We start from the raw sequence: 40,662 nt of genomic DNA on the forward strand, positions 1-40,662 counted from the left end.
ACATTTCTTATGATCAATTATTACTATGCACAGGTGCAAAAAATCGGAAATTACCGATTGAAGGTTCCGGGAATAAGGGTGTCTTTTCCATCCGTGAAATGCAAGAAGCAGAAGACTTTAAAAACTATATTGAAAGTAAAAATCATATCCTCACGATAGGAGGAGGAGTACAAGGGCTCGAAACAGCTTGGTCAATCTTACAATCTAATAAACAAGTAACGATCGTTGAAGCAAATTCACGTTTAATGGCTAAGCAATTAGATGAGAAAACGTCGGAGTTATTAAAAGATAAAATCGAAGCAACTGGGGTAAAAGTTCATCTAAATGCATCCATTGGACGAATAGTAGCAGAAGATGAAGGAATTGAAGTTATAATAAACGGAAGTGAGTTTATTAGATGTGATAGTGTCATATACTCGGTTGGGGTGCACCCAAATCTTGACCTGGTAGAAAATACGCCAATTGAAACAAATAGAGGCATTATTGTAAATGAAGAAATGAAAACAAATGTTGAGGGAATATTTGCAGCTGGTGATGTGACAGAACTAAATGATGAAGTGGAAGGACTCTGGAATAGAGCGATGGAACAAGGGAGAGTTGCGGGAGTAAACATGGCTGGTACAAAGGCAACCTATCAAAAAACGTTACCTGTAACGATTTTCAATGCTTTTGGCTTAACATTATTCTCGATAGGTCAAGTAGATGAACGACTTTGTGATCAATCAATTATTGAAAATGATGGTGTCGAAAAATATACGAGAGTATTTGTTAAAGACAAAAAGGTTGTCGGTGTACTATCTCTAGACGGAGTAGCAGCATCATTACCATACAAGTTTGCAATAGAAAATCAACTCTCATTAGATAGAATAGATCTCGACACTATTAGTATAAGTGAATTAGTGAATGAAATAAAAAAACAGCAAGCAGTTCATGCTTAAAAAAGAGGAGGAGACAATATGAAAAAATACATTTGTTTACCGTGTGGTTATATTTATGATCCGAAAAAGGGAGATCCTGATGAAGATGTTCAGCCAGGAACACCTTTTGAGGATTTGCCAGAAGATTGGGTGTGTCCGGTTTGTGGAGAAGATACAGATAAGTTTAAAGAGGTAGAGGAATAAGAAGTAGAGGATTAAAAATTGAGTGCCTGACAACGTATGTTGTTAGGCACTCTTTTATATGGAAAGTATAATATCTTAAGTTTGTAGATGCCTAGCTTGAAAATATCTTAATAAGAGAGGTTCTTTTTCCGCCACGCCATAACGATAAGGCGAGAACGAAACCCTAATGTCTTTGCGGCGGCCCCTTTTCTTACTCGATTTATTCAAGATACGGACTTTTAAATCAACAAGAAATTCTTCTTAGAATAGCTAGATGAGATTACTCGTCGCATAAAAAACTGCTTCTAATTTTTACTTGTAAATATAGAAGCGCTTTTATGTGTGGAGGAATAAAGAACACGGGTTATGGTAGGAAGTGATACAAGGGTAACGAGTAGATAAATAAGAAAAACGCAAGGGCCTTGGCTATGAGTGATAGGAGCTAGACACTACTAACTTAGTTACTTATAAATTCTGGTGTAAAAAAACCTAACAAGTAACTAGTTATACTCGTTAGGTTTCTTTTTTTTATGCTTTTAATAAACGCTTAAATAAAATGTTGTTTTCTAAATGTATATGCTCGTGAGTCATTGTTTCTAATTCTTCAAGTTTCAAATACGTTAATCGATACGTATTGCAAGCCCCACCAGGTAATTGATAATCATTTGTTACTTCTCGTAATTTTTTCAGTAGATCTCCTGCAGCCTCATGTTCAGCCTCTAATTTTTCAATTTCCTCTTTTGCTTTTGTAAGTTCATTTTGAGATGCTGTTTCCTCATAAGCAATAATGTGAGGGAAAACGTCACGTTCTTCATCAATTAAATGTTGGGACATTTCTGTTTTTAATGCAGAAAATGTTTGATAAACTTCCCGTAAATGTGGATGGTCATTACCGTGAACACGATAAACTTTTGTTACAAATGCATTTAATTCTGTTAGAACTTCTTCTGTATAAACGTGATACTTATTGACAATATGGTCGACTAATTGTGTTAACGGAGCGGCTGCCCAATTTACATCATCACTTTGGTTACTTGTCTCATACAGTTCATTAAGTGTATTTAAAATTTCTGTTTCATTTAGGTTTTGCTCTTGAAGTACTTCTCCTATCGGGCGATCACCACCACAACAAAAATCGATTTTATATTGTTTGAAAACTTTGCTTGCAGCAGGTAGTTTAGTAACGATTTCACCAGTTTTTGTAGATCGATTAAAGATTGTTGTCATTTATTATCCAACTCCTTTTTTTATTATATTTTAAGTATAGTACTATAAATAATATTCAAATAGGACTTAAATCACAATGACAAAAATTTTTTCATGCTATAATTTGGTTACTAATTATAATGATAGGTGATTATTATGAAGAGACAAATATGTAACCATGATATAAATGATCCATGTCCAAAAAAGGTGCCGATTTTTGGGTCGTTATCTGATGATGAAATTATGAAAGTTACAAAAATGACAAAACATCGATCTTTCCAGAAAGGACAAATATTGATCGATGAAGGCGATAAATCAGATACGTTATTTATTATCAATAAAGGGCTAGTAAAAGTATCTAAATTTACTCTTCTTGGGAAAGAGCAAATTCTTTATATTATGACTAGCGGTGATTTTTTTGGTGAACTTCACTTATTTAATCATGATGAAGGTAATAATTTCAGTGCATATGCCATTGAGGATACCGAAATATGTATGTTAATGAAAAAAGATATTGATAAAATTATGGAAGCAAACCCTCAAATAGCTCTAAAGTTATTAAAAGCAGTGACAAAACGACTGGCACATACAGAAAATTTAGCGCAAAATTTAGCAACAAAAGATCCTGAGATTAGAATTGCTCAAATGATTTTAGAGTTTGCGGAAAAATTTGGAGTTAAAAAGCAAGAGGGTCTTTTTATTCAGTTACCAATTACTCGTGAAGAAATTTCAAGTTATGTGGGTGTAACAAGAGAAACAATCAGTCGTAAATTTGCAAAATTTGAGAGATTGGGATTGATATCCCTAATTGGAAATAAACAATTGCTAGTGAAAAATGAAAAAGGCTTACTGGAATTACTAAGTGGCTGAGAAGTGGAATAATTAATAAACGGAAGTAGAAACTAAAAGCAGTATTTTATCCTAACAATCAGTGGGGGATGAAGGCCCCCACTGATTGAAGTTTAGCTTTATGTGTATGTAGAAACAATAACGAAAGAAATCATAGAGTACCTATGATTTCTTTCGTTATTTAAAAGTTGTAAAAAAAGACAAAAATAAAAGGTGATACGATGACAAAGGGAAAAGACGAATTAAGAATGGGCTGGAACTTTGACAACAGTTATGCTAGTCTACCAGAAATATTTTTTTCCAAACTAAACCCAACACCAGTAACTTCACCAGAGTTAATTATTCTCAATGAACGATTGGCAACATCCTTGGGGTTGGACGTCGAAGCTTTACAAAGTAATGATGGGTTAGGTGTGTTTGCAGGAAATAAAATTCCTAAAGATGCATTGCCTCTTGCACAGGCTTATGCAGGGCATCAATTCGGATATTTTAACATGTTAGGAGACGGGCGCGCTATACTTCTTGGCGAACAAATTAATCCACAAGGTGAGCGTTTTGATATTCAGCTTAAGGGGGCAGGTCGAACCCCTTACTCAAGAGGTGGTGATGGTAGAGCCGCACTTGGACCGATGCTACGTGAATACATTATTAGTGAAGCTATGTACGCACTGAATATTCCTACTACTCGTAGTTTAGCGGTTGTTACAACCGGTGAGATAGTATTACGCGAAACCGAACTTCCTGGTGCAATACTGACTCGTGTCGCTACTAGTCATCTACGTGTAGGTACGTTTCAATATATTTCAAGCTGGGGAACTAAACAAGAGCTTCAAGCTCTAGCTGATTATACAATACAAAGACACTACCCAGACGTAGGAGCTGCCTCGAATCGCTATCTTTTCCTGTTAGAAGAAGTTAGTAAGCGTCAAGCAGAACTTATCGCCAAATGGCAGTTGGTTGGTTTTATCCATGGGGTGATGAATACTGACAATATGGCCCTAAGTGGAGAAACAATTGATTACGGTCCGTGTGCGTTTATGGATACCTATGATCCAGCGACAGTATTCAGTTCTATAGACCGTCAAGGACGGTATGCCTATGGCAATCAGCCTCATATTGCTGGATGGAATCTTGCAAGATTTGCCGAAACTTTATTACCATTACTTGATGAAAATGAGGAAGAAGCTGTCAAGCTTGCACAAGGTGTCCTTTCTGATTTTGCAAAGTTGTATCGTTCTAAGTGGCTTTCGGGAATGCGAGCAAAACTGGGGATATTTAATGAAGAGATAAAGGATGAAGCTCTAATTGAAGGTTTACTTAGTATAATGCAAAAGCATCGTGTGGATTATACTAATACGTTCCTTGCTATTACTTTTGAAAAACATGATCAAAGCGAATTTTTTAGGACCAAGGATTTTTCTGATTGGTATAAATTATGGCAATCAAGACTTGGTAGACAGACTGAATTTAAAGCTGATTCGTATCAGTTGATGAAAAATTCTAACCCTGCGGTAATCCCACGTAATCATAGGGTAGAAGAAGCACTAGACGCAGCAGTGAAACATAACGATTACAGTGTGATGGAGAGTCTTCTTGAAGCCCTTTCAAATCCTTTTGCACACTCGGAAAAACAGGTTGAATACTGTAAACTCCCACCGAATTCAGCTCGTCCGTATCGAACCTTTTGTGGTACTTAGTTTTTTGAATATGTTAACTTTAAATCTAAGCTTTGTATCGGTCTATTTATCCCACACTTAAGGGGCAAGTAAGACCCCCACCTCAAAACTTAAGAAAATCGAGAAGTTTAGGTGGGGGATAAACTGCCCCTAAAGGTCCGATAAGTTGAACTAACAATCAGTGGGGGATGAAGGAAAACCCCCACTGATTGAAGTTCAGCTTTATTGGAATTGGGAAATATACTGCTAGCTCTTATTGAGGTAGCAGTATGAAATAAATTGTTTTGAGTTAGATTTTATAAATAACGATTTAATTATCTAAGTATTTTGAATTTAATGCTAATTTTTAGAAATTTTATTATTTTAAGAAGAGATTTTACTAGAGGTGTTGAGGTCATGGTTAAGTTGTTAAAAAAAGTGCTGTTATTAAGTATAATTATTTTAATTTTCCTACCATCTAAATTATCTGCCTTTGCATATCCGGATTTATCCCCTTACGATATTATTATTGACGTTGGTCATGGTGGTATTGATGGTGGAACATCTGCAAAAGGTATATTAGAAAAAGATCTAAATTTAGATTTTGGGATAAAATTGTATAATGAATTAAAGGATAAATCTTATCACGTGGGAATCACAAGAATTCACGACTATTCGTTAAGTGATGACAGTAGATTACCTGGATTAAGTAGGCATTTGAAGGATTTAAAACAGAGGAAATTAATTGCAGATGCACTTAATCCTAAGATTTTTATTAGTCTACATGTAAATTGGTCAAAAAATAAATACCTTAGAGGGCCCGTAATTATTTATCAAGTGAGTGGAGAAAGTTATCATTTGGCAAACATCATTCAAGATCATCTAAATAATTATTATGGAATTAAAAAGTATCCACGAAAGGGGAACCCATATTTTCTTATGAAAAATATGGATATGCCATCAATTATTGCAGAATTAGGATATCTTAGTAACAATGAAGATTTTCAAATGTTGACAAGTGATGCTTCACAGAATGAAATTGTCGCTGCAATGGTTCGAGCAATAGAGGAATACTTTTTACTGTATCCTTATGATAATGAAACTAGGACAGTGGGGCCAAAACATTATTGAAGTTACATGAGTTAGTAATTAAATAAGGGCTAGACACTTATTGTATAAGTGTGCGTCGTGGAAATAGAAATAATAAAACAAACTAGAAACCTGAGTGCCAAATTCCAAAAACACTCAGGTTTTTTATATAACAATTTACCCTATTTTTAAGGGAAGTAAGACCCCGACTACAAAACTTAAGATAATCGAAAATTCGAGTGGGGAGAATGGAGGAAAAACGCCATTGATTGAAATTCAACTTTATAAATTTCAGATTGGAAAGTCTTGCTCTATGACTAAAACTTAGAAAAGACTTTTTTATCCCACACTTAAGGGGCAAGTAAGACCCCCACCTCAAAACTTAAGAAAATCGAGAAGTTTAGGTGGGGGATAAACTGCCCCTAAAGGTCCGATATAGAATAACTTTCATCAGTGATAGCTGATGATTAGTTATTCTTATGCCTGTGGTATAAGTTGAACTAACAATCAGTGGGGGATGAAGGAAAACCCCCACTGATTGAAGTTCAGCTTTATCATTCATCCTAATGCAACATCAAGAATCATCATTACTGCAAAACCAACCATTAAACTCATTGAGGCTAAATCTGAATTTCCATTTTCATGTGATCCAGGTATTACTTCTTCAGCCACGACAAAAATCATAGCACCTGCAGCAAAGCTCAATGCATAAGGCAATAGTGGTTCAATAAATACTACAGCTAAGGCACCAATCACAGCTGAAATTGGCTCGACAGCTCCTGAAAACTGTCCGTAAAAAAAACTTTTCCGACGTGACATTCCATCACGCCGAAGAGGCATTGATACTGCTACCCCCTCAGGGAAGTTTTGGATTCCAATCCCGATTGCTAATGCAATTGCCCCCATAATTGAGGCTGACGGATACCCTGCGGCAACCGCTCCAAAGGCAACCCCTATAGCTAAACCTTCCGGAATGTTATGCAAAGTGATCGCCATAAAAAGTAATGTACTTCGTTTTCGTTTCTTCGGATTAATTCCCTCAGCACTTCCAATCGGTAGGTTAGGGTGAAGATGTGGCAGAACTTTATCCACCATTAATAAAAATACCCCCCCTAATAAAAAACCCACAGCTGCTGGAACCCAAGAGGGTAGAGCATTTCCTTCCCCCATTTCGATTGCAGGGGCAAGAAGTGACCAATAACTCGCCGCAATCATTACTCCGCCAGCAAATCCTAACATACAGTCTAAAAATTTTTGATTTACCCCTTTACTTGTAAATACTAATGCGGCACCAAGTGCAGTCATTCCCCAAGTGAATAACGTCCCAATAAGTGCTTGAACAACGGGATCAAGGCTTATAAACATCTCTAACATTTTATCCCTCCTCAAAACTTTTTTGAGTTTTCAAATAATGTTGCAAAGCGATAAAAATGTTGTGTCACTCTAGATATATTTATAAATTCGATAAAAGTGCTAATACCAAGAAAATTTAAACCGAAAAACTATAATAATATTCGCACGTAATTTTAAACATTAGCTAATTAAGTGAAGGTAGCTTTTCACTTAATTAGCTAATGTTTATGTTGTAAATACATAAGTAGATTATTTGTGAATATCATTTTATAAGAAGATATTTAATGAGCTACAAATGATTTATCTAAGAAATTCTTATTGTTGTTTTTAAAAACAAGGATGTGTTCTAAGATGAGAATTATCGAAATGATAGATTATTTAGATGGAGTAGAGGAGCATATTAAATACAAATTTGGTGTTTCAAAGCTTCATATGATAGATGCTTTTAATGGTATTCATGCTACAATCCAGTGGTTGGATAATTCAATTTATAAAAAAGTAGTCGAAGATATTGTATTTAATATAACAGATGAACCAATCAATTTCCCTGGTGAATTGGGAGTTTATGATGATGATCGTTTTCAAGCAGTCATCTACTTAAACATTATGGCAATTGCTGAAGACTATAAAAATATGGAATATGTTCTTGAAATGAATGAAAGTGATGTTACTTGTTTTGAATATGCCGCATTTGTTTGCCTCCATGAAGTCGGTCATCTTTTCCATGGTCTAGTTGGAGGAAACGGAACAGAAAAACGTGATCGCTTATTTGATTATTTCGACAAGGGAGAATACTATTACAAACGCTTTGTGTCAGAAATGAAACACGGAAACACCTATAAAGAAAAGAAAAAGTATCGGAATATACCACATGAAAAAGCTGCAGACAATTTTGCTAAGCAATGCTTAGTTTTAATGATGAAGGAATTATGATATGTTAACTAATTTTTTTGGAAATATTAATAAGAACAATAAAAATTAGACAATTTCACAACGCTTTATAAAAATTGTTTTCTTTCGATTACAGTAATTAGTGGAACTTTTTTCATTATTTTTAAAATAATACTTGAATTTTAGGTGAGATGTTGTTATTGTTAATAACAATAAAGTTGTTAAATAAAAATTAAATAGCGATAAACTTCTTATCCAGAGTGGTAGAGGGACAGGCCCTATGAAACCCGGCAACCATCAAGTCAAATTTTGACTTGAACGGTGCTAATTCCTGCAAAGGTGTTAACCTTTGAAAGATGAGAGGAGTGTTTGTAATCATACTAACCTCTCTTTAATTCAAAGAGAGGTTTTTTGATCGGATAGAAGGCTTATCGCTCAAAGGAGCGAAAATAATGGAAAGAGCAGTGTTTGGTGCAAGCGATTTTTTTAGTCATAAAGCATTTATTACAGTTTTTCGTGGTATTGAATATGTTCAAATAGGACATTTAAAAGAGGCAAACGTAGATATAGTAGATATTTGGTTTGATCCCTGGAAAGTATCTTATAAGGAATTATTAGAATTGTTTTTTGACTTACATGACCCTACAACTAGGGTAGGTCAGCAATTACAAAATCAATCATTCATCTTTTTTTCTAATATTAATCAATTAGCAGAAGCTAAACAAAAGAAAAATGAACTAAAACATATAGTTAAAGATGAAGTTATTACAGAAATTACTCCAGTATGGGAACAAATTAATACTTGGAGGAGATTAAACTAATATTTTACTGAAACCAAACATTAGGACCGTGATATGTAAACAAGCGCATGTTTATCTTCCAAACATGCGCTATTCTAAAAAGAAGTTTGCATGTCTGTTCTTCTAGTAAAGAATTGTAATGTAAATAGTGAATATGCAGAAAATAACTAGAATGAGGGAAGATACCCAATCGTGATAGGCGATTGACGCATATCCATTATTGTATTAATAAATGATAAAGAAATATCTAAGATTATTCATAACTAAATACAGATTGAACTTTGCGCTATTTTTAACTTTATTACCACGAATTTAATAAAAGTAGTAGGATACTAAAGATACGCAAGAATTGAGGAAGAGAAAAGTGATAAGGTGGATATTCAATGATTTGTAATCCTTATGTTAAAATAATAGAAACTTTAAATGGTGGGGAATAAATCGAATAGGGGTGATTTGTTCCCCACTGTTTAATACTAGCATTTTATAAGTCTCAAAGTGATAAATCAAAACAGTGCAGGAGTGGAATTTAGGAATGAATAAAAAAGACATCGCACATATTCGTAGACAATTCAAAGCTGATAATGAATTACTGAAAATCAGTGATATGTTTACTGTTTATGTAATGAAAGAATCCAGTGAAATCTACCATCATCAAAGTCAGCCCTTTGAAATGCTAGATCAGGATCAACAAGAGTTATTCTTTAATAATTTTAAGAAAATACTAGGTGGCCAATTAGACGAGAAATTATTTGAATTAAAGTTTCAACGGAATGCAGTAGACAGTAGCCAACTTATATTGCACCAAGGCTTATTGAGCGACGATGTGGAAAACTGGAAAGAGCAAATGCTTCAGATCGTGGACAAAATACTTAAAAGTCGGCAATATGATATGGATATCGTCATCACCTTTATTCGAGGAGAATATTTTAAGCCTGCGAAACGGAGAAATGATGAGACAGAGGAAAGTGATCGAGATTCTGTTTATACCCATCCGTTTATTTTATGTACTATTAATAGTACACAAGAACCAAAGAAAGAATTACTTTTTGACTATATGATCAAAGAATTTAAGTATAATTTTGTCGTTGATCCGATCATCAACCTCAATGCACCGATCGGTGGTTTTCTTTTTCCGTGTTTTACCGATAATAGGACTGATGTGAACCGCATTTTGTATTCGGCAGGGAAAGTAAATGAGCCTGATCATCATTTCATTGAAGAAGTCTTAAATGGCGAGGAGACGCTGACGGCAAAGGATGACAAAGTTGTTTTTGAAGAAATCGTGAAAGACGTGACAAGAGATCAGCTTAATACGGCCACCCTTTCTAATGTATATGAAGAAATTAACCGTGTTATTGAAGAGAATGAGGAAGAAGAAGCGCCTAAATTAGACTACAAAGATGTAGAACGTATATTAAAACATAGCGGCATAACAGATATTCAGACGGAACAGGTCGAAGCCGCTTTTCAGAAAGTAATCGATGACAACAAATATGAAATAAAGGCTAGTAACATCGTGCCAAAATATACTTCCAAATCAATAAAAATCGAAACGAAGGTTGCGAACGTTTCGATTAGTCCACAGGATTTAAGGTACGTCCGACAGATCAACTTTGAGGGTAAGCGGTATCTGATGATCGAAGTAGAAGAAGATACCGTGATTGATGGGTTCACGATGATTCCGGAAGCTTTTGGTGAAAAAAGAGATTAACATTAAGTAAATTCAATTTAGAGTGTCTATCCTTCTCAAGTCTGTAAATATTTACTAAACTAGGGGAGCAGGCACTTTATTAGTTTTTAAACATCTATACTTTTAACTGCTTGTTAGTAACTTCATATACCACTCCATACACACTTTCTTAATACCCCCTATAGCATTGTTGCATCTGAATAGATAAGTAAAGAAGTAATATATAAGGGTTACTATCATATTGAGGAGATTGGCTAATGGTTAACGACGTCTTTTTCAATCGTAAAAAAAATTCCTGTACAAATGTGTGTACTGTACAGGAATTTTCTTAGCAAGTGGGATTAAGTTAGCTTTTATTCAAGATAACTTGCACCTACAATGACTAATAAGATAAACAAAACTACAATTAAGATGAAATAACTAGTATGACGAGTAGGAACTGGAGCTACATAGCCATAACCATAAGCAGGAGCTGCATGAGTTGGCATAGGCGGAATATTCGGAGGAATATTTGGAGGAATATTTGGAGGAATATTCGCTCCGAAAGTCGGAGGTACGTTTAAGTTAGAATACATATTTCACACCTCCCTTCGTTGTGTAAGTATGTTTATACCTACATATTACTCCAAGAGGTGAGATTTGAGCCCGTCTATACAAAAAATGGGTGAGTGTAATGGATTATACGAGGACTATTAAAAAAATTAATAGGCAAATTCCCATGGTAAAACTAATTTCATCATTAATTTTATTTATCTTTCTTATTAATTCCATTAGAGAGATAATATAGATACTGTACATATGATATGGAACAATTGTTATGATGTACAATAGGATGTTGCATTTTGTAGGCTCTATGATTTGTTTGTTGACCTACCAAGTTGCCTAAATGGCTAAAAGAAGGCCTTGTCACTAAATTTGTCAAATAAGCTGATTGCTGACTGCCTGGTTTTCTATATTCATTAAGAATTTGAATGATTTGTTCCATAGTCCTTATGGAAAATCCATGTCCAAAAAATTTACCGTCGTTGAGAAGTACAGCATTAAGGCCTCTAAACCACGGTGTATTTGGATGAAAGTCAGGATTATTAATATAAACAACATCACCGGGTAAAAAATGATTGGAATAAAATGTGATTATCCCAAGGTCAGGATCAGTATGCCAACTATAAAGATAAAGATTTTGAAACAGAGAATTAAATAAATAGCTACCAATACTATACAAAGTGGCACGGTAATAGAGGATCACGGCAGCAGTTGCGCATTCAAATGCATAGAGTGAACTGTTCCTAAAAATGTCTAAAATTGCATCAGCAGGTTGCACATTAGGTCTTAACAAAAAACCGCCTTCCATTGTTAATTGCCAGTACATGGGATTGCAGCTGGCATATTCAAAAGTTGTAAACTGAGCTTCACTCTGATTCATTTCATTTGCACTTTTAATCATGTTTTTTCGTACTTTGATTTCAAACAAAAAGTCATCCTCGGAATAAAAAGAAAATAAGACGGGCGCATTAAACATATGTTGAATGATTGCTCTTTCAATACTATCGAGTTTCCACTTTTCGTTAGGTTGAAACGGGGCCCCTGATATTTGTATCATAAAATCCTCCATTCCTAACTTATTTTTCATCTGTATTAATACTTATCGTATTCACATTCCGCTTTAAAAATGTTTTTCAAATATTTATAATGACTTTGAGTATTCAATTTCAGAGACGAACTGACATACTTTATTCAATACATAATACTTTTAGGATTACACTCTAAATTGGGATAGGTTATTATTAATCCATGCAAACATTCTTTGAGTAGCTAATAAATGAATTGGCAACGGAAAATGATGATCTAAGCTATGATAGCGATGAAACGATACATCTTTTTTATGTTGCAGTAATCTTTCAAATAATTCTTCTCCGTGATGAAAGGGGACTTGATGATCATTTGTCCCATGTATAATGAGTGTAGGACAATGGATTTGCTTAGTCATCATGATTGGAGAACGACTATGATAAGGCTCCAGTTCTTTTTGTGGAGATGTTCCAATGACTCGTTTTAACATTCGCCTTAACTCAACTCTCTCTTTATAAATGCTAGCTAAACTTGCTACACCACTCCAAAGAATTAACTTGTTCGTATCTGGAATTGCAATTGCTGTTTGTGTTGCATTTATTGCTCCTCGAGAAAACCCCATAATCGAAATTTGCTTTTTGTCAATAAATGGGAGAGTGCGAAGGAGATGAAAGGCTTCAATCGTATCGAAACGATCTGAGCCACCAAATTCATCACGTCCTTGTGAACCTTCGTTCCCACGGTAAGTTGGTGCAAAAACAATATAACCATGCGAGGCAAATTGTTCTAGCCATTCCATTTTCACTTTTCCATGGTTCCCAATGCCACCTCGGCAATACAAAAGGGCAGGTATTTTTATTGATTCTATTTGATCTATTTGGTTTTGGAAGGAAAAAGAGAGCAGTTTGGGCATAGGTAGTTTAGCTGAAGGATACCTTCTATTTAAATATTTATAAATAATTTCAGTTGAACAATTTACCCAATTTGGTATTGCTAAATAACCGTTTATTATGTAATTATCTACTAAATAACTAAGTTGAAAAATCATCGTTATCGCCCTTAATATGTATGTAATTAGTCAATCTATTCCAAATTCTATTTTGGTTTAATGACGGAAAAAAACAAAGATGTAGCTGTTTGAACTGTTCTTCTCTAGTTATGATAGTATAACAAAAAAGCAGAGTTACCTAATAGGCGTATTTACGATTTTTGAAATACATTGCGACAATCCTACTACTTTAGAAGAGCGTTCACTAAGAAAACTGTTAGAACCGTTTAAGTCATAGTAGGATTAGTATTAGCCGCGCATCGTATAACCATGTTTTTCCCACGCTCACCTAGGTTGGACTGTGACGATGTTAGCACTTTTAATCAAAAATAATTAAAAAACAAAAGTATTTAGAACATACTACAGTTGGAATAAATTATGAACATAACGAAGAAAGAAGAGAGTTAGTTTAACTTAGAACTTTCTACAAATGTTCTATAGTATGACAAGAACTGTCATTGGTAACAGGAACTTTGCACATTACAACGATACTTGATTAAGTAGTTCTCTAATAAGGCAATTGCTTTTACGGTAATCGTCTTAAGTATTTGACGCATACTGTGCAGCAAGTTTTCCTTGCCAACTGGCCTCTTGGTTTATAAGTCATGCCCTTTCGGTTTTGATAGTCTTTCAATCCTCCACTCAAAAATGATAATAGCCTAATTTTTTTCGTGAAAAGGTGTATATACACTTAATGTGAAAGGATGGATGGAAGTGTCTAAAAATCAACAAACATCCCACAGTTTTGCGTTACTACGAATCCTCTTCGTAATCCAGCACTCTTGACAACGAAACGGTTGAATATTAGTGGATACATGAATTATTCCTTGGGTCGGAGCTGACGATGTAGGGGGTGTATCCCAAAGAATATGCAGCAATATTCGCAAAAGTAAAGCATATAAAGCTGAACTAGCAAAATTATAACCGATTTTGTTAGTCATTCTTTTCATATAGGGGTTTTATTTAGTTCCATCTTCTAATTGTATAGTTTATTTGTACCAAAAGTTGTACGGTAACAAGCCAAATAAAAAAGTCGTTTCTTTAGCGTATAATATCCGCGTTTTGTCGGTAGGACCCCTATTTGAACATGAACAAGATGGAAATAATTAACAGAATTTTCGGACTTACATATAAGTGATTAACCCTTAACATGGTAAAATCAATTTTATGGTGTATCGGTAATAAAGCTCTAGTATTATGACTAAAGTTATGCGAAAAGTAAATATCCGAGAACTTATTTATTATGTTAAGGGGGATTGGAATGAAAGAGAAGGTCATTAGCATTAAAAGAGTACTAATAATAAACACGCTAGCTATTATCGTTGCTTCAGCAATTGCAATAATAGTTCATGCTATTGTGCCTGGCGATGTAAATGTAGAGGATTTTGATAGTATATTTGTAAAACTTTTTGGATTTCCTGTAGTAGCAGTTTCCTATTTTCTTTTACTGTTTTTACACTGTGTGATTGTTATGCGGTATTTTGGAAAACGGTCAAGTATGACAAAATTGCAAATTGGATTTCGTTTTGGGACAGTCTTTGCAGCCCTTTATTTGTTTGGAATGCAGGAAGTAGTTGTTGAGGCTTCGCCTTTTAATGAATGGGGATTAGCATTCGTGAATTACCAATTTTTTATGGGTATAAGTGATGCAATACCTGCATTATTATTATGTGTTGTGACTGCTTACTTTACATTAAGTAACAAGAACACAACTAGCTCTTGGTATTTATTAAACTTAATAGAAAAAATTAAAGTTGTTGCCCTAATTACAATTACTTTTTTAATAGCTAGGACAGTTGGATATGAAACAGGTGTGATTGGTAGTAACATTGATGCATTTCCTATTCCCACTTATTTATGGACAATTGTATTTGGAGTCGTGCTAGGATGTTGTTATACGGTTTTGTATCCTATTTTTGCTAGTGGCCAGAATAAATTTTTACTTTCTTATAAACTTGTTGTACTAACTATAGGAGTAAACTGGATAATATTTAACAGCTTTATAGGGTTAATTTTCAGTGGTGTTATGCACCAAATGCTTGTGCGAAGTGGTATAGATATTGCGGTATTCTTTTTTACCTCAATAATAATTCAGAAATACTTTCTAAAATCTGATATATGTGCTTCATGAGTGATGTAACATCTAAAAATCTAATTAATTACATTAGCATTGCATTAAATTAAAAAATGGACGGCGAGTGTATAAATTTTCACTAACTGATTGCAATACTGGAAAAGCGATCATCAACGATGGTGATCGCTTTCTTTATAAAATTAAGAAGCAGGATAGGGAAGATGTTATTTGTTCATCGTCGCTTTTCCTACCCCGTTATTGAGTAAAATAACATTACATTAATAATTAAATTGTGTGTGTTATTCAATTGCATATTTATTATCATAGATTACATCATTTTATCTTAGAGCAAGAAAAAGCTGTGATTATAGCACTCGATTTTACGAAGTTTTTTGATACCCTTGATCATAAGAATTTGAAAGAAAATATAAAAGGCGTATTAGGTTCAGTTACATAGATTAGGAAGTAATCGATAAATACTTAATTGAAAAATATGGAGAACAACAATTAGAAAAATTGAGAAAACAGCACTCATTAATAAGAAGTGTAAAAGCTTCTAAAGTATCCTCTTGTGTTTTAACAGGTTTAAACCTTTCGTGAATGGGTTCTTCAACCCAACCTTCCATATAACAGTGGCGAAGAAATGCTCTCATCGTTCTAATTCGTATATTAGCAGTAACAGGAGATAAACCTTTGTCATGAAGTAAATACTAATAAATCCCCGAAAGAGCTCTAAATTAAGTTCCTCTAAAGGTAAGTCTCCGCCAGTGTACTCTAATAAATAATCAATAAGTTTGTGGTAATCGTTTAACGTAATTTCCGTTAACCCCTCAGTTTCTTTAAAAACCATAAACTTGTTGAACATGCTACAAAGAGTTAATGAGTTGGACTCTGTTTTAAGTTGTCTTGGTGTTGTTTTACTCCTTGAGTATTTTCTAACCCTTTTTTGATTATTTTTTTCCATAAAAAAACCTCCTTATTTGCATAAAGGAGGATACAGGTTGAATATTTATGTAGACTAAGCCCAGTGGTCACTCCAAAAAGGTCTTCAAGGGTTTTGGCTAAACCTCGCATGAAACCTCTTGATACATAAAAAACCAACTAGCCAAAAAAACTTAAGTTGGCGGGACTGTGTGGGAATCGAACCCACCGAAGATGGCACGCACCTCCCTAAGGTTTTGAAGTTGTCTATGGGTGGTTATTTACAGTATCCTATAGGACTGCAAAGTGCGCTGTAATAAGGTTTTGATGTTTTATAGTGTTCTACAATATCTTTAAATTTTTTAAATCGGGCACCTAACTCGGCACCTTTTTAAATATATTTTCGTTCGATTTAGAAATGCTTATTAAATGTAAAAGATAAAGTTTAAAATAACCTGAAAATAGTACAACTCTACTATGGAATTTGGTTCTGCGTTGTATCCTGCAAAGGCTTTCCGCCATACTTATATTACTAATGCACTCCAGGAATATAGCTTTGAGAGAGTCTCTAAGGCGATTGGTCATAAAGAGTGGCGATCAACTTACTATTACTATGACAAATCAAATAAACGATTATTAGAAAATACTTTACATTATAATCCACTAAGTAAAAAGGGAGCGATGGTTTATGACAATTAAATATCAAACCAATGTTGATTATCATTCATTATGTAAAGAATTGGGTGTTACGATAGATGAACTCATTCAATTAGTAAAAAATAAGGATAAATTTACCGCAAGAAAATGTGAAAAGGTTTCATTTGTACAACTAATTGACGAATATAGTCAAAATTTAAGAAAACTTCAATCATTAAATCGTAGAAGTGATAAGACGTTAGTAACCTACGTTAATATACTTGAAAGAGTAAAGTCTTTTGTAATTCAAAACTATAGAGAATTAAGTATAACTGATATAAATGAAGATCTAATATTTAAAATCTTAGAGAAAAGTACTCCAAGGAAAGGTGATAAATTACCAATAAATACTATTAATAAATTATATGGCAATAATAAGAAGTCTTTTGGGTTTCGCGTATGAGAATGGATATATAGATAAGGATTTACGATATAGATTTTTGTCCCAACCTAATTCCATATTGCCAAGGTATTTAAATGACATTCAGATCGAAAAAGTAATTAATGGTGCAGTACAAAAAACATATGGTTATAGAAAGAGAGCAATAATTCTATTTTTATTGGGTACTGGTTGTAGAGTTAGTGAACTAACCAATCTAAAAGTAAAAGACTTTATGGTAGATGAAAACCTTATTTTTATCCGGAAAGGTAAACGGAATAAAGAACGATATATTCCAATGTTTAAAGAAGTTAAAATAGCAATATTACATTATTTAAAAATTAGTGGTGTAAAACAGTGGAATAAAGATATTCCAGGGTATCTCTTTTCACAAGACGAAGGGCTAATTAGAGAGAAAAAGGTACTTAACCATTGTTTTTTTAGACTTGTAAATATTGACGATAAGCGGAACTATCGATATTTTTTTCTGTCAGTTTTTTGATCAAAAATTTATGGTCTCGTTTTGGTGTCGCCAAGCAATAACCTTTAATAATCAAGTCCTTTGTAATAACGCTTGCTTTTTCCTCTAACGCTAATTCTCCAATTTTCCCTTTAATTTTATCGCGAGCAACATCTCTGAAAAGACTAGGAACAGGCTCGACTAATTCCTCTAAAAAGGCTTTCTCTTCAACCTCCCAAAGCTGTTTCGTTTGCTCAATAAAGTGCTCTTGCCAATCCAAAATCGATTTACCGTCTTCTTTTGGCATCTTTTTGAGAAATTTGCGGAACATGAAATAACCACCGATCGCCATTAACACAAAAATAAATACGGACCATAATACCATAAACCACATAAAAAAACTGATTGGGCATCTCAATATCACCTCGAAGTAAAATCCATAACAAAAATATTGTAGCATAAAATTGTCAATCATTGTAGAAATTGTCCTTTGTTTGCAACTTGGAGACTAAATTTGTTAAATATGATGAGTTTGGAAGTCTTCATAATGGGTAAAGGTTTCTAGTCACTAGTTTCAATATACATATTTACTAATATTTAACAATGTTGTAAAATTATCTATATAAGTTAACTCTGTTAATTTAATGAATGTTGTTCATTAATTGCTTTGGAGGTCAATGTATGGGGATTAAAGATCGAAGAAAACGTGAGGGAGTGATAATAAGGAAAAAAATTATCGAAGCAGCAACTGAGTTGTTTGCTCAAGCAGGCTATGAAAATGTTTCAATGCGAAAGATAGCTGCGAAAATAGAGTACTCCCCACCGACATTATATATTTATTTTAAAAATAAAAGAGAGATATTATTTGAATTGTTGAAACAAGGATATGCTTTATTTTATGAGGCAATAAAAAGCACCTATGATCAGAATAAAGACAAAGACTTTCGAAACAAAATGCTTGAAACTTTACGAAGCTATGTGAAGTTCGGCGACGAAAATAAAGAATATTACAAACTAATGTTTATTCATAATATTGACGAGACGGAACAAGTTATTGGACGAGATAATGATCGTTATCGAGGCTTTGAGGTGCTAGTCATGTTAGTAAAAGAAGGAATCGCTGATGGGGTTATTAATAGGTCTGATCCGATACTCTTGAGTCAATCAATTTGGGCCGGATTACATGGAATTACAGCTTTATTGAACACGTTTGATAAATTTCCTTGGGTAGAAAAAGAACGAATCATTGATTTCCATTTGAACATGATCATAAATGGTGTTTCTAATAAAAAATAGAGGAGATCAGGAGTATGGGAGAGAAGAAACGTTACCGCAGAGCAATGTTGTATTTTATTTTCTGTCTATTTTTCATTTTTACAGGAAAGGTTTTTGCAGAAGAAAAGCAATACGAAAGCTTTATTGATGGTTACTTTAAGCGAATGATGGCAGAGCACAATGTTCCAGGTGCTGCAATGGTGATGGTAAAAGATGGGGAAATACTTTTGTCAAAAAGTTATGGATACGCCAATATAACTAATCAAACCCCTGTCGATACAGAAGAAACTGTATTTCGAGTTGCTTCGATTGCAAAACTATTAACTTCTATGGGGGTATTGAAATTAGCAGACGAAGGAACAATTTCATTAAATGATCCTGCAAACCAGTACTTAACGACCATACAACTTAGTGATACATATCAACAAGAAATTACGATAGAACATCTATTAACTCATACTGAGGGGTTAGAACAAAGTTCCATTGGTGGTAAAACACTTGATTCAAACGCAATAAAGAAACAAGCAATATTTTTACAAGAAAATATTCCTAACCAAATCTCAGAACCAGGGAAAATGATTACATACGGAAATCATACTATGGCAATTTTAGGTACGTTAATTGAGGATGTAACAGGAATGTCTTATGAGGAGTATATGGAAAAAGCCATCCTAGCGCCCTTAGGTATGGATCATAGTTCGTTTTCGCAGCCTCTTTCACCAGAACTATTGAAAAAAAGAGTAACAGAATATCGCTTTAGAAATGGAGAATTTATCGAATTAGAAGGTTCTTATTCTCATATGGTTTCAGCAGGGGGAATGCACACGACAGCTGAAGATCTTGGACGGCTTCTTACATTACTGTTAAGCGAGGACAGCAAATTATTAAGTTATGAAACTATTCAAAGTATGTTAACGAGACAGTTTAGCTCACATGCTAGTTTACCAGGAATAAGTTATGCTTTACTAGAAGAAAAAGCAAATGGGATCAGTTATTTTTATCGAGATGGTGATTCTGAAGGGGCAAAGGCTAGAGTAATCGTTGTACCAGAAGAAAATCTCGGCTTTGTCATTTTAGTCAACAGTGACAGCGATGAACTTCGCGATGAATTTTTTGATGAATTCGCAAACAATTTTTTTCCTGATAATCATAATTCAATAAATCGACTTCCTATCGAAAAACCTGAGCAATTAAGTGGAACGTATTATTATGTTCAATATCCTAGAAATGATTTTACAAAGATGATGGTACTGTTTACGGGGATAAAGGTAGAGGTTTTAAATGGAACAACGATAAATGTTAGTCCTCTTGGGGAGGAGCCCTTTGGTAAATTTGATAAACCAAAAACATTTGTACAAGTAGAACCTTTCTTGTTTTTGAGTGAGGAGGGAGAACACTACTTAGCTTTTGGCGAGAATGAGCAAAGTGAAATTGAATTTCTTTTTTCAGGTGCGGGCTACCATGGTTCATATGTAAAGGTAAAGTGGTATGAAAACCCAGGCATTCATAAACTATTATATATCGTATTTATTGTGCTTTTTTTCATTGGCGTCATCTATTGGATCGTCAAATTAGTGAAACACAAAACATTGAAACGGACGGATCATTTAATTGGGATTATTTCTACTTTAAATTTATTATTCTTATCGTTATTTTTCCCAGCCGTATTTTTAGTTGGAATGACACCGGGGTTGCCAGCTTTTACAAAAGGCGTTAATTATTTTATGATTGTCGTTTTTACATTACCGATAGCTAGTGGCATCTTTTCGATAGTATTAATAAGAACACAAGTTAAAAATCATTCAGGGAAATATACAATTACAAGTTTTTTCTTCATTTTTCTAGTGTTCTATTATGCATATTTATATTACTGGCGCGTTCTTGGGTATTGGTATTAATGAAGCTCCCGCCACTTACGCGAGCGTTTGAAGTGGGAGTCCTCTGGCTTAATATAGATAGATTTTCATTTTTACTCAATTGTTTTTTTAAAAAGATAAGAAACCCCCATGACCGTGCTTCTTTTGTTTAGGAATATGTTCTATGTAGAGAATTTGAATTTGGTTGATTTAGAGTAATACTTTGAGGTTAGGGGTCTTTAAGACAGGGGAGCTTGAAATACAATAAATATAGGGAAATGAAAAATCGGTGAATAATTTTGGGTTTAAAAAGCAGTATAATATATAGCTACTGAGATTAGCACTCCAATGAACTTAATTGCGTTTTTGAGGTGTGAAGTAGCATTGTGGCTGATCACTCTAAAAAGCGCTTTTTTTGAACAGTTTGTTCATAATTCCAAGTGCATAAAAAGGAGGGGGAAAATGACTAACCGTAATGATAGTCGAAATCAACCTCATACTGGAGGAAGTAAAGCAGCAGATACCGAATTTGGTACAGAATTTACACAAAGTAAAAAAGCTAGAAAAAAAGCTGCTAGAGCACGAAAAAAATAATTAGTAGTGTGTGTTCAAAACAACCATGTCTTAGCCAGACACCACGAGGGATGAAAGCCATTAGTTTTCGTATAAAGGTCCGGTAATCAGAGCCTCGAGCTGCTATGATTACCGGACCTTTTGAAGATCCTCTACAAGGTAGAAAATCTGGAATTTTTATGATTAACGGTAAGATTGTAGAAAGATACCTGACCCTTATATAGTTACGTTTCATAACGGTAGGGGTCAAGTATCTGAACAACTAACTATATATTTTCCTGTTTTAAAGTTTCAATTATATTTTCTTTCCTTACTTTTGTAGCAGAGTACAGCATCGCCGAGCTGACGATGATAAAAACGGCCGCGATCACATAAACAATGTTCATCCAAGGGATATCAAAGCTGTAGTTAAAGTTATTCATCATAGCACGATGGTTGAAGTACATAATCCCTTTGCTAATTGGTAGCCCGTAGAGCAAGGACTTTATACCATAAAAAATACTTTTATAGTTGACCCATACTACGCAACAAATAACTTCTTTTGTAAATCTACTTAAAGTAAAGAAGCATCTTTTTATTTAGGTGATTGGTTTAAAAAAGGGGCCAAATTGATAATGAGTTCCATTTCAATGGGATTATATGCTAATTGAAATTATACTAATCAAGAAATCTCTTACGGAATATTTTTTACATTATTATGTATATTTCTACTTGGTTTAGTTGTTTTTGGAATTATAAGAAATAGAAAGATTGATAATGAAAAATATAAGTAAAACTCTATCTTGGAAATCGTCATTTAAGAAACGAAGGCAATAGTTGAAGACGTAAATAGATAAAACGGTTAGGAGGATTATCTTGAAACTACCAGTTTGTTGGAAGTGTAATCGTTCATTTAAATATCATGAACTTTTAACATTTTCGGCAGTAAAATGCCCTAAATGTAAAGAAAGGAATTATGTAACTTCAAAAAAAAGACTACAAAATGCTCTTTATACAGGGCCAGTTTCATTTTTAGGTTCAATGACTATAATTCATTCTAATATAAATCCTGCTATAATATTGATTTTTTTAATTCTACCTATTCTGGCGTTTATTCCAACTAACTATAAATTTACAAATAAAGTTCATGGTTAATAATTGAAGCACGTTCTTTCACTTACGAGTGCAATAGTGGAACTAGCTGTTGCTGCCGTTGTGATGCTTACGAAGCATTTACTTAAAGAAGGAATCAGTTTGGAGTGAATAAATTAATGGAATTTTTCGTAGAGTTACCCATAAATAAACATTCATATAAATCAATTGAAATAAGAGATATAAAAAATGTTGGAATCGGCTATATAAGACGAGAGTTTAAGAATCCCCTTGAAAAAATAAAAAATTATATATCATTTTTAGAAACTATAAATCTTGTAGGTGAAGTCGATGGACGTTATATAGAAATAAGAGAACAGTCATTTAAATCTAATTTATTTAAGCTGAAATGGGATGTCTACTTATCTGATAAAAACACTGATGGAAATCAAATTAGATTTCTTTTAGAAGACAAAACAAAAATATCAACAAACCCTTGTTTTCTATTAAATAAAAATAATAAAGGTTACATAATTAAAAAAGATATTCTTAGTCGCACTTGTATGATTTATTGTAACGATAACGATATTACTTGTGCAGAAATTAGAATAGAAAAGTTACTACCACCTTCATTAAAGATTAGTGTTCATAATAATGATTTAACAATTGTCGAGATATTAGGAGTTTTTTATATATTAAACTTGGTTTATTAACTAAGGGTCATAACATAGCGATATTTTGAATTGGAGGGGATTATTAATGAACAAAAAGAGTAGAAAAAATTTGCAAGCATTGGTTTGGGCATTAATAGCAGTTTCCTTGTTTATATTTGGGTGGTTTACCAAATAAACGTTATAGTAACTACTGAGTTTGTGAGAAGATATACTTAAACAAACGGAGTGCTTTTGTGGAATAGCAGTAACATAAAAGGTTGGAGGAATTGTATAATGTTCGTATTTTTAATTTTAGGCATTATTACTGCCGTAGTTTTTTTTAATACTTGCGTCAAAATTGTTATAAAAATAAACAATAATGAGGATGTAGGTGCCGATAGGGTATTCGCCTCAACAATGTTAATTATAAGCCTCTTTTCTATTATTTTGATAACAGCACAATAGTTAGAGGTTGTTGTTTAAACTATCGAGAGCGATAGCAAAACAGGGTTATCAAAAATTGTAGGGGGATAACTATGAAATCATTAGCAAGTAATTTTGTTTATGCTTCTTTAATCTTCTTTGCCCTTGCATTATCTTCGCTGATTTATTTTCTTATTGGTAACCAAGGAATTCAAAATTCTAAATTACTCCTTTGGCTTATCATTAGTATTCTCATACTTCAAAGCATCCTATGTACATTTATGATCATAAAAGCAATCATAAAGCATAAAAGTTCCTGTTAAGCTAACGGGTGCTTTAGTAAAAAAGGGGGAAGACGATTTGATGTCTAAATTCTTAAAAACAATGTTATTCTGGGTGCTAATATTTCCGATTTTGGCTACCGCTATTTCAATATTGATTAGTTATTTCAGAGGTGCCCCTATTGAAGCAAGTTCTTATTTATCTAATTTGTTAGGATTTGCAGTAGGTGGTATTGTCATTGGCTTTGTTATGTATAACGTACAAAAATTAAAAGAGGAAAAATAAAGCACTGGTTATTTCATTAACGAGTGCGATAGTTTAGTAAGTTGTCGCTGCTGCTAGGGTGCTATTGAAGCAGAAGAGTTGAATAAGTATTTATTGATTATTGCTGGAGTATTGGAGGTTTTTTTTCTTGAAAACTTATACTATCTTATTTATTGTTATTGTTTTTATGCATTTAAGTACACTTGTAAATGCAATTATATTTGAAGGTGAGTGGTATCAAATAGTTTTACACTTTTCCAATATCCTGTTTATAATTGCCTGTGTTTATTTTGGAATAGAACGTCGTGCCAATAAAAGAGCCACACGAAATAAATAGGTGATTTTTATTAACGGAAGCATTAGTTCAGGAGCTGTTGTGTAGGAGTTGAGTTATAGTGTTGCAACATAATAATAAAAAATTATGGATTACACTATCGGTTATTTGTATTCTAATTGGAATTGCTACATGGATACCTAATTTTATTTTTGAGTATGGTTATGGTTATTGGGTATTAACATTCTTCATCAATCCATTAGGTATTTTATGTGGATACCTGGGAAGTAGTAGAATAGCAATGATTTCAAATATTATAATGACTTTAAGTTTCTTTATTCTAATGTTTTTTGGTTCCTTAATTGAGGCATTTTTTTGATAACAGTATATAGAATTTATTAAGCTAACGAATGCTTTAGTTGAGCAATTGAGGGAGGTTGAGTTATGAGTAAACCCTTTTGGATTCCATTAATAGCTTCATTTGGTACGATGATATTACTGTTTACAATAGGAAATATAGGCGATATAAAATTTTTAGTATTTAAAGTTTCTCCATCTTATACTGAAATTTCCTTCTTGCCAATCGTTGTTGGTATAATAATAGGATTTATTGCTGAACGAATTCTAAAATATAAATCAAAAAAAATTGAAACATAAATCTTGTTGTGCTAACGGATAGTCTTACTTTATTTAATGGAGATGGAAAACAATATGAGATGTCTATGTAAACAAAAAGAAACAAAAGAATTAAAAGTTGAGGGAGATGTGGGGGCAGACCCAATTTGGTGCAATCGTTGTAATTGTAACCTTGACATAGAAGAAGTACCGATTTCACTCGATTTAAAGTCGGAGCTAATGAAATGGATAGGGAAATATGGTGATTGGATAGATTGGGATATAGATGAAATCGTTCCTAATGGAATAAAACTTGAAGATGAGCATAACAAGCAAGGATTGAATCTAACAAAACAAGTGCAACAAGAACTTGAGGGGCAATATATGGTTTCATTTTCACCATCAACATTTGCAAGAAGATATACGAATGAAAAGTAGCACTCAATTGCACTAAAGGGTGCTTTAGCTGAATAGGAATTAAAACAAATATTAGTTGAGGGGATGTGTTTATATGGGGGGCTTAGTTATTATTCTTCCTTTTATTTCAGTTATGATAGGCTTATATTTTATTACATTAGGTCTTTGGGAATTAAGAGAAGGTGTAAATAGAAATCAGTATGTAAAATACATGTTTACTGGCTTATTTTTGACTCTAATATTAACACCGTTACTTGGTCTTATTGGGAACTTTTTAAATTTCCAACTCGGATAATCACTAAGAATGTGAAAGATAACACTTAAAGTAACGGATGCGATAGCTGAAAAAGGTTATTGCCTTTCTCTTGTTTTAAAGGGTATGGGAGGGGAATTTTATGTATGTCATAGAGCCTACTTTTTGGCTGAATTTAATCATTTTGTTAGCTATAATACTGTTATTGTTGGTTACGTTTAATTCAATACCGCACTTATCGCACACATTGTTAAAGATATTACACACTCTCACCTTAGGGGCGGCATGATGTAGGGCTTTAAGCCAACATCTGAGAAATAGTTAAAGCTATTTTTCACCCTTTCTGTGAACTAGTCATGTAAATGATTTTTTTCTAAAGTATAGACTACTTTCTAAATTTAAGGAGGTAGTCTTTTTTTATGTTGTTAAAATTTGCTTTTCAAGATTTTTTGGATGACAGACGTTTCAAGAACACAACCAAGACGAACATAAGAAATTATCAGACGTTGCTGGGGGAATTTATTAACTATTGCATTGATAATGAAGAAGTGAATGTTGAAGACATTAATTACAGTCACATTAAGCAATATCTATGGGTATGCCAAGAAAAAGGAAACCAAGCTGGAACAATTAACACGAAATTTATGAGAATTAGAGCATTTCTAAATTACATGGTTGAATGTGAAGTAATTAAAAAAAATCCAGCACACAAGGTTAAAAGACAAAAAGAAGATGTGAGGATTGATGTTTTCACTGACGAGCAAATAAGACAGATGCTGAGCTTCTACAGACGTATCAAACAACGAGAAAAGAGTTATTTTGCTTATCGTGACTATATGATGATTGTTTTAATACTTGGTACAGGAATAAGGAGGGGGGAAATTATTAATCTGACTTGGTGTGATATTGACTTTGTTAACCATAATATATCAGTTTTTGGGAAAACAAGAAGAAAAGAGACTATACCGAGGATGTTGAAATGATGAGATTTACATTAAATTAAAAGGAGAGTGTGAAAAATATTAATAAAAAGTTCACTTGTACCAGTCTCCTTTATAAAAAAATGAAAACACTTACAAGAAAATTATTGACATGTAATTTAATTTTAAATACAATAAATTTAATAAGTTAATCGATTAACTAAACGATACAACAAACGAAATTTGGTGAAGATATGAAAAGAAATAAAAAAGTACGTATTAAAGATGTTGCTGAAAAAGCCGAAGTTTCTACTGCAACAGTGTCACATGTGATTAATGGAAATAAATATGTATCAGAAACAATAAAAAGTAAAGTAAATAAAGTGCTAAAGGAACTGAATTACCATCCCAATTCTGCAGCAAGAAGTTTAAGAAGTACTAAGACAAATACAATAGGATTTATAATCCCTATAAATAGTGAGGATACCGCTAAATCTTTTTTTATGTCTATTGCAGAAGGGATAGAGGAAAAATTAAAAAGCAGGGGATATAATTTAATATTAAGTAATTCAAAAGAGGATCCGGAACAAGAATTAAACCTTATAAAAATGTTTAATACTAAAGTTGATGGATTAATATTGGCACCGACAAATGAAAACTTTAAAAGCATAAATGAAACAATTGATCATAACTTTCAAATTGTTATGATTGATAGATTGCCTGTTGGTTATAAGGGAGATTATGTTTTAGTAGATAATTTCCAAGGAACTTATGAAGGTATCAATGAATTAATTAAATCTGGTTATAAAAAAATTGGCTTTTTAAGTTCAGGATTAGGAATAACTACTTCTAATGATAAATTTGAAGTAAATAAAGAACTATCAAATAATAGAATATATGTTAACCCCAATAATGAAAGATTTCAAGCATACAAAGTTGCTCTATCAGATAATAAAATAAGTTATAATCCCGATTATGTATTATTTGGCGAATCCTCTTTTCAATCAGGTTACGACCTGGCTAAACAACTAATTTCAAAAGAGGTCGATGCTATTTTTATAGCAAACAATATAATGACTATGGGTTCCATTAAGTTTATTCAAGAACAAAAGTTAAAAATTCCAGATGATATCGGAATTATTGGATACGACAACTATGATTGGACAGAAATTATTTCCCCACCTCTGTCAGCTATTAAACAGCCTGCATTCGAAATAGGTGTGCAAGCTGCAGAATTAATTCTAAATAAAATACAAAAACCTACCTTAGACTGTCAGCATATTAAATTAAAGACTGAAAATCTAAAAAGATCATCCTATTAATTTTTTTAGACCTAAGTTAATCGATTAACTGCTGTCTGTGTAGTGGTTTTGTACAAATGTCATACTAAGCAAAGGAGGTGAATTTTGTAATCGCAAGCAGTAGATAAATTAAATTTATGGAGGGTTTATTATGAATGTATGGAGTCCAAATAGCCCATTAGGTAGGTTACCTTTTATGAAAGATGCACTAATGGAGGTATTAATATGAAAAAAATACTATTAATAATTTGTAGTTCAGTGCTTGTTGCGTTGGTATCTGCTTGTGGTTCAAATAATGAAGTCGGCAATGAAGGTAATAACACAAATCAAAGTAGTAGCGGTCAGACATTAACCGTTCTTGTTGAAGGTGGTAGTCCAGCCCAAGCAGTTGCAGAACTGACAAAAGAAGAGTTCGAAGAAAATACTGGCTATGAGGTTATCATCGAGTCTGTACCATATTCAGGTGTATACGACAGGATGAGAACAGAATTAACGTCTGGTGCGGGTGCATTTGATGTTGCAACAATTGATACGATTTGGTTACCGGCGCTTTACCGAGGCTTAGAGCCAATTCAAGAAATAATAACTGATGAAATGCGGGACGATTTATTCCCTGGTTTAATCGACGGGGCTTCAATGGATGGGAATGTTTATGGGCTCCCTACTTGGACAAACTCTAAAATTCTACTCTACAGGGAAGATTTATTTAATGACACAAATAATCAAGATGAATTCCTAAATCAATTCGGGTATGAGCTTTCACCTCCGGAAACTTGGGATCAATATAAGGATGTAGCCAATTTTTTCGGTAATAATGAGAATTACCCTGAACTATACGGTACCAGTGTTTTTGGAGCGACATCAGGTGACTCAGTGGCTAGTTGGTTAGATCACGTCGCTCAAGCTGGAGCGGAAGCCTTAGTGATTGATGAAGCTGGTGAAGTTATTGTTAACGACGACAACCATGTAGCAGCTTTAGAATTTCTTAATGATTTAGTGAATGAGGAAGGTGTAGTTCCAGAAGGAGTTCTGGAAACAGCTTCGGCAGAAACATCAGAATTATTTTATAATGGTAATTTAGCAATGATGCTGGCTTGGGGGCATTTCTATGTTCCTTCAAAGGACCCTGATACTTCTAAAGTAGCAGGAGATGTAAGTGCAGCGCCGATGATTGCAGGAGATGGAGGAATAGGTGTTGTTCCTGGTCCATGGTATCAAGTGATTCCAGCTTCTTCAGAGAAAAAGGACATTGCAAAAGAATACTTGCTATTTTTATATGAAAATAATCATTTGTATGCTGATGCTCTAGGGGTTGCTGCTAGGCAGTCAGTCTTTGAAGAGTATGGTCAAAAAGAAGAGTTTGCACATTTAAATGAATTAGCTACCACATTAAATGGAGAGCAAACACAAAATAGACCATCAACAGACAAATGGGAACAAATTGAAAGTGAAGCTCTACTTCCGGCGGTTCAAAAAGTTCTTAGCGGTTCACAAACACCGCAAGAAGCCTTAAACGATGCGAAGAAAATAATTGAGGGAATAGTGAACTAAGGATAACTTAATTTAAACGGATAGGGACATCATTCCTATCCGTTTAATAAAATATTATCGAAGTGAGTGATACTATGACAAAAGAATCGAGAATTTCCATTTACTTTTTCGCTCCTGCAGGAATCTTTATGTTAATATTTTTATTTTTTCCTGTAGCTTTGCTTGTTAGAGATAGTTTTTTTGAAATCGATATGATTGCTCAAGGAAGAGGTACATTTGTCGGTTTGAGCCATTATATTGATGCTATAAGGTCTGAAAGGTTTATAGGTGCAACAACTAACACGATCATTTATGTAGTAGTAGCAGTAGGTTTCGAGTTGATACTTGGATTATTTTTTGCTTTGTTATTGAACACTGCTTTTAAAGGACATGGGATTGTAAGAACAATAATGCTGGCTCCGTTAATGATAGCCCCTTTAGTGACAGGTTTAATTTGGAGATTCATGTTAAATAACCAATTTGGCATAGTAAACAAATTACTATACGATTTTAACATTACTTCTAGTAGACATGCCATTCAGTGGTTATCCGATGAAAGGTTTGCTTTACTATCAACAATAATTGCAGACATATGGTTAACAACACCATTTATGATGTTAGTGTTATTAGCTGGACTTCAAGGCATCTCTCCAACATTATATGAATCGTCTAAGATAGATGGAGCGAATAAAATTCAAACATTTTTATATATAACATTACCATCGTTGTTCCCAGTAATGATAGTAGCTGTGTTAATCCGGACAGTAGATGCTGCTAGAACTTTTGATATTGTATGGGTGTTAACTCAAGGCGGACCATCGAATTCATCTGAGGTATTAAGCACATATATGTACAAAACACTCACTAGATATGGCCAAGTTGGAGAATCAAGTGCAATGGCAGTAATATTCATCATTCTCTTGTTAGTGATAAGCTCATACTTCTTAATAGCAATGTTCAAAGCTAATAAGAAATAGAAAGGAAGATATAAATTGATTCGACCTAATGTAGAAGTATCTAATGAGAATACGCTAGGAAGACTATTTAAGAAGAATAACAAAACAATTATTGGTATATTTACCACTGTTCTAGCACTTTTATTTATTAGTCCATATATCTATATAGTATTAACGTCTATTAAGCCTTCATCGGATGCAATCAGTCCATCACCGACTTTTTTTCCGAGAGAATTATCATTAGAAAACTATGTCACCATGTTTAATCAGATGCCGATTGTAAAATATTTTTTCAATAGTTTTATAACCGCTTCAGTTAGTACAATATTAGCTGTTTTTCTTGGAGCACTAGCTGCATATGGACTGTCTAGATTTTCTTCTAAAACAGGTAATATATTTCTATTACTTACATTATGTGTACGAATGATCCCAATGATCAGTATAGCAATACCAATGTATATCATTATTAATGGAATGGGACTAATTGATACTAGATTAGCTTTAATCATTACTTATACGGCCATCAATGTTCCGTTTGCAATATGGCTCATGATTGGATTTTTTAATAATATCCCAAAAGAGTTTGATGAAGCAGCTAGAATAGATGGATGCAATATTTTTACTGCATTTATTAAAGTGATACTTCCTGTATCTCTCCCTGGATTAGCTACAGCGGCAATATTTTGTTTCATGTTAGCCTGGAATGATTTCTTATTTGCATTACTATTGACTAGTACCAAAGCAAAAACTGCGACTGTAGGAATTTCAGAATTTTTGACAGCATATAACTTGGATTTGGGACCAATGACAGCTGCCGCTGTAAGTTTCAGCTTACCGGTAATGGTATTTTCAATCTTAGTTCAGAGGTACATTGTGAGTGGTATGACGCTAGGTGCTGTTAAAGAATAATAAGTGTATTGTAGAACCTCAATTCTAATCCACTTTAGAGATGAAAAAAATGTTTAGATTGAAAATGCAAGATTTATAAAAAAAATACGAAAAGGCAGTTAAACGAATCTAGAAAGAGATTTTTTTGAAATTTTAGAATTCGAATTTCTAAGAAGGTGTATAACAAATCGATCTAAAACCCTGTGACGAAGTAAATGCAATTTGATTGTTGAATTGGTGTAAAGCTTCTTCTTGATGTTTTGAAGCAAAAGAATTAAAAAAAACATCAAGTACTTTAAAATCAACTATTATAATGCCTACGGATTTCGCTCTATTAGTGCTTACCTATCTAATTTGTTCTGCGAAAGTTGAGTTAGAACTTATACGAAATCTAATAATTATTCTATATTAAAATAGGAGAGTTTTATGATGATATATCATGAGAAAAAAACAAAAAGCTAATAAAAAGTATGAGGGGAATCCCATAATTAATGACTTTCCGAAAGATGGAACAAAGGATTTTCGTGATCCTAAAGTATGGAAATATGAAGAGTTCTTTTACATGATTGTTGGCTCAAAAAAAGAAGGAATAGGAAAAGCTCTCTTATATCAATCTAAAGATCTTTATGAATGGAAGTATATCGGAGTAGTAGCTGAGAGTGATGGAACTCAAGGAGATATGTGGGAATGTCCAGATTTGTTTTCATTGGATAATAAGGATGTCCTTATCGTCTCACCTATGTACGACACAAAAAATGAGAAACCATTTTATACCATTGGTAACATGAGCTCCAAGACTAAACAATTTACCCAAGGACTAGTAAATACCTTAGATTATGGTTCTGATTTTTATGCACCACAAACTTTCGTAGATGATAAAAATAGACGCATTATGATTGCATGGATGGACATGTGGTTTTCACATAGACCATCTCAGAGAGACGGATGGGCTGGTGCGATGACTTTCCCTCGTGAATTGAAGGTCATTGATAATAAATTATACCAAGTACCAGTAGATGAGATAGAAACTTTAAGAGAGAACTTGAAGGATTTTCAATTATTTCAATATGAAAATGAATATATGATAGATCCTCAACTATCTGTATCGTCTGAGATTCATATTGTCTAAGATATCGCACAAAGATCATCAAATGAGTTTGGTTTATTTGTTCGATCAAGTGAAGATGGTCACGAAAGTTTTTGCTCTTCCAAGACTCAATAGAGTCCTAAAGCTTAAGTTCATTAACTACTTCCTTAATTTGAAAGTACCTTCGAAATGTGTTAATAAAAGAGAGTGTCGTTGTTCATTGTGTTTAATAGGTAAAGTGAAAGTAAATCGGTCAACATATTGATTATAGTAAGCCAAAGGAAAAATTTAAGAAACTTAAAAGTATTTTCTAGCTTTAGTATTGAAAGTGGATAGAAGATTTTAGGTAGTGGTTTTACTTCCAGCTATATCAAGGAAATAGTAGTTTATGAACAAACACACTAAATTGATAGGAGAATTTATTTATGGCTAGTAAAAATTATTACGATGTAACAGAGTGGCCTGTCGGTAATCCGTATGAAGATATTGGTGAGGTAATCAATAGTATTATAGCAGATATTAAAAGTAGGCAAACGGACACTGATGTGAATAAAGGCGGAAAGCCGGGTGCGGTTATCTATATTCCACCGGGAGATTATCATCTTGGCAGTCAAGTAGTTATAGACATCAGTTATCTTAAAATTATGGGTTCTGGACACGGGTTTACATCTTCGAGTATTCGTTTTAATACTTCTGAGAATGAATGGGCGGATTTGCATGAATTGTGGCCGGGAGGAAGTCGCATACTTGTAGATATTCCCCTAGAAGTAAATGACGAGGAATATAAAGGAGCTGCATTTTATGTTGAACGAAGTGGAAATCCCCGAATAAGTTCGGTAGAGTTTTCTGACTTTTGTATTGATGGTTTGCATTTTATTGAAGATGGTTCAGGAGAAACCAATCCGGAAAACACATACACTAACGGGAAAACGGGTATTTATGTTGCAAGTGCTTGTGACTCATTTCGGATTACAGGCATGGGGTTTGTGTATTTAGAGCATGGAATTACTATTTATCATGCAGATGCACTGACTATACATGATAATTTCATAGCTGAATGTGGTAACTGTATAGAACTACGAGGTTGGGGACAGGCTTCTAAAATAACCGATAACTTGATAGGAGCCGGTTTTAAAGGATATTCAATTTACGCTCAAAATTTTGGTGGACTTTTGATTACAGCGAATAATGTTTTTCCACGAGGTGCGAGCAGTATCTATCTTGATGGTGTGACACGTTCCAGTATCACAAATAATAGACTTCATTCATTTTATCCAGGAATGGTGGTATTGAGGGAAAATTGTTCGGAAAACTTGGTTTCTTCAAATCACTTATTACGTGACCATGAACCTTGGACTCCTTTTCTGGGAATAGACAATGGTTTAGATGATTTGTATGGTCTCCTCTATATCAGTGGCAATAATAATTCTGTAATTGCTAATCACTTTTCTGAAGTAATTAGTACTCAGAACATCAAGCCGGTAGGTGCAACACCTGTAATCATACGTATTGTTTCGGGTAATGGAAATTATATTTCTAATAATCATGTTGTTGCCACGGAGGTTCATGCCAAGATAAGTGATTCTTGTTTCTCTGCGCAAGTAGACGCTTTGTTGACTACCGAAGCATCAGGTCCGCTTACCGTAACAACAGTATTGGTAGAAAAAGAATCGCTTCAAAATACGATTCTTGATTCGGGAAGTGATGCACAGGTTGTTATGGACAAGACTGTAAATGTACTCAGAGCCACTCCAACGCTAGGAGCATAAATAATATATTCAACTATGTTTTTGTGGTAGTTTTTGTTCAAAAGTTTCTAGAGTCCGGTGTTTCTAGGAGTGGAGGCTAGACATCTGCCCCTGAAACCCTTGATATAATGGGATTTTTAAGAGTGTAGTGCTCACATTTTGCTGACATTGAGGATATTAAAGGAGGCTTCTCAATAGTTGATTAAAACTTTTGAGAAGCCGTCTGAGCTAAAATTATTTAGACGAGATTACTTAGAAGGAGTAAAAACTTTTAAAATGCCTAATGAAACCACCCATGAGTTTAAAGGTACATATAACAAAAATCCTTCTCACCCTAATGTAACAAAACAGGAGGAGGTGGAGTTAGAGAAAGAAAAAGAAAATCCAAAAGCTTCAATGAATAACCAATCCCTCGCCCCACAACCTCAACATAGTAATCATAGTCTAAGAAGAGGGGTATATATTTTGCTGACCTAGCTCCTTTAATAGGTTCTGAGCAAGGAGGATTAAGACCTGTTTTAGTTGTTTCCAATGATTTTCTAATCAATTCTCACCAGTCGCCAATAACTGCATAAATACAAAGGCAAAGTTACCGACACATGTAGAGATAGATGGTAAACGATGGGGATTTGATAGAGATTCTGTAATAATAGCTGAACAAACTAAATCAATATTTAATAAAAGACTCGTAGATAAAAATACTCATCTTGATAATAATATGATGGCTAAATTTGATAATGCATTGTCTGTTCAATTGGGGTTGGTTGATTTTTAAGAAGCACTCTTATAAGTGTTTTACTACGCAGATCTACTTCAACGAGGGACAATTAACACGTATGCCAAAGTGGTGGGGATGTCTTTTTTATAACATTCCCTGTCAACAACAGAGTTTATGATTAGGTTTATTAATAAAGAAATGCTAACATTTTGCTAACGCAATCCAGTGAAAAGCGGTTAAATTCCGTTAAAGATGTTACAGTAAGAATTTAGCAAAACCTTGATTTACCGCACTCTACGCACATCAAGTTAAAGATATTACGCACTCTCACCTTAGGGGCGGCATGATGTGATGACCGCTCAAACCCTTGATATATAAGGGTTTTGAAGTGATTTTCTAACAAAATGCTAACATTAGGTATATAAAAGAGGCTTCTCATTAGTTGATTAAACTTTTGAGAAGCCTTTTTTAATTGTTGTTACGGCAGGGTGGATTAAAGTGATTTAAAATGTCCCACCTTTGATTATTTCAATAAGATCAGTTTTCTCTAAAAGGAACAGATTGTGGAGTAACTCTTGTATTGCATAGTAGACTAAATACTGCGCAACAAATAATTTCGTTTATAAAAGAATGTACTTTATTAAAGAGGTTTTATTTATCGGAGGTAGGTATTCAACAATCGGGCCATTTTCTTAAATAAAAGGTTGTATAAAAAAATGGGGTTTTATTTTCCTCTTCCTTCCCTTTGACACAAGATTACTCGTTTCTCCCCTTCCTTATCGATCGTCATAAAGGTCATACATGAAAAATTCCTCGACACTAATTAGTCTGTCTATACCATTATTAATAGTACGTGGATCGAGGAGTTCCAAGTATTTTTAGTACCGTTGAAACAGCATAACCTTTGTTAATCCAGTGGTCAGCTATTTCAAGTTTTTCAGTAAGTGAGGGTTTTTCTTTTTTATAAGATCACGTAGAATTGCGATTTCTAGATCTTTTTCACCTAGTAGTTTTTTCAGTTGATCGTTTTCTTGAGATAACTCTTTTGTTTCTAGTGCAACCGTATCACCAGTAGAACTATGATCATCAAACTTCCCGTTTTTGTATTCTTTGACCCATCGATTTACCATGTTAGGGCTAAGTTCGTAACGACGTGCAACTAGTGCTGCATTTCCGGTTTTGATTAATTCTTTCGCAACTTGTATTTTAAATTCTTTAGGATGTCTTGTTCGTTTCATGATGTAAGTCAGCTCCTTTAGTTAATGTTATTATAAAATAACTAGTTAGAGCTGTCCAAGTTCATTTCGGGGTTATAGAGCTCTTTTACTTTTTCATATATGTAAAGTTAGCAGTGACACCTAATTTGTTTAGGTAAAACCACCAACTTATAATAAGAACATCATTATTTCTAAGGTGTTGTTAGTGCTTCTATAGATATATTATCGATATACACTCCTTGTTGATCAGCATGTTCGCTCCCCTGAATAATTAACACATGCTGAATTTCACCTGCAAATCTTCCTACACTAGCTTGCCAACCCTGGCCGGCATTATCAAAACGAGTTCCGTCAATTTCAATAAAGTTGTAACGATTATTTAAGATGTCAAGTTGGTATGTGATATGATACCATTGCCCAAAAACTAATGGATCTGAAACAAAGAAAGGTAATGTAAAATCATCAGGTAATAATGCTGCATGTAAAGTGCCGCCTGTATCCGTTGTCAATAAAAAACGACCGGCACGGGGGAGCCCAATGTCCACCTCTGCATGGTCTCCAGGTGTTAAACTTTCCGTTTGAATGGTTCGAATATCAAAACTTAACGTTATAGGTGTTGGAAAATCTGTTCCTACATCCGTACTGTTAAACAGTCGACTAACTTGATCAATCGTTTGCGAAGGAGGACTAAATGGAGCGTATGGGTTATCAAATCGTAACAGTTGATTTCCGAAAGTAGCTGAAGGTGTATTAGGACGTATAGATAATGCGTCAATATTTTCCACAAATCCAAAACCATCTGCAGCGCCAGCCCAAGGCGTATTATTGACTCTCACATCACCTAACAGATAGGTTTCAAAACCATCTGAAAAGGGCATATCAATCGCTGATTCTATAGGTGTTTCTAGCAATTCAGAAGGTACTAGGCGGTGCGCAGTTACCAATTCCCCATCTGAACGCTTCCCCCAAACAGAAATTTGAGTTTGATCTTCAATAATATCTTCTATTGTAAAAATGAACTCAAAGCCACTTAAATTTGCAAAAAAATCCTTTGTTATCACTTGGTTGGGGGCAACACTAAAAAGTTCTCGTACATATAACGTTCTTGATCCATTTAGGGTATATCCTTGTATGGAAACAATTGAAAAGTTAGCAGAATTTCGATTATCAATTTTAACTGTCACCTGTTGAGTAGGTCGTACACCATTTACAGGATTATTTTCTATTGGTCCGGTTGATAAGATAGGCATCTAAATCATCCCTCCCCTTTCTAAATTCAGATTTATATACAATACTCTATTCAAGCTAGATTTAAGATGTATACATGTTTGTACTAATATAGTTTAATTTGGGTCTGAATATCACACTTGCCGTAGTTTGGACCAACGTTGTTTCACCCATTATTAGCGAATAATCGGATTAACCCCCGAATTTTGGACATAAGCTCTCTTAATCTAGTGATTCCTTAGATTTTTGTTATTTTTTTTTGAAATTCTCCTACCAAAATTAACGTAGCTTTATATATAGTATGAAGACATACATAACGATAGGAGGATCTTCATATGGCTAATGATTACAGCCATTGAAATGTACCACCTCTGACATAAATATTTACCATCAAATGACAAAAAGTGTACCAAAGAATGACAGACCGTTTACCACTACAATCCTTCTGGTGGTAGAAGATATAACCATAGTTTTGAGAATCAAAAATGTTAAAAAACTGATTGATGTTCAATAAGACCATTCTTCTGCAAACGGTCTAGATTAACTCTTTTATTACATAGTAGACATATACTGCGAAGCAAGTAATTAACCAACTGCTCATAGAGTAGAATAGTTCAGCAATTCTTATACACCTAATTTGTTATTTTCTGGTATGATTTATTTGTAGAGATCATTTAGATTGTGAAAATTTTCACTTAAACTAACGGGCAGGAATGTTGAATAAGCAATAGGACTCCTTGTAGAAAATAGAAGAAATTTATTGATATAAAAGGGATGAAGTGGGGTGTTTTAACTGTTTTTTGAATGGTTTAGGATAACTGATATTGGTATTGTTTTTGGAGTAATAATTTCGATTTATTATTTTATCCAAGCAAACAATATATTAAAAAATGCAAAGACGAAATCTAATAATGAAAAATTACCGCCAAAAAATGATAAAAAGTTATTTTTGAAGTATGTAAAGTTTTGTATATTGGGGATTTTTATTACCACAATTGCTTTTATATTAAGAGGCTTATTATAAGTTGGATACTTTACTAACGGGTGCGTGTGCGGCCGAGCCTAGGTCGTATCATATAACGGGTGGGATTCCCGTCGAGTAAGAACTAGCCATTCGCTCGTAGCGAGTCTTGGAGGGCTGAAGGTAACTTTAGTCTTTAAGCGTAGACAGTGAGGTGGCGGGCCGAAAGCCAAGCGGTTGAAGGGATTGAGCTCCATAATGTTAGTTATTCGAGAGGGTTGATGCCTTACGCATAGCAGAAAACTACATTCTATCCTTCGTAAAAGGCGAGAATTGCGTGTGCGGCCGAGCCTAGGTCGTATCATATAACGGGTGGGATTCCCGTCGAGTAAGAACTAGCCATTCGCTCGTAGCGAGTCTTGGAGGGCTGAAGGTAACTTTAGTCTTTAAGCGTAGACAGTGAGGTGGCGGGCCGAAAGCCAAGCGGTTGAAGGGATTGAGCTCCATAATGTTAGTTATTCGAGAGGGTTGATGCCTTACGCATAGCAGAAAACTACATTCTATCCTTCGTAAAAGGCGAGAAGGATAAGCCTCTCTGGAGTCAGAGACCTTGGCACGTCATACATTGATATGGTACGGCAACTCGGGAGACCCTACCGGTCTTTTCTTTTAGAAGAGTATGGTGTACAAGCGATAACAAGCAAGGAAACCAAATGCCGTGTAGGGAGTCGGATAGCAGCGTAGTACTAATGAAGTTGGGTAATGCCGATGGAGGGAAGGCTAGCTACCAGTTATCACCCTTACTAGGGACACATTTACTACACACAGAGGTAGGGATATTAAATGGAAACTGAACTACTAAGGATAGCAAAATTAGCAAAATCTGATCCTAAAATGAAGTTTACATCACTTGCACATTTACTAAATGAGCAATCACTAGTTCGATGCCATCATGAATTGCCTAATAAGAAGGCTCCTGGGATCAACGGTACCACTAAAGATCAATACCATGAAGATCTAAAAGAAAACATAGAGGATTTAGTTGGTAGACTTAAAAGCAAAAGTTATCGTCCTGTTCCCGTAAGAAGAATGTATATTCCAAAGCTCAATTCAAACAAGAAAAGACCATTGGGAATACCGGAACATGAAGATAAGATTGTTCAAAGAGGGATTACGAAGATACTAAACACTATCTATGAAAATGATTTTCTAGACTGCTCTTTTGGGTTCCGTCCTAATCGTAATTGCCATGATGCATTGAAAATACTGAACCACTATATCGAAAAGAGGTCAGTAAACTACGTAGTAGATGTAGATATTAAGGGTTTCTTTGACAACGTTGATCACAAATGGATGATGGAGTTCTTAAAGCTGAGAATAGCTGACCCTAACTTACTAAGAATAATTGGCAGGTTTCTTAAAGGTGGATATATGGAGGAAGGGAAGAAACACAAGACTGACAATGGTACACCTCAAGGTGGGGTCATTTCGCCGATACTAGCCAATGTGTATCTCCACTATGTTCTCGACCTTTGGTTTGAGAAAAGGGTTAGACAGCAGTGCAAAGGNCAAGCATTCATTGTGAGGTACGCAGATGACTTTGTTTGTTGTTTTCAACATAAGGGCGAAGCTCAAGAGTTCTTCCATTCACTTGTGGCAAGATTGAAGAAGTTCAATCTAGAAGTAGCCGAGGATAAAACTAAAATTATCCCCTTCGGGCGTTATGCAGAGAAAGATGCAACCCAGAAGGGAATTAGTAAACCAGCAACCTTTGATTTCCTAGGATTTACACATTATTGTGGTAAAAGTAAACAAGATAAATTTCGTGTAAAACGGAAAACAAGCAGGAAGAAGATCCAAAGCAAACTTAAAGAAACTAAAGAATGGTTGAAGTCTAATAGAAATAAAGATATTCATATGATCATGGATAGATTTAGACGCTCTCTTGTGGGTTACTACAACTATTATTGCATCACTGATAATACCCCGAGTGTAAACAAATTTAGAGACAAAATCGGATACTTACTGTTTAAATGGCTCAACAGAAGAAGTCAAAGGAAGTCATTTACCTGGGATAAATTCAGGCTCTTTCTTACTAGATATCCATTACCTTACGCCAGAGTTAAGGTTAATATTTATGACTTAAGAAAAGAGATTAGCTATATTCTGTAAATGGTAACTAGGAGGAGCCGTGTGCGTTAATAGCGCAAGCACGGTTCTGTGAGGGGAGAGAATGCAATCTACCGAGAGGTAGAGAGGTTCTCTTCTACTCGACTAGTAAAAAAATGAGTTGCGGTTGGCAGCTCATTNTTTATGTCCACAAATTGGAAAATGATGTTAAACTAAAGGAGAGTTTAGTGGAATTTTAAGGAG

General features: G+C 34.2%; 42 protein-coding genes, 2 pseudogenes and 1 riboswitch (1 of these 45 only partly in view). Of the genes and pseudogenes, 34 read left to right on the forward strand and 10 right to left on the reverse strand.

The window, feature by feature from the left end; translation table 11 throughout:
* Positions 1 to 938 carry the 3' portion of an NAD(P)/FAD-dependent oxidoreductase gene (locus BKP45_RS20505; protein WP_071391002.1) on the forward strand. 289 nt of this gene lie to the left of the window's left edge, so the window shows 938 of its 1,227 coding nt (coding positions 290-1,227); its start codon lies beyond the left edge, outside the window; its stop codon occupies positions 936 to 938.
* Positions 939 to 956: 18 nt separating this feature from the next.
* A complete protein-coding gene (gene rd / locus BKP45_RS20510) occupies positions 957 to 1,121 on the forward strand; it encodes a rubredoxin (RefSeq protein ID WP_071391003.1) in 165 nt (54 codons plus the stop codon).
* Positions 1,122 to 1,628: 507 nt separating this feature from the next.
* On the opposite strand, the gene ric is transcribed toward rd, so the two are convergent.
* Positions 1,629 to 2,327, reverse strand: coding sequence for an iron-sulfur cluster repair di-iron protein (gene ric / locus BKP45_RS20515; protein WP_071391004.1), 699 nt, complete (start codon positions 2,325 to 2,327; stop codon positions 1,629 to 1,631).
* 135 nt (positions 2,328 to 2,462) lie between these two features.
* Between ric and BKP45_RS20520 the strand changes: the two genes are divergently transcribed.
* The 3 genes from BKP45_RS20520 (at position 2,463) to BKP45_RS20530 (ending at position 5,941) form a co-directional block, all read left to right on the forward strand.
* Complete coding sequence (locus BKP45_RS20520; protein WP_071391005.1) at positions 2,463 to 3,176, forward strand: Crp/Fnr family transcriptional regulator; 714 nt, start codon at positions 2,463 to 2,465, stop codon at positions 3,174 to 3,176.
* Between the two features lie 200 nt (positions 3,177 to 3,376).
* Complete coding sequence (locus BKP45_RS20525) at positions 3,377 to 4,852, forward strand: protein adenylyltransferase SelO (protein WP_071391006.1); 1,476 nt, start codon at positions 3,377 to 3,379, stop codon at positions 4,850 to 4,852.
* A 375-nt stretch (positions 4,853 to 5,227) separates the two neighbouring features.
* Positions 5,228 to 5,941, forward strand: a complete 714-nt coding sequence (locus tag BKP45_RS20530) for an N-acetylmuramoyl-L-alanine amidase family protein (protein ID WP_071391007.1) — start codon at positions 5,228 to 5,230, stop codon at positions 5,939 to 5,941.
* 516 nt (positions 5,942 to 6,457) lie between these two features.
* Here the strand turns inward: BKP45_RS20530 and BKP45_RS20535 are convergent.
* Entirely contained in the window at positions 6,458 to 7,273 is an 816-nt protein-coding gene (locus tag BKP45_RS20535; RefSeq protein ID WP_071391008.1) for a ZIP family metal transporter, read from the reverse strand.
* 330 nt (positions 7,274 to 7,603) lie between these two features.
* On the opposite strand from BKP45_RS20535, the gene BKP45_RS20540 reads away from it, so the two are divergent.
* From BKP45_RS20540 to BKP45_RS20550, 3 genes are all read left to right on the forward strand, one after another.
* Complete coding sequence (locus tag BKP45_RS20540; protein ID WP_071391009.1) at positions 7,604 to 8,185, forward strand: hypothetical protein; 582 nt, start codon at positions 7,604 to 7,606, stop codon at positions 8,183 to 8,185.
* A gap of 206 nt (positions 8,186 to 8,391) precedes the next feature.
* Positions 8,392 to 8,506: riboswitch (SAM riboswitch) on the forward strand.
* 89 nt (positions 8,507 to 8,595) lie between these two features.
* The gene (locus BKP45_RS20545; RefSeq protein ID WP_071391010.1) at positions 8,596 to 8,964 is read left to right on the forward strand and encodes a peptide-methionine (S)-S-oxide reductase; all 369 of its coding nucleotides are present in this window, start codon (positions 8,596 to 8,598) and stop codon (positions 8,962 to 8,964) included.
* Between the two features lie 511 nt (positions 8,965 to 9,475).
* The gene (locus BKP45_RS20550; protein WP_071391011.1) at positions 9,476 to 10,654 is read left to right on the forward strand and encodes a DUF4317 domain-containing protein; all 1,179 of its coding nucleotides are present in this window, start codon (positions 9,476 to 9,478) and stop codon (positions 10,652 to 10,654) included.
* A 332-nt stretch (positions 10,655 to 10,986) separates the two neighbouring features.
* On the opposite strand, the gene BKP45_RS23425 is transcribed toward BKP45_RS20550, so the two are convergent.
* The 3 genes from BKP45_RS23425 to BKP45_RS20565 form a co-directional block, all read right to left on the reverse strand.
* Positions 10,987 to 11,208 carry a YjcZ family sporulation protein gene (locus BKP45_RS23425; RefSeq protein ID WP_071391012.1) on the reverse strand — a complete coding sequence of 74 codons (222 nt, stop codon included), beginning with the start codon at positions 11,206 to 11,208 and terminating at the stop codon, positions 10,987 to 10,989.
* 170 nt (positions 11,209 to 11,378) lie between these two features.
* Positions 11,379 to 12,233: a protein-glutamine gamma-glutamyltransferase gene (locus tag BKP45_RS20560; protein WP_071391013.1), complete on the reverse strand. Its 855-nt coding sequence runs from the start codon at positions 12,231 to 12,233 to the stop codon at positions 11,379 to 11,381.
* 156 nt (positions 12,234 to 12,389) lie between these two features.
* The gene (locus BKP45_RS20565; RefSeq protein ID WP_071391014.1) at positions 12,390 to 13,250 is read right to left on the reverse strand and encodes an alpha/beta hydrolase family protein; all 861 of its coding nucleotides are present in this window, start codon (positions 13,248 to 13,250) and stop codon (positions 12,390 to 12,392) included.
* A gap of 1,261 nt (positions 13,251 to 14,511) precedes the next feature.
* Between BKP45_RS20565 and BKP45_RS20570 the strand changes: the two genes are divergently transcribed.
* On the forward strand, positions 14,512 to 15,381 hold the full coding sequence (locus tag BKP45_RS20570) for a hypothetical protein (RefSeq protein ID WP_071391015.1): 870 nt from the start codon (positions 14,512 to 14,514) through the stop codon (positions 15,379 to 15,381).
* A 592-nt stretch (positions 15,382 to 15,973) separates the two neighbouring features.
* Here the strand turns inward: BKP45_RS20570 and BKP45_RS20575 are convergent.
* Positions 15,974 to 16,288, reverse strand: a complete 315-nt coding sequence (locus tag BKP45_RS20575; protein WP_071391016.1) for a hypothetical protein — start codon at positions 16,286 to 16,288, stop codon at positions 15,974 to 15,976.
* Between the two features lie 434 nt (positions 16,289 to 16,722).
* Between BKP45_RS20575 and BKP45_RS22280 the strand changes: the two genes are divergently transcribed.
* Genes BKP45_RS22280 through BKP45_RS23620 form a run of 3 tightly spaced genes read left to right on the forward strand, consistent with a single transcriptional unit; the run spans position 16,723 to position 17,822 of the window.
* Positions 16,723 to 16,944, forward strand: coding sequence for a hypothetical protein (locus tag BKP45_RS22280; RefSeq protein WP_139193876.1), 222 nt, complete (start codon positions 16,723 to 16,725; stop codon positions 16,942 to 16,944).
* Positions 16,934 to 17,344 carry a hypothetical protein gene (locus BKP45_RS20580; RefSeq protein WP_071391017.1) on the forward strand — a complete coding sequence of 137 codons (411 nt, stop codon included), beginning with the start codon at positions 16,934 to 16,936 and terminating at the stop codon, positions 17,342 to 17,344. The genes BKP45_RS22280 and BKP45_RS20580 overlap by 11 nt, the downstream gene beginning before the upstream one ends.
* Positions 17,307 to 17,822: a tyrosine-type recombinase/integrase gene (locus BKP45_RS23620; RefSeq protein ID WP_071391018.1), complete on the forward strand. Its 516-nt coding sequence runs from the start codon at positions 17,307 to 17,309 to the stop codon at positions 17,820 to 17,822. The genes BKP45_RS20580 and BKP45_RS23620 overlap by 38 nt, the downstream gene beginning before the upstream one ends.
* On the opposite strand, the gene BKP45_RS20590 is transcribed toward BKP45_RS23620, so the two are convergent.
* The gene (locus BKP45_RS20590; protein WP_071391054.1) at positions 17,761 to 18,240 is read right to left on the reverse strand and encodes a DUF2621 family protein; all 480 of its coding nucleotides are present in this window, start codon (positions 18,238 to 18,240) and stop codon (positions 17,761 to 17,763) included. The two genes, BKP45_RS23620 and BKP45_RS20590, sit on opposite strands and share 62 nt — an antisense overlap.
* Before the next feature lie 221 nt (positions 18,241 to 18,461).
* Between BKP45_RS20590 and BKP45_RS20595 the strand changes: the two genes are divergently transcribed.
* The 3 genes from BKP45_RS20595 to BKP45_RS23430 all read left to right on the forward strand — a co-directional run bounded on the left by BKP45_RS20595 (position 18,462) and on the right by BKP45_RS23430 (position 21,505).
* Positions 18,462 to 19,076 carry a TetR/AcrR family transcriptional regulator gene (locus BKP45_RS20595; RefSeq protein ID WP_071391019.1) on the forward strand — a complete coding sequence of 205 codons (615 nt, stop codon included), beginning with the start codon at positions 18,462 to 18,464 and terminating at the stop codon, positions 19,074 to 19,076.
* 14 nt (positions 19,077 to 19,090) lie between these two features.
* A complete protein-coding gene (locus BKP45_RS20600) occupies positions 19,091 to 20,953 on the forward strand; it encodes a serine hydrolase domain-containing protein (protein ID WP_071391020.1) in 1,863 nt (620 codons plus the stop codon).
* Between the two features lie 420 nt (positions 20,954 to 21,373).
* Positions 21,374 to 21,505, forward strand: a complete 132-nt coding sequence (locus tag BKP45_RS23430) for a hypothetical protein (protein ID WP_281243188.1) — start codon at positions 21,374 to 21,376, stop codon at positions 21,503 to 21,505.
* 245 nt (positions 21,506 to 21,750) lie between these two features.
* On the opposite strand, the pseudogene BKP45_RS23170 reads toward BKP45_RS23430, so the two are convergent.
* Positions 21,751 to 21,999: pseudogene (locus tag BKP45_RS23170) on the reverse strand (FtsX-like permease family protein); the annotation flags it as partial.
* 340 nt (positions 22,000 to 22,339) lie between these two features.
* On the opposite strand from BKP45_RS23170, the gene BKP45_RS20605 reads away from it, so the two are divergent.
* The 18 genes and pseudogenes from BKP45_RS20605 (at position 22,340) to BKP45_RS21880 (ending at position 34,941) form a co-directional block, all read left to right on the forward strand.
* On the forward strand, positions 22,340 to 22,618 hold the full coding sequence (locus tag BKP45_RS20605) for a TIGR04104 family putative zinc finger protein (protein ID WP_071391021.1): 279 nt from the start codon (positions 22,340 to 22,342) through the stop codon (positions 22,616 to 22,618).
* 116 nt (positions 22,619 to 22,734) lie between these two features.
* Entirely contained in the window at positions 22,735 to 23,268 is a 534-nt protein-coding gene (locus BKP45_RS20610; protein WP_071391022.1) for a tubby C-terminal domain-like protein, read from the forward strand.
* A 476-nt stretch (positions 23,269 to 23,744) separates the two neighbouring features.
* Entirely contained in the window at positions 23,745 to 23,954 is a 210-nt protein-coding gene (locus BKP45_RS20615; protein ID WP_071391023.1) for a hypothetical protein, read from the forward strand.
* 40 nt (positions 23,955 to 23,994) lie between these two features.
* Positions 23,995 to 24,198, forward strand: coding sequence for a hypothetical protein (locus BKP45_RS20620; RefSeq protein WP_071391024.1), 204 nt, complete (start codon positions 23,995 to 23,997; stop codon positions 24,196 to 24,198).
* A 127-nt stretch (positions 24,199 to 24,325) separates the two neighbouring features.
* Positions 24,326 to 24,514, forward strand: a complete 189-nt coding sequence (locus tag BKP45_RS20625; RefSeq protein WP_071391025.1) for a hypothetical protein — start codon at positions 24,326 to 24,328, stop codon at positions 24,512 to 24,514.
* 58 nt (positions 24,515 to 24,572) lie between these two features.
* On the forward strand, positions 24,573 to 24,830 hold the full coding sequence (locus tag BKP45_RS20630) for a hypothetical protein (RefSeq protein WP_245747571.1): 258 nt from the start codon (positions 24,573 to 24,575) through the stop codon (positions 24,828 to 24,830).
* A gap of 65 nt (positions 24,831 to 24,895) precedes the next feature.
* Positions 24,896 to 25,108, forward strand: coding sequence for an ATPase (locus tag BKP45_RS20635; protein ID WP_071391026.1), 213 nt, complete (start codon positions 24,896 to 24,898; stop codon positions 25,106 to 25,108).
* A gap of 54 nt (positions 25,109 to 25,162) precedes the next feature.
* Positions 25,163 to 25,504 carry a hypothetical protein gene (locus BKP45_RS20640; protein ID WP_071391027.1) on the forward strand — a complete coding sequence of 114 codons (342 nt, stop codon included), beginning with the start codon at positions 25,163 to 25,165 and terminating at the stop codon, positions 25,502 to 25,504.
* A 73-nt stretch (positions 25,505 to 25,577) separates the two neighbouring features.
* Positions 25,578 to 25,778, forward strand: coding sequence for a hypothetical protein (locus BKP45_RS20645; protein WP_071312675.1), 201 nt, complete (start codon positions 25,578 to 25,580; stop codon positions 25,776 to 25,778).
* A gap of 377 nt (positions 25,779 to 26,155) precedes the next feature.
* Positions 26,156 to 26,719 carry a tyrosine-type recombinase/integrase gene (locus tag BKP45_RS20650; RefSeq protein ID WP_084788100.1) on the forward strand — a complete coding sequence of 188 codons (564 nt, stop codon included), beginning with the start codon at positions 26,156 to 26,158 and terminating at the stop codon, positions 26,717 to 26,719.
* A gap of 191 nt (positions 26,720 to 26,910) precedes the next feature.
* Positions 26,911 to 27,978, forward strand: coding sequence for a LacI family DNA-binding transcriptional regulator (locus tag BKP45_RS20655; protein WP_071391028.1), 1,068 nt, complete (start codon positions 26,911 to 26,913; stop codon positions 27,976 to 27,978).
* Between the two features lie 204 nt (positions 27,979 to 28,182).
* Positions 28,183 to 29,508 (forward strand): sugar ABC transporter substrate-binding protein, encoded by a 1,326-nt coding sequence (locus BKP45_RS20660; protein WP_071391029.1) that lies wholly within the window; start codon positions 28,183 to 28,185, stop codon positions 29,506 to 29,508.
* 74 nt (positions 29,509 to 29,582) lie between these two features.
* Entirely contained in the window at positions 29,583 to 30,464 is an 882-nt protein-coding gene (locus BKP45_RS20665; protein ID WP_071391030.1) for a carbohydrate ABC transporter permease, read from the forward strand.
* 15 nt (positions 30,465 to 30,479) lie between these two features.
* On the forward strand, positions 30,480 to 31,352 hold the full coding sequence (locus BKP45_RS20670; RefSeq protein ID WP_084788101.1) for a carbohydrate ABC transporter permease: 873 nt from the start codon (positions 30,480 to 30,482) through the stop codon (positions 31,350 to 31,352).
* A 418-nt stretch (positions 31,353 to 31,770) separates the two neighbouring features.
* Complete coding sequence (locus BKP45_RS20675; protein WP_071391031.1) at positions 31,771 to 32,460, forward strand: glycoside hydrolase family 32 protein; 690 nt, start codon at positions 31,771 to 31,773, stop codon at positions 32,458 to 32,460.
* A gap of 383 nt (positions 32,461 to 32,843) precedes the next feature.
* Positions 32,844 to 34,187 (forward strand): NosD domain-containing protein, encoded by a 1,344-nt coding sequence (locus tag BKP45_RS20680; RefSeq protein WP_071391032.1) that lies wholly within the window; start codon positions 32,844 to 32,846, stop codon positions 34,185 to 34,187.
* Between the two features lie 177 nt (positions 34,188 to 34,364).
* Positions 34,365 to 34,643, forward strand: a complete 279-nt coding sequence (locus BKP45_RS20685; RefSeq protein ID WP_071391033.1) for a hypothetical protein — start codon at positions 34,365 to 34,367, stop codon at positions 34,641 to 34,643.
* Positions 34,625 to 34,941 (forward strand): annotated as a pseudogene (locus BKP45_RS21880) (type II toxin-antitoxin system PemK/MazF family toxin). The gene BKP45_RS20685 and the pseudogene BKP45_RS21880 overlap by 19 nt, the downstream one beginning before the upstream one ends.
* Before the next feature lie 866 nt (positions 34,942 to 35,807).
* Here the strand turns inward: BKP45_RS21880 and BKP45_RS20690 are convergent.
* Together BKP45_RS20690 and BKP45_RS22815 are read right to left on the reverse strand one after the other, a co-directional pair.
* A complete protein-coding gene (locus BKP45_RS20690) occupies positions 35,808 to 36,122 on the reverse strand; it encodes a transposase (RefSeq protein WP_071391034.1) in 315 nt (104 codons plus the stop codon).
* A 170-nt stretch (positions 36,123 to 36,292) separates the two neighbouring features.
* The gene (locus tag BKP45_RS22815) at positions 36,293 to 37,351 is read right to left on the reverse strand and encodes a hypothetical protein (protein ID WP_071391035.1); all 1,059 of its coding nucleotides are present in this window, start codon (positions 37,349 to 37,351) and stop codon (positions 36,293 to 36,295) included.
* 1,832 nt (positions 37,352 to 39,183) lie between these two features.
* Here BKP45_RS22815 and ltrA point away from each other — a divergent pair.
* A complete protein-coding gene (gene ltrA / locus BKP45_RS20700; protein WP_456061774.1) occupies positions 39,184 to 40,461 on the forward strand; it encodes a group II intron reverse transcriptase/maturase in 1,278 nt (425 codons plus the stop codon).
* Positions 40,462 to 40,662 lie beyond the last annotated feature (201 nt).

The sequence above is a fragment of the Anaerobacillus alkalidiazotrophicus genome (assembly GCF_001866055.1).

Coding starts and splice junctions, on each gene's coding strand:
- BKP45_RS20535 (WP_071391008.1), bottom strand. CDS start 7,273: ATGTTAGAGATGTTTATAAGCCTTGATCCCGTTGTTCAAGCACTTATT.
- BKP45_RS20595 (WP_071391019.1), top strand. CDS start 18,462: ATGGGGATTAAAGATCGAAGAAAACGTGAGGGAGTGATAATAAGGAAA.
- BKP45_RS20525 (WP_071391006.1), top strand. CDS start 3,377: ATGACAAAGGGAAAAGACGAATTAAGAATGGGCTGGAACTTTGACAAC.
- BKP45_RS20590 (WP_071391054.1), bottom strand. CDS start 18,240: ATGCTACAATATTTTTGTTATGGATTTTACTTCGAGGTGATATTGAGA.
- BKP45_RS22815 (WP_071391035.1), bottom strand. CDS start 37,351: ATGCCTATCTTATCAACCGGACCAATAGAAAATAATCCTGTAAATGGT.
- BKP45_RS20560 (WP_071391013.1), bottom strand. CDS start 12,233: ATGATACAAATATCAGGGGCCCCGTTTCAACCTAACGAAAAGTGGAAA.
- BKP45_RS20640 (WP_071391027.1), top strand. CDS start 25,163: ATGAGATGTCTATGTAAACAAAAAGAAACAAAAGAATTAAAAGTTGAG.
- BKP45_RS20520 (WP_071391005.1), top strand. CDS start 2,463: ATGAAGAGACAAATATGTAACCATGATATAAATGATCCATGTCCAAAA.
- BKP45_RS23430 (WP_281243188.1), top strand. CDS start 21,374: ATGACTAACCGTAATGATAGTCGAAATCAACCTCATACTGGAGGAAGT.
- BKP45_RS20690 (WP_071391034.1), bottom strand. CDS start 36,122: ATGAAACGAACAAGACATCCTAAAGAATTTAAAATACAAGTTGCGAAA.
- BKP45_RS20645 (WP_071312675.1), top strand. CDS start 25,578: ATGGGGGGCTTAGTTATTATTCTTCCTTTTATTTCAGTTATGATAGGC.
- BKP45_RS20610 (WP_071391022.1), top strand. CDS start 22,735: ATGGAATTTTTCGTAGAGTTACCCATAAATAAACATTCATATAAATCA.
- rd (WP_071391003.1), top strand. CDS start 957: ATGAAAAAATACATTTGTTTACCGTGTGGTTATATTTATGATCCGAAA.
- ric (WP_071391004.1), bottom strand. CDS start 2,327: ATGACAACAATCTTTAATCGATCTACAAAAACTGGTGAAATCGTTACT.
- BKP45_RS20665 (WP_071391030.1), top strand. CDS start 29,583: ATGACAAAAGAATCGAGAATTTCCATTTACTTTTTCGCTCCTGCAGGA.
- BKP45_RS20680 (WP_071391032.1), top strand. CDS start 32,844: ATGGCTAGTAAAAATTATTACGATGTAACAGAGTGGCCTGTCGGTAAT.
- BKP45_RS20530 (WP_071391007.1), top strand. CDS start 5,228: ATGGTTAAGTTGTTAAAAAAAGTGCTGTTATTAAGTATAATTATTTTA.
- BKP45_RS20565 (WP_071391014.1), bottom strand. CDS start 13,250: ATGATTTTTCAACTTAGTTATTTAGTAGATAATTACATAATAAACGGT.
- BKP45_RS23620 (WP_071391018.1), top strand. CDS start 17,307: ATGGCAATAATAAGAAGTCTTTTGGGTTTCGCGTATGAGAATGGATAT.
- BKP45_RS22280 (WP_139193876.1), top strand. CDS start 16,723: ATGGAATTTGGTTCTGCGTTGTATCCTGCAAAGGCTTTCCGCCATACT.
- BKP45_RS20660 (WP_071391029.1), top strand. CDS start 28,183: ATGAAAAAAATACTATTAATAATTTGTAGTTCAGTGCTTGTTGCGTTG.
- BKP45_RS20635 (WP_071391026.1), top strand. CDS start 24,896: ATGAGTAAACCCTTTTGGATTCCATTAATAGCTTCATTTGGTACGATG.
- BKP45_RS20570 (WP_071391015.1), top strand. CDS start 14,512: ATGAAAGAGAAGGTCATTAGCATTAAAAGAGTACTAATAATAAACACG.
- BKP45_RS20580 (WP_071391017.1), top strand. CDS start 16,934: ATGACAATTAAATATCAAACCAATGTTGATTATCATTCATTATGTAAA.
- BKP45_RS20615 (WP_071391023.1), top strand. CDS start 23,745: ATGAAATCATTAGCAAGTAATTTTGTTTATGCTTCTTTAATCTTCTTT.
- BKP45_RS20650 (WP_084788100.1), top strand. CDS start 26,156: ATGTTGTTAAAATTTGCTTTTCAAGATTTTTTGGATGACAGACGTTTC.
- BKP45_RS20675 (WP_071391031.1), top strand. CDS start 31,771: ATGAGAAAAAAACAAAAAGCTAATAAAAAGTATGAGGGGAATCCCATA.
- BKP45_RS20550 (WP_071391011.1), top strand. CDS start 9,476: ATGAATAAAAAAGACATCGCACATATTCGTAGACAATTCAAAGCTGAT.
- BKP45_RS23425 (WP_071391012.1), bottom strand. CDS start 11,208: ATGTATTCTAACTTAAACGTACCTCCGACTTTCGGAGCGAATATTCCT.
- BKP45_RS20545 (WP_071391010.1), top strand. CDS start 8,596: ATGGAAAGAGCAGTGTTTGGTGCAAGCGATTTTTTTAGTCATAAAGCA.
- BKP45_RS20655 (WP_071391028.1), top strand. CDS start 26,911: ATGAAAAGAAATAAAAAAGTACGTATTAAAGATGTTGCTGAAAAAGCC.
- BKP45_RS20540 (WP_071391009.1), top strand. CDS start 7,604: ATGAGAATTATCGAAATGATAGATTATTTAGATGGAGTAGAGGAGCAT.
- BKP45_RS20600 (WP_071391020.1), top strand. CDS start 19,091: ATGGGAGAGAAGAAACGTTACCGCAGAGCAATGTTGTATTTTATTTTC.
- BKP45_RS20620 (WP_071391024.1), top strand. CDS start 23,995: ATGTCTAAATTCTTAAAAACAATGTTATTCTGGGTGCTAATATTTCCG.
- BKP45_RS20575 (WP_071391016.1), bottom strand. CDS start 16,288: ATGGAAAAAAATAATCAAAAAAGGGTTAGAAAATACTCAAGGAGTAAA.